48 protein-coding genes, 1 pseudogene and 2 CRISPR repeat arrays (1 of these 51 running past the window's edge) are annotated in these 57,671 nt (G+C 47.3%); of the genes and pseudogenes, 42 read left to right on the plus strand and 7 right to left on the minus strand.

Annotated elements, in window-relative coordinates; translation table 11 throughout:
- From U1I11_RS00005 to nikE, 8 genes and pseudogenes are all read left to right on the plus strand, one after another.
- Positions 1-621, plus strand: a pseudogene (locus U1I11_RS00005) (DUF5704 domain-containing protein); the annotation flags it as partial.
- Positions 622-743: 122 nt separating this feature from the next.
- On the plus strand, positions 744-1,427 hold the full coding sequence (locus U1I11_RS00010; RefSeq protein WP_322902781.1) for a sulfite oxidase-like oxidoreductase: 684 nt from the start codon (positions 744-746) through the stop codon (positions 1,425-1,427).
- 3 nt (positions 1,428-1,430) lie between these two features.
- Positions 1,431-2,165 (plus strand): nucleoside phosphorylase, encoded by a 735-nt coding sequence (locus tag U1I11_RS00015; protein WP_322902782.1) that lies wholly within the window; start codon positions 1,431-1,433, stop codon positions 2,163-2,165.
- Between the two features lie 454 nt (positions 2,166-2,619).
- Positions 2,620-4,248, plus strand: coding sequence for a nickel ABC transporter substrate-binding protein (gene nikA, locus U1I11_RS00020; protein ID WP_322902784.1), 1,629 nt, complete (start codon positions 2,620-2,622; stop codon positions 4,246-4,248).
- Positions 4,249-4,428: 180 nt separating this feature from the next.
- Positions 4,429-5,373, plus strand: coding sequence for a nickel ABC transporter permease (gene nikB / locus U1I11_RS00025; protein ID WP_322902785.1), 945 nt, complete (start codon positions 4,429-4,431; stop codon positions 5,371-5,373).
- On the plus strand, positions 5,370-6,200 hold the full coding sequence (nikC, locus tag U1I11_RS00030) for a nickel ABC transporter permease subunit NikC (protein ID WP_322902787.1): 831 nt from the start codon (positions 5,370-5,372) through the stop codon (positions 6,198-6,200). Before nikB ends, nikC begins: the two co-directional genes overlap by 4 nt.
- A gap of 20 nt (positions 6,201-6,220) precedes the next feature.
- On the plus strand, positions 6,221-7,123 hold the full coding sequence (locus U1I11_RS00035; RefSeq protein ID WP_322902788.1) for an ABC transporter ATP-binding protein: 903 nt from the start codon (positions 6,221-6,223) through the stop codon (positions 7,121-7,123).
- Positions 7,116-7,922: a nickel import ATP-binding protein NikE gene (gene nikE / locus U1I11_RS00040; protein ID WP_322902790.1), complete on the plus strand. Its 807-nt coding sequence runs from the start codon at positions 7,116-7,118 to the stop codon at positions 7,920-7,922. Before U1I11_RS00035 ends, nikE begins: the two co-directional genes overlap by 8 nt.
- Positions 7,923-8,101: 179 nt before the next feature.
- Here the strand turns inward: nikE and U1I11_RS00045 are convergent, their stop codons facing one another.
- Positions 8,102-8,689, minus strand: a complete 588-nt coding sequence (locus U1I11_RS00045; RefSeq protein WP_322902791.1) for a GNAT family N-acetyltransferase — start codon at positions 8,687-8,689, stop codon at positions 8,102-8,104.
- An 857-nt stretch (positions 8,690-9,546) separates the two neighbouring features.
- Between U1I11_RS00045 and U1I11_RS00050 the strand changes: the two genes are divergently transcribed.
- The 11 genes from U1I11_RS00050 to mnhG all read left to right on the plus strand — a co-directional run bounded on the left by U1I11_RS00050 (position 9,547) and on the right by mnhG (position 22,161).
- Positions 9,547-10,680 carry a substrate-binding domain-containing protein gene (locus U1I11_RS00050; protein WP_322902793.1) on the plus strand — a complete coding sequence of 378 codons (1,134 nt, stop codon included), beginning with the start codon at positions 9,547-9,549 and terminating at the stop codon, positions 10,678-10,680.
- Positions 10,670-12,862, plus strand: a complete 2,193-nt coding sequence (locus tag U1I11_RS00055) for a cache domain-containing sensor histidine kinase (protein ID WP_322902795.1) — start codon at positions 10,670-10,672, stop codon at positions 12,860-12,862. The genes U1I11_RS00050 and U1I11_RS00055 overlap by 11 nt, the downstream gene beginning before the upstream one ends.
- Positions 12,855-14,276 carry a response regulator transcription factor gene (locus U1I11_RS00060; RefSeq protein ID WP_322902796.1) on the plus strand — a complete coding sequence of 474 codons (1,422 nt, stop codon included), beginning with the start codon at positions 12,855-12,857 and terminating at the stop codon, positions 14,274-14,276. The genes U1I11_RS00055 and U1I11_RS00060 overlap by 8 nt, the downstream gene beginning before the upstream one ends.
- 262 nt (positions 14,277-14,538) lie before the next feature.
- Positions 14,539-14,901, plus strand: a complete 363-nt coding sequence (locus tag U1I11_RS00065) for a helix-turn-helix domain-containing protein (protein ID WP_322902798.1) — start codon at positions 14,539-14,541, stop codon at positions 14,899-14,901.
- 15 nt (positions 14,902-14,916) lie between these two features.
- Positions 14,917-15,747, plus strand: coding sequence for an ImmA/IrrE family metallo-endopeptidase (locus U1I11_RS00070; protein WP_322902800.1), 831 nt, complete (start codon positions 14,917-14,919; stop codon positions 15,745-15,747).
- Between the two features lie 382 nt (positions 15,748-16,129).
- Positions 16,130-19,060: a Na+/H+ antiporter subunit A gene (locus U1I11_RS00075; protein WP_322902801.1), complete on the plus strand. Its 2,931-nt coding sequence runs from the start codon at positions 16,130-16,132 to the stop codon at positions 19,058-19,060.
- A gap of 1 nt (position 19,061) precedes the next feature.
- A complete protein-coding gene (locus U1I11_RS00080) occupies positions 19,062-19,400 on the plus strand; it encodes a Na(+)/H(+) antiporter subunit C (RefSeq protein WP_322902802.1) in 339 nt (112 codons plus the stop codon).
- The gene (locus U1I11_RS00085) at positions 19,390-20,976 is read left to right on the plus strand and encodes a Na+/H+ antiporter subunit D (RefSeq protein WP_322902803.1); all 1,587 of its coding nucleotides are present in this window, start codon (positions 19,390-19,392) and stop codon (positions 20,974-20,976) included. The genes U1I11_RS00080 and U1I11_RS00085 overlap by 11 nt, the downstream gene beginning before the upstream one ends.
- A 3-nt stretch (positions 20,977-20,979) precedes the next feature.
- Positions 20,980-21,456, plus strand: a complete 477-nt coding sequence (locus U1I11_RS00090; protein ID WP_322902805.1) for a Na+/H+ antiporter subunit E — start codon at positions 20,980-20,982, stop codon at positions 21,454-21,456.
- Positions 21,456-21,794, plus strand: coding sequence for a Na(+)/H(+) antiporter subunit F1 (locus U1I11_RS00095; RefSeq protein WP_322902806.1), 339 nt, complete (start codon positions 21,456-21,458; stop codon positions 21,792-21,794). The genes U1I11_RS00090 and U1I11_RS00095 overlap by 1 nt, the downstream gene beginning before the upstream one ends.
- The gene (gene mnhG / locus U1I11_RS00100; RefSeq protein WP_416235522.1) at positions 21,730-22,161 is read left to right on the plus strand and encodes a monovalent cation/H(+) antiporter subunit G; all 432 of its coding nucleotides are present in this window, start codon (positions 21,730-21,732) and stop codon (positions 22,159-22,161) included. Before U1I11_RS00095 ends, mnhG begins: the two co-directional genes overlap by 65 nt.
- Before the next feature lie 431 nt (positions 22,162-22,592).
- Here the strand turns inward: mnhG and U1I11_RS00105 are convergent, their stop codons facing one another.
- Positions 22,593-22,718 (minus strand): hypothetical protein, encoded by a 126-nt coding sequence (locus U1I11_RS00105; RefSeq protein WP_322902807.1) that lies wholly within the window; start codon positions 22,716-22,718, stop codon positions 22,593-22,595.
- A gap of 217 nt (positions 22,719-22,935) precedes the next feature.
- On the opposite strand from U1I11_RS00105, the gene bioB reads away from it, so the two are divergent.
- Complete coding sequence (gene bioB, locus U1I11_RS00110; protein ID WP_416235587.1) at positions 22,936-23,895, plus strand: biotin synthase BioB; 960 nt, start codon at positions 22,936-22,938, stop codon at positions 23,893-23,895.
- 348 nt (positions 23,896-24,243) lie between these two features.
- On the opposite strand, the gene U1I11_RS00115 is transcribed toward bioB, so the two are convergent.
- Complete coding sequence (locus U1I11_RS00115; protein ID WP_322902809.1) at positions 24,244-24,663, minus strand: carboxymuconolactone decarboxylase family protein; 420 nt, start codon at positions 24,661-24,663, stop codon at positions 24,244-24,246.
- 301 nt (positions 24,664-24,964) lie between these two features.
- On the opposite strand from U1I11_RS00115, the gene U1I11_RS00120 reads away from it, so the two are divergent.
- The 8 genes from U1I11_RS00120 (at position 24,965) to mmsB (ending at position 33,465) form a co-directional block, all read left to right on the plus strand.
- On the plus strand, positions 24,965-25,318 hold the full coding sequence (locus tag U1I11_RS00120) for a MerR family transcriptional regulator (RefSeq protein ID WP_322902811.1): 354 nt from the start codon (positions 24,965-24,967) through the stop codon (positions 25,316-25,318).
- A 60-nt stretch (positions 25,319-25,378) separates the two neighbouring features.
- Positions 25,379-26,299 (plus strand): cysteine synthase A, encoded by a 921-nt coding sequence (gene cysK / locus U1I11_RS00125; RefSeq protein WP_322902812.1) that lies wholly within the window; start codon positions 25,379-25,381, stop codon positions 26,297-26,299.
- Positions 26,300-26,583: 284 nt separating this feature from the next.
- Positions 26,584-27,048, plus strand: a complete 465-nt coding sequence (locus U1I11_RS00130) for a MarR family transcriptional regulator (RefSeq protein WP_322902814.1) — start codon at positions 26,584-26,586, stop codon at positions 27,046-27,048.
- Between the two features lie 136 nt (positions 27,049-27,184).
- Positions 27,185-27,598: a nuclear transport factor 2 family protein gene (locus U1I11_RS00135; RefSeq protein WP_322902816.1), complete on the plus strand. Its 414-nt coding sequence runs from the start codon at positions 27,185-27,187 to the stop codon at positions 27,596-27,598.
- A gap of 406 nt (positions 27,599-28,004) precedes the next feature.
- Positions 28,005-28,241, plus strand: coding sequence for a hypothetical protein (locus U1I11_RS00140; RefSeq protein WP_322902818.1), 237 nt, complete (start codon positions 28,005-28,007; stop codon positions 28,239-28,241).
- A 335-nt stretch (positions 28,242-28,576) separates the two neighbouring features.
- Positions 28,577-29,677 (plus strand): multiple monosaccharide ABC transporter substrate-binding protein, encoded by a 1,101-nt coding sequence (gene chvE, locus U1I11_RS00145; protein WP_322902820.1) that lies wholly within the window; start codon positions 28,577-28,579, stop codon positions 29,675-29,677.
- A gap of 856 nt (positions 29,678-30,533) precedes the next feature.
- On the plus strand, positions 30,534-32,072 hold the full coding sequence (gene mmsA / locus U1I11_RS00150; RefSeq protein ID WP_322902822.1) for a multiple monosaccharide ABC transporter ATP-binding protein: 1,539 nt from the start codon (positions 30,534-30,536) through the stop codon (positions 32,070-32,072).
- 178 nt (positions 32,073-32,250) lie between these two features.
- Positions 32,251-33,465 (plus strand): multiple monosaccharide ABC transporter permease, encoded by a 1,215-nt coding sequence (gene mmsB / locus U1I11_RS00155; RefSeq protein ID WP_322902823.1) that lies wholly within the window; start codon positions 32,251-32,253, stop codon positions 33,463-33,465.
- A gap of 635 nt (positions 33,466-34,100) precedes the next feature.
- Positions 34,101-34,811: direct repeats of the CRISPR family, unit length 32 nt.
- A 164-nt stretch (positions 34,812-34,975) separates the two neighbouring features.
- Here the strand turns inward: mmsB and U1I11_RS00160 are convergent.
- A complete protein-coding gene (locus tag U1I11_RS00160) occupies positions 34,976-35,341 on the minus strand; it encodes a helix-turn-helix domain-containing protein (RefSeq protein ID WP_322902825.1) in 366 nt (121 codons plus the stop codon).
- A 451-nt stretch (positions 35,342-35,792) separates the two neighbouring features.
- Positions 35,793-36,633: a CRISPR direct-repeat array (repeat unit 32 nt; unit sequence GTCGCTCCTCGTGCAGGAGCGTGGATTGAAAT).
- A gap of 125 nt (positions 36,634-36,758) precedes the next feature.
- Here U1I11_RS00160 and U1I11_RS00165 point away from each other — a divergent pair.
- From U1I11_RS00165 to U1I11_RS00200, 8 genes are all read left to right on the plus strand, one after another.
- Positions 36,759-36,896 carry a hypothetical protein gene (locus tag U1I11_RS00165; RefSeq protein ID WP_322902827.1) on the plus strand — a complete coding sequence of 46 codons (138 nt, stop codon included), beginning with the start codon at positions 36,759-36,761 and terminating at the stop codon, positions 36,894-36,896.
- A complete protein-coding gene (locus U1I11_RS00170) occupies positions 36,896-37,279 on the plus strand; it encodes a type II toxin-antitoxin system death-on-curing family toxin (RefSeq protein ID WP_322902829.1) in 384 nt (127 codons plus the stop codon). The genes U1I11_RS00165 and U1I11_RS00170 overlap by 1 nt, the downstream gene beginning before the upstream one ends.
- A gap of 607 nt (positions 37,280-37,886) precedes the next feature.
- Positions 37,887-38,327, plus strand: coding sequence for a hypothetical protein (locus U1I11_RS00175; protein ID WP_322902831.1), 441 nt, complete (start codon positions 37,887-37,889; stop codon positions 38,325-38,327).
- A gap of 87 nt (positions 38,328-38,414) precedes the next feature.
- Positions 38,415-38,711 (plus strand): hypothetical protein, encoded by a 297-nt coding sequence (locus U1I11_RS00180; protein WP_322902833.1) that lies wholly within the window; start codon positions 38,415-38,417, stop codon positions 38,709-38,711.
- 13 nt (positions 38,712-38,724) lie between these two features.
- The gene (locus tag U1I11_RS00185) at positions 38,725-38,940 is read left to right on the plus strand and encodes a hypothetical protein (protein ID WP_322902835.1); all 216 of its coding nucleotides are present in this window, start codon (positions 38,725-38,727) and stop codon (positions 38,938-38,940) included.
- 999 nt (positions 38,941-39,939) lie between these two features.
- Positions 39,940-40,848 (plus strand): ABC transporter permease, encoded by a 909-nt coding sequence (locus tag U1I11_RS00190; protein WP_322904417.1) that lies wholly within the window; start codon positions 39,940-39,942, stop codon positions 40,846-40,848.
- Positions 40,849-41,311: 463 nt separating this feature from the next.
- Positions 41,312-42,199 (plus strand): carbohydrate ABC transporter permease, encoded by an 888-nt coding sequence (locus U1I11_RS00195; RefSeq protein ID WP_322902837.1) that lies wholly within the window; start codon positions 41,312-41,314, stop codon positions 42,197-42,199.
- A gap of 124 nt (positions 42,200-42,323) precedes the next feature.
- On the plus strand, positions 42,324-43,952 hold the full coding sequence (locus U1I11_RS00200; RefSeq protein ID WP_322904419.1) for a type 2 periplasmic-binding domain-containing protein: 1,629 nt from the start codon (positions 42,324-42,326) through the stop codon (positions 43,950-43,952).
- A 737-nt stretch (positions 43,953-44,689) separates the two neighbouring features.
- Here the strand turns inward: U1I11_RS00200 and U1I11_RS00205 are convergent.
- Both U1I11_RS00205 and U1I11_RS00210 read right to left on the minus strand, forming a co-directional pair.
- Positions 44,690-45,733, minus strand: coding sequence for a ketopantoate reductase family protein (locus U1I11_RS00205; protein WP_322902838.1), 1,044 nt, complete (start codon positions 45,731-45,733; stop codon positions 44,690-44,692).
- 32 nt (positions 45,734-45,765) lie between these two features.
- Positions 45,766-46,512, minus strand: coding sequence for an acetoacetate decarboxylase (locus U1I11_RS00210; RefSeq protein WP_322902840.1), 747 nt, complete (start codon positions 46,510-46,512; stop codon positions 45,766-45,768).
- A 152-nt stretch (positions 46,513-46,664) separates the two neighbouring features.
- On the opposite strand from U1I11_RS00210, the gene U1I11_RS00215 reads away from it, so the two are divergent.
- The 6 genes from U1I11_RS00215 to U1I11_RS00240 all read left to right on the plus strand — a co-directional run bounded on the left by U1I11_RS00215 (position 46,665) and on the right by U1I11_RS00240 (position 57,099).
- A complete protein-coding gene (locus U1I11_RS00215) occupies positions 46,665-47,552 on the plus strand; it encodes a LysR family transcriptional regulator (protein ID WP_322902842.1) in 888 nt (295 codons plus the stop codon).
- A 242-nt stretch (positions 47,553-47,794) separates the two neighbouring features.
- Positions 47,795-49,702: a cache domain-containing sensor histidine kinase gene (locus U1I11_RS00220; RefSeq protein ID WP_322902844.1), complete on the plus strand. Its 1,908-nt coding sequence runs from the start codon at positions 47,795-47,797 to the stop codon at positions 49,700-49,702.
- On the plus strand, positions 49,680-51,257 hold the full coding sequence (locus U1I11_RS00225; RefSeq protein ID WP_322902846.1) for a response regulator: 1,578 nt from the start codon (positions 49,680-49,682) through the stop codon (positions 51,255-51,257). Before U1I11_RS00220 ends, U1I11_RS00225 begins: the two co-directional genes overlap by 23 nt.
- Before the next feature lie 184 nt (positions 51,258-51,441).
- Positions 51,442-54,303, plus strand: coding sequence for a CHASE3 domain-containing protein (locus U1I11_RS00230; protein WP_322902847.1), 2,862 nt, complete (start codon positions 51,442-51,444; stop codon positions 54,301-54,303).
- 318 nt (positions 54,304-54,621) lie between these two features.
- The gene (locus tag U1I11_RS00235; RefSeq protein ID WP_322902848.1) at positions 54,622-55,209 is read left to right on the plus strand and encodes a hypothetical protein; all 588 of its coding nucleotides are present in this window, start codon (positions 54,622-54,624) and stop codon (positions 55,207-55,209) included.
- Between the two features lie 429 nt (positions 55,210-55,638).
- On the plus strand, positions 55,639-57,099 hold the full coding sequence (locus U1I11_RS00240; RefSeq protein ID WP_322902849.1) for a hypothetical protein: 1,461 nt from the start codon (positions 55,639-55,641) through the stop codon (positions 57,097-57,099).
- 215 nt (positions 57,100-57,314) lie between these two features.
- Here U1I11_RS00240 and U1I11_RS00245 read toward each other — a convergent pair whose 3' ends face one another.
- Positions 57,315-57,671 carry the end of an ABC transporter ATP-binding protein gene (locus U1I11_RS00245; RefSeq protein ID WP_416235575.1) on the minus strand. Its footprint extends 1,602 nt past the window's final position, so only the last 357 of its 1,959 coding nucleotides appear in the window; its start codon lies off the right edge, out of view; its stop codon occupies positions 57,315-57,317.

Here is a 57,671-nt window from a genome sequence, read left to right on the forward strand (position 1 = left end):
TTGCGCAACGTGCCTGAAGCGGTGTTAACGAACACCGCCGCATCGATCTATGCGCTGTCGTCCGGTTGGCATAAAACCGAAGCCGAATATATCGCCCATTTTCTTAAACGAGCGAATCAGCCTACGTACACCGGTAGTTATGGGGTGCAAATTCTCCCTTCACCGCTACGTACATTTATTCATACTTTCGCCCATCCAGCGAACGCATCGGCTTCGGCGGCACGTGTGAATGCGAGTGTACAGCAGTGGTATGGGGAATATAGTTTGCCTGCACAGGTGTATGTCGTGCCCAAAGGAACCGATCTGGCGGCATATGCGCGGTCACATGGAGGACTGGATGAGAAGTCACCGATTTTTCTCAAGCAGGGGTTTATTGTCGTCAATTTTAACATGGAAACGATTGTAAATAGCGATATCGCGCACCCGCATTTGCAATATATGCACGCGCCTGGTAGCAATCAATGGTGGGACAAAGAAGGGTATGACCATACAGATGGGAAACGCGATCATATGCTGACCGATCCGTATGGGGTACAGTATGAGGTGGCAGATGGGGATGTGTTGTTTTATGATACCGATCATAGTGTGGTGGATGATTATACGAGCCGTGGCACGCATTGAGTATTTATTCGTATCGTTCCTATGCAGTCAGTACACTGTACAGCAATCGCATTCTTTTGTTCCCAAATCAGATAGTATACAATCTTGTCTATACGACAGGCAATAATGAGGAGGGCTTGTTTATGACAAGCAGCAGTAAAAAGGCAGACCGGATTAAAGCTTCCAAAACGCCGCTCACTCGCAATTTGACGGACGAGCAGGAGAAAAGGCTGCCACCTGGGCAATTTTTGACGGACACGTTTCCGATTTTGCATGAAGGGGATGTGCCGGAGATTGATCTGGATACGTGGCGGCTGCGTATTTTTGGTGCGGTGAAGCAGGAACAGTCTTTTTCTTTTCAGCAAATTATGGCATTGCCGCGTGTGGAGATCACCGACGATATTCACTGTGTTACGCGCTGGTCGAAGTTGGATACGCGTTGGGAAGGTGTGCGTGTTCGCGATCTGCTGACACAGCTTGAAGTGCAGCCGCAAGTGACCCATGTGATGGTGCATGGCGGCAACGATTATGAAACGAATGTGCCGCTGTCAGAGTTGCTGGGCGATCATGTACTGCTCGCTTATCATTATGATGGCAAACCGCTGACAGCGAAACATGGCTGGCCGTTACGGCTAGTCGTGCCACAGTTGTATTTTTGGAAAAGTGCCAAGTGGATACAAGGGCTGGAATTTATGACTGCGGATCGACCGGGCTTTTGGGAACAAAATGGTTTCCATAACGAAGCCGATCCGTTTCGCGAGCAACGTTTCTCCGGTGAAGCGCTGCCGATTCCGGAAGATGAATGGACAAAAAAGGAGTATGATTAAGCGATGTTAATGCCGATTTTGCAAGTGAACAGTGAAGATATACCGGAATTTGCGATCGTGTGCGGCGATCCGAAACGTGCCGCTGCGATCGCTGCCAAACTGGAGCAGCCGCGCGAGCTGGCATTTAGTCGTGAATACCGTAGCTTTGTCGGTACGAAAGACGGCGTCGAGATCGCTGTCGTCAGTCATGGCGTAGGTGCACCGGGGGCGGCGGTCTGCTTTGAGGAATTGATTCGGGCAGGTGTGAAAACGTTGATCCGTGTCGGCACGGCAGGCTCATACTCTGCCGATCATCCGGCTGGTAGTCTGATTGTGAGCACGGCGGCGGTGCGTACGGATGGATTGACCCGGCAGTTGGTGCCAGAGACGTTTCCAGCGGTGGCGGACAGTGCTGTGACTGAAGCGCTTTATTGTGCGGCACGTCAAGGCGGCGGGATGGTGAGCAAAGGCATTACGGTGACGTTGGACGTGTTTTTTAACGGTGTGGAGGAATTTCCGCATCGCAAATTCAAGCAGGCAGGCGCACTTGCGGTAGAGATGGAAATTTCTGCGCTATATGTGATCGCTTCGCTACGTGGTGTGCGTGCCGGGGCAATTGTGGCGATTGATGGCTATGCCGATGCTGACCTGGCAGCAGAGTATGATCCGCATACGAGCGCGGTTGCCGATGCGGTGCAGCGCGAGATGGATGCTGCGATCAAAGCGATGGTGGCGCTTGCTGAACCGGATCGTGTTTAACAAATTGGATGTAGGTTTGATATGGATACAGTAATAAGCGAGCACAGCGAACTCATAGTATGACCGTTATTTAAAATCGATGTTTATCGAACATACGGTTTAGGTTTAAATAAATAAAGCTGTTGGTAATAGCCAAAAAATGTATTTTCATGTCTATGAGACTGGACACAAGCACCGTACTTATTTTATTTCAGTGCGGTGTTTGTGTAAACATAAAGGCGAAAGTTTGCAATTGTCCTGCATGATCATGACCATGATTATACGGATATTAATCCGCATATGGGGTTGGTCGTTCCTATCGCTTTCCGTACATAAAATCCCAAATATGATTGCTGGCAGGAAGCATTGTTAACTTCCTTTAACAATATAGTTGACAAACAGTCGTCGGCTACCTATTCTTATTAATTGAAGATGATAATCGTTATCAATAGATAAGAGAAGGGGTTAGACCATTATGTTATTTCGCATCAAACGTTCATCTATGCTTTTACTCGCCGTATCATTGCTATTGATGGCGATTGTAGCGGGTTGCGGTGGCAATCCGGAATCGTCGGCGGCAGGTAGTACAAAAGACAGTTCCATTCGTTCGATTACGATGTCATGGCCGCGTGATGTTGGTACCATGAATCCGCATACGTACAATCCATCGCAGCTATTTGCACAGTCGATGGTGTATGATCCACTCGTGCATTACGGACAGAACGGCAAGCTGGAACCGGCATTGGCAGAATCGTGGGCGATTTCCAAAGACGGTAAAGTATATACGTTCAAGCTGCGCCCGAATGTGAAGTTTTCGGACGGCAGTCCATTTAATGCCGCGATTGTAAAGAAAAACTTTGATGCCGTCATGCTGCATAAAGCTACCCATAACTGGCTCGGTTTAGTCAGTGTGATCGCCAAAACCGAAGCGGTAAACGATCTGACTTTCCGTATGACATTGACGGAGCCGTATTATCCGGCATTGCAAGATTTGTCGGTTGTGCGTCCGTTTCGTTTCCTCGGTGCAGCCGGGTTTCCGGATAACGGGGATACGGCGACTGGCGTGAAAGCGCCAATCGGCACAGGCGCATGGGTACTGGCAGATTACAAGCAAGATGAATATGCGGTGTTTAAACGCAATCCGAACTATTGGGGCAAAGCGCCAGCACTCGATCAAGTGACCGTGAAAATTATTCCAGATGCGGAAACACGTGTGGCTGCATTTGAAAAAGGCGAACTTGATCTAATCTATGGCGAAGGTGTAATCAGCCTTGACGCGTTCAAACAGCTCCGCGACAATCCGGATTACGTAACTAAGCTGTCCGATCCGGTCGGTACGCGCAGTTTGTTGCTTAATTCGTCCAATCCGAAGCTGGCTGATGTGCGTGTGCGTCTGGCATTGCAACAAGGCTTTAACAAGCAGGCGATGGTGGAAGGTATCACTTCCGGGCTGGAACAACCAGCCGCTACGATTTTGCCGAAAAATTATCCGTATACGAATGTCGAGCTGAAGTCGGTTGCTTATGATGTGCAGCATGCGCAAGCATTGTTGGACGAAGCGGGCTGGAAACTTCCGGCTGGCGGTACGGTGCGTCAAAAAGATGGACAGTCGCTGGAATTTGAATTGATTTATGACAAAACGGATCCGATTCAAAAAGCGATGGTGGAAACGATTCAGGCGGAATGGAGCGCGATTGGCGTTAAAGTGAATTTGACCGGGGTGGAGCTGACCGTGCAAATTAAGCGGTTGAGAGCGAATGACTTTGATCTGTACTTCTGGTACAACTATGGCGCACCTTATGATCCGCATTCATTTATTAATGTAGTCGCGAACAAAGGCTTTGGTGTTGCCGAAACGCTGAGCGCTATGCCAAACAAAGCGGCACTTGACCAACAGATTCGTGAAGCATTGTCTTCTACCGATGAAACGAAGCGTCAGGAGCTGTATCGTTCGATTTTGAGCACGCTGCAAGAGCAGTCAGCGATTGTACCGATTTCGTACGTCAAAAAGACAGCTGTTTACCATAAAAATATCGCTTCATTTGAGTTCCCGGCTAATCGGGATGAAAATGCGTTTTTCGGCATTACATTGAGCAAGCAATAAAGACGAACAGCTAGCTCTGACTCGAAAACAGGACTTGTACACGGCGGCAGGCATCGTGGCAAGCTGGAGGCGTCTGGTGATCAACCGGACGCTTTTCCGGTTTGTCTGTGCTTGACTGCCGTGTATCGCGTCCAGCATGGGCTTCATATCGATCGCAAAAGACAGAAGGGGGAAACGCTCATGATCGAATATATTGGCAGGCGCTTGCTGGCGGTAATACCGATTGTACTGATCGCGACGCTCGTTACGTTTGCGCTTATTCATATTTCACCGGTTGATCCGGCTGAAGCATATTTGGCGGCAGAGCATATTTATCCGACCGAAACCATGCTGGAGCAAAAGCGGCATGAATTTGGATTGGATCAGCCGCTAATCGTCCAATACGTGCATATGCTTGGACGGCTAATGCAGTTTGATTTTGGCACATCGTATTTGACGAATCAGCCGATCGGGCAGGAAATTGTATCACGGTTGCCAGCAACGGCAGAGCTGGCATTGTCCAGTATGGTGTTATCGATTATCGTGAGCGTGCCGCTTGGCATTGCGGCTGCTGTCTATCGCGATAGCTGGATCGATCGGTTAAGCCGTATTATCGCCTATGCAGGGGCGTCGATCCCGCAATTTTGGCTTGGGTATTTGCTTATTTTCTTTTTTGCGGTCAAATTGGATTGGTTGCCAGTGGAGGGCAGGGGAGACTGGACGAATCTGGTGTTGCCAACCGTAACGCTGTCGCTCGTATTGATCGCGATGTATACACGACTGCTGCGTGCGAGCATGTTGGATCAGATGCAAGCGACGTATGTGCAGTATGGGCGTATGCGTGGGCTGCGCGAACGGACGATTATGCTAAGCCATGTGTTAAAGATGGCGATTATGCCGCTCATTAGCAGCATGGGCATTAATCTGGGCAGACTGCTGACCGGTACGATTATTGTGGAGCAGGTGTTTTCATGGCCTGGCTTGGGACGTTATTTTGTCGATGCGATCTTTAACCGCGACATTCCGGTGATCCAGTGTTATGTGTTGCTGGCGGCGTGCCTGTTTATCGTTTGTAATCTGCTGGTTGATCTGATTCAGTTGTGGATGGACCCACGAATTTCGTTGAAAGGACAGAGCGCGCAGTGAGACAGAAATGGAAATTCGCACGTCATGAACAAATAACGATTCGGCTCTGTACCGTGCTGCTCGTGCTGTTGTTTGCCGTAGCATTGCTGGCACCGTGGCTTGCGCCGCATGATCCGGTAAAGGTTGATCTATTGCACAAATTACAGGGACCTAGCGCAGCACATTGGCTGGGGACGGATCATCTGGGCAGAGATACATTGTCACGGCTATTGTACGGATCACGGGTATCGCTCGGATTTGCGCTCGTTATTTTTGTCGTCTCGGTAGTCGTAGGGCTGCTCGTTGGTGCGATTGCTGGTTATGTGGGCGGCTGGCTCGATAGTTTGCTAATGCGTTTTTGTGAAGGTGTGATGGCGTTTCCGCATCTGGTGCTTGTGCTCGGGGTTGTTGGTGTATGTGGACCAGGGCTGTGGCAAATTTTGCTGGCATTGTTGCTCGTACAATGGGTGGCGTATGCGCGCATTTGCCGCAATATGGTCGTGAGTTTGAAGCAGCAGCGTTTTATTGCGGCGGCACGCATTAGCGGCTCATCGACTTGGAAAATTATTCGTACTCATATTGTTCCGAATGTGCAGCGTCCGATTTTGGTCGTTGGTACACTCGAAATGGGTTGGGCAATTATGGACATCTCGGCGCTGTCATTTCTCGGGCTTGGCGTACAGCCACCGCAGGCGGAATGGGGAGCGATGATTCATGAGGGAACGTCGTATATTCGCAGTCATCCGGAGTTAATGATCTATCCGGGGGTGCTTATTTTAGTCGTTGTTGTGCTGTTTAATATGCTTGGTGAAGCGTTATCCGCCCGTTACGGGATTGAAAAGCGCTAATTGCCAGAAAGGAGTTAGGCATGAAAAATACGACATCAGCGCAGGCTACACCTGTGCTGGAAACGGTGCAACTGTCCGTAAATTGTCATACTGCATCCGGTACGCAGCCTTTACTAGACGGGATGAACTTGCGACTGGAAGCCGGGCGTGTGCTTGGTCTTGTAGGTGAGAGTGGCAGTGGCAAATCGCTCACCTGTCATGCGATTCTCGGTCTGCTGCGGCGCGGCAGGATGGAAGTGTCGGGTCATGTTCGTCTGCATGGGCAGGAGCTGACATCGCAGACCGAACGGCAAATGAGACGTATTCGTGGATCGGAAATCGGAACGATTTTGCAAAATCCAATGAATGCGTTCACACCGCTGCATACGATTGGAGCACAGTTTGTACAGACGCTGCGCACGCATGATGTTACGTTATCCAAACGGCAAGCGCTGGCGCAAGCGATCGAAGGGCTGGACAGTATAGGTTTGCCGCATCCACAACGTTTGCTGGCACAGTATCCGTTTCAGCTTAGCGGCGGGATGTTGCAGCGGATTATGATCGCCATATCGATGTGTTTGCAGCCGCGCTTACTGATCGCTGACGAGCCGACGACCGCGCTTGATCTCGTCAGCCAGCTTCAAGTGCTGCGTGCCATTGATCGGCTGCGTCGTGAATGCGGGACGGCGATTTTGCTCGTGTCCCATGATCTGAGTGTTATTGCGCAAATGGCGGACGATGTGGTGGTGATGCGGCAGGGGAAAATGGTCGAGCAGGCGAGTGTAGGGCAATTGTTCGACGAGCCGCAACACCAATATACACGCCTATTGCTAAATTCGCGCCTGCCCGCCTATCATCCGTTGGAACAGGAACAGGAACAGGAACAGGAACAGGAACAGGAACAGGAACATTTGCAGATGCAGGGAGGGCAAAAGCATGCTTGACGTAGCCGCAGTTAGTCACAGCTATGCCACCGGCGGGCGTCTATGGCGTAAAGCGGCATTTCCGGTGCTAAACGATGTCTCCTTCACGCTGGAACCTGGTGTATGTCTCGGCTTGCTCGGTTCCAGCGGCACAGGCAAAACGACGCTTGGCAACATCATTCTCGGTTTACAGCGACCGACTTCTGGGCAGGTGTCATTTGCCGGGATCGATATGTATGCGCGGGATCGGCGTTCTATACACAAAGTGCGGCGCGAGGTGCAAGCGGTATTTCAAGATTGTTATGCGGCGGTAAATCCGCTGATGACGGCAGCGCGCATTATCGGTGAGCCGCTGCACAATTATGAGCGACTCAGCCCACAGGAACATAAGCGCCGTGTAGCTGAACTGCTGGAACAGGTAGGATTGCAAGCGTCTGATGCCGACAAACGCCCGGCGGCATTTAGCGGTGGGCAATTACAGCGAATCAATATCGCGCGTGCGATTGCGCTCAAGCCGAAGCTGATCGTGCTGGATGAAGCGATCAGCAGTTTGGATATGGTGAATCAGACACAAATTTTGGCGTTATTATCCGAACTGCGTGCGGATTACGATATGTCGTATTTGTTTATTACGCATCATATTCAGGCGGCATGTACGATCTGCGATCAGATGATGGTGATGGATGCCGGGCAGATCGTCTGCACAGCCGATTCGGCACAAACGCTAATGCAGGAAGCGCATCCGGCTGTGCGCCGCTTGGTTGAGGCGCAATTGCCGGAACATCCTGCCCAGCGGCTGGATTGGAGTGTAATGTCATAGTGATAAAGTGTGTTTGCTGTACGATAGACATATACAATAGGCTATTTGCATCGAAAGTTAGATTGCAATATGCCTTTATATTTTTAAAACCCCCAAAAATAACAAATAATTTCAAGCACCAAAAAGACCGTCTCGAAGACGGTCTTTAGATGTTAACGTAGTTGGTTAGGGAGTAGTAATCAGGTTAACTCCTTTTCAAAACAGCTACATTCATGTACACGGGCAAACTTGTTTTTGATTTCTTCTTCATCTTCCCCAACATAATGGGCAAATGCTTGAACAGGATGCAAATTCGCAATTTCACTTTTTATTGCGCCTTTAACTTCTTCCCCTCCATCCATAAACACGTGCAAGTAAGCGTCCACTTTTAAAAACCCGGTATTGTTATACCATTCATTGACCCATTTATCATCTCTTGTCCAAGCTTCAAAGCGATTAAGTCCTTTTGGTTTGGCGATTTCAATTGCTTTATTTAATAGTTTAGTTGCGATGCCTTGCCGTTGATAATCTGGATGTATTGCAATATGCCAAATCATTCCGCCCAGACCAGTACCTCTTGAGCAGACCGTTCTTTCCTTTAATTCATATTCAATATCGATTAAGCCAACGACTTTACCATCTTCTATCGCTACCAATTCAATAGCGGGATGAATATATTTTTCTTTTTCCTGTAACACATGATCAAAATAAGCGGTGTTCAAAAATGACAATACCCTGCATCTAACCCAACCTTGTTCATCTTCTGGGCGATATTCTCTAATGACCATTTTATTGCTCCTCTACATTCAATTTTTTATTTAATCGTTAAGTTTAATCGTTAATATGAATAGGCATGATTAAAAATAAAAAAAGACCTCCGTATATGCACGAAGGTCTTCTAAAAGATAAAGGTAAATCAACTTTAAATATACCTATTTAGAATGAGGGAAGTACCATCGTAAAAAGAAAGTATGAACATTTAATTTTATCATCGTAATCCCCTCCTTTACATTTTATTTCCTAACATTTTAAATTGTAAAATACGCTTCATTATTTGTCTATATTTATATGTTTTAAGTGCGCATTCAACGTTTTCATCCAAATAACGTTTCTCCCCTGTTGATCTCGTTCATAGCTAGTAGGCTGTCTCAAATGAAAATTGTGTTTAAACGTACTTCAATCGATTCAGTACCAAGCGATGGTTAGATCGACAAACTGTTAAGCTAAGCTATTAGTTTAAGTGTTCGACTACAGCTATACCGGCGCACAACCTAATACAAAATTCAACTTGGTTAAGGTGCTATTCATCGATCAACAAGCAATCGCTATTTTCCGCTATGCGGAGTATGTAAAGTGCAAATAGCTACTTTTTCGCATACGGATATTATTGCGCACAAATACATATAAAGCGTTTTCTTGCAGCAGAATTTGCGTTATATTAAATGTTGTTCCATATCGTCAGCCGTCCGATTATCGATCGTTATCGAACGGTACGACATCGATGGATAAAGCAGGTTTGCATCACGCTGGAATCAGGCGTGTATCACACTGGAATCAGGCGCGCATAGCTTCATCATCATGACTATGCCACCTGCACATCGGGCAGTCAAAAAGCTATCATGAGCAGCTGAAGGGAAGGGCTTGTATGCGCAAGATGTTATGGATTTATATCGTGCTGGTCGTAGCCTTGATCGTTTATATTGTACAATACCAGGCGCAGGAATCGTCATCCGTCTGGAGTGAGCAAGGTATGAAGGGAGATATTAACGAAAAATATATAATGATTACGTTCCAATCTGGCATCGAATATTGGAAAAGCGGGCTGAAAGGGTTTGAAGATGCCGCCGAAGCGCTTGATGTATCGGTCGAATATCAAGGTTCGACCCGTTATGATGCACGCGAGCAAGCGATGATCGTTGAACAAGCGATCGCCAAAAAGCCCGCTGGCATTGCGATTTCCGCCATCGATTCGCCACTGCTTGTACAGGCGGTCGACAAAGCGGTCGCTCAAGGCATTCCGGTCGTTATGTTCGATGCTGAAGCGCCGGGCAGCCGCTCGTATTCGTTTCTCGCCACAGACAATCAACATGCCGGCAGCATCGCAGCCGAGCAAATGGCTACACGTATCGGCAACAATAGCGGACAGATCGCCATCATTACGCTGGCGAATCAGCAAAATCATAAAGATCGTACCGCCGGTTTTGAGAAACGTATTCGTCAAAGCTATCCGGGTCTTCATATCGTGGCGGTTGAAAATGATGAGGGCGATGCCGTACTCGCCCAGCAGCAGACAAGCGAGCTGCTCAAAACGTATCCAAAGCTAAAAGGGATTTTTATTACCGAGGCGACGGGTGCCTATGGCGTCGGCGCTGCTGTTGAGCAATGGATGCAGCAGCAAACGCAAGCAGTCGCATCGAGTCAACGATCGGAGAGCAATACGGAGGCGACGGATGAGCAAGCAGCGACGACGGCGAATAATCATGCTGCTAGAGCCGCCACCGAGCAAGTGACAGCGACTCCAACGAAGCCGGTCATTATTAGCTTTGACACAAACAAAGAAACGCTTGATATGATTCGCACCGGCACGATCGATGCGACGATTGCGCAAGGAACGTGGAATATGGGCTATTGGTCGCTGCAATATTTGTTCCATTTACATCATGGTCTAACCGTGCCTGCTCCATCGCTAAGCGGCATCGTATCACCGGTGCCCGTGCGGGTTGATACCGGCGTATCGGTAGTGACACGGGACAATGTGAGTGATTATTATGCCAAATAAGTCAGCCCTGATGAAGCGGCTGTATCGCTGGCTGCGCCAAGATTGGCGACAGTATCATCCTCATCATTTGCCGCTGCGTGATCAGCTGATTGCGTTATTTTTGCTGGTCGGTATTTTGCCGTCGATTTTGCTCGGGGTGATGGTGAACTGGACGTCAGATCGAATTATCGAAAATCAGGTGACCGACAATACATTTCAACTGATCGGCAAAGTGAATCAGACGCTTGATACGTATATGGAGCATATGCAGAGCATTACGTATTTGATCGGTTTTGATCCGACGGTAGAGCAGTTTATGGCGGCAGCGGTTGCAACAAAGCAACGGCAGGCAGTAACGGGGACAACTACGGCGGGTGGCAATGGACACGCAGCCGATAGCTCCGCATTGAAGCTGCGCTTAGGACAGGATACAAACAATGAACCAGCGGGAATGGATGTACACGCTGTAAGTCAGTCATCAACGACTGGCGGCGCAGCGCGTACGATCGCATCGACAGCAGCACATCGTATGAGCCAAACGGTATCATCGTCCACAACAGCGATAACATCCAGAACATCGACAACAGACCCGCGCAATCTAAGCGATGCCGAGCCAGAGGACGGAAAAATAACGGATGGGTTGTCCGGTACAGCGGTGTATCGGATTCGTCAGTTTTTGCAAGGATTTACGACCGTTTATCCGGAAATTGCCGGCATATTGATCGTTAACCGAAATGGTGACTATATTAGCAATGAAATGTATGCGCGCAATACGAATCGCAGTTTGACTGAGGAGCAGTGGTATAAGGATGCCGCTGCCAAGCAGGGATTATTCACGATTGTTGGACATCCAACCGGACGGAATGTGACGAGTCATACGAATTATTTGGACAGTGAAGTCATTTCGGTAGCGCGTGCATTAAGTGATCCGCATACCGGCAAAATAAGCGGTGTCGTGCTGATCGATCTAAAGCTGCGTGTGATCGCACAAGCTGCCAAAGATGTACGGCTCGGCAAAACCGGTTACCTGATGGTAACCGATGCGGTCGGACAGCCGATCTATGCGCCCAAAGGGCCGCTGGAACAGTCGATGCCCGCACGGATTGCTTCCTCGTTGACCGCAGCGAAGCAGTCGGTGTTCACTAGTGAATTGGAAGGACAGCAAGTGCAGTTTGTGTATACAACTTCCGATTATACCGGCTGGAAAACGGTCGGTGTTTTCCGTTTGAGCGAATCGGTGGCGGAATCGAGGGCGATTCGTTTTTATGTCGTTATTTTTCTGTTTATCGTTTGTTTTGTCGGGTTGACGGCATCGTATGGATTGTCGCAATCGATTTCGCGTCCGATTCACCGCCTGTCTGCGCTAATGCAAAAGGCGGAAGCTGGCGATATGACCGCGCGTTATATGAACGATCGACGTGATGAAGTAGGGATGCTGGGACGCAGCTTTAACCGGATGATGAATGAAATTCGCAATCTGATGAAATTAAATCTACGTCAGGAGCGGCAAAAGCGTGCTGCCGAGCTGCGCAGTTTGCAAGCGCATATTCGCCCGCATTTTTTGTACAATACACTGGATACGATTCAATGGATGGCTCGGAAAAAAGGTGCTGACGATATTTCGGAGTTGGTCGGTTCGTTATCGCGCCTGTTCCGTATCGGCTTGAGCGGAGGCAGTGATATTATTCGGCTTGCCGAGGAAGAAGAACATATTCGCAGCTATTTGCAAATCCAACAAACCCGGTATGCAAGCAAGCTGCATTATGAGATCGAGATCGACGAATCGCTGCGTGAGCTGTATGTGATCAAGCTGTTGTTACAGCCGCTGGTGGAAAATGCGATCTATCATGGCATTCGAGCACGGCGAGGTCCCGGCTTGATTACGATTTCCGCAGAGCAGCAGGACGATCTGCTGCTGTATACCGTTACCGATGATGGTGCAGGCATTACGGATGAACGGCTGGCTGAGCTGAATGCACAGCTACAAAACCCGCTAGCTACGCTGGAAAGTCGTGGTCCCGAGCCAGCAGGCAGCTACGGATTGCTAAATATTCAGGCGCGTATTCATCTTGCGTATGGCACGCGTTATGGGCTGACATTACAGCGTTTGCCGGAAGGTGGTACAGCGGTCATGATCACACAGCCGCTGCTGCGCCAATTCCCGGCAGCACTGATCCGTCAGGAGGAGGAACACAATGAATGAACCGTTAAAAGTGATGATTGCCGATGATGAATTTATTATTCGCGAAGGCATACGGGCAGCGGTCGATTGGGATGCGCTTGGCATGGTCGTTGTGACGGAAGCGGAGGACGGGGAGGAAGCGCTCGAACTGGCGCTTGCGCAGCCTGTGCATATTTTGTTAGTCGATATGAATATGCCGTTTATGGATGGTATTACAGTGATCAAGCGCATTCGGGAACAGCAGCCGGATTGCCGCTTTGTGATCATTACCGGGCATGATGAATTCCGTTATGCGCAGGAAGCGATTCGGCTTGGGGTGAAAGATTATATTTTAAAGCCGGTCGATCCGGTTCATTTGCGTAAGGTGCTCGCCCAGATTGCGACCGAGTTAACCGGAGGCTGGCAGCAGGAACTTTATTTAAAGCAAGCGACCGACCAAATTCAGCGCAATATCCCGCTGCTGCGCGAACAATTTTGTTTAGACTGGCTACACGGGCGTTTGTCTGAGCAGGAGATTGCACATCAACTGCAATTTCTCGGCTTGCCCGTACAGCCGCCTGCTGCGTTATTGCTGCTACGCTGGTCGGGCATCGCTGAAGGACGACCGCCGCTGCAAGATAGCGATCGCCAGCTATTACAGTTTGCGATCGGTAATATCGCTGCTGAGTTGCTGCATGAGTTGCCGCTCGCTGTCTGCCGTGACCGTTCCGGGTTGATCGTACTTTGCTTATGGCGGCAGCCGGAACATGACAGTGCTGAACGGATCGTGGCGACGGTGCGCGATTGTATTAGCCTGCATATTCAGGCGCATTTGCAGCCGGTGGAAGGGGAGCGGATGAATAATGAATCAGAGCATGGCGGCGTAGGGACGAACAATGACGAGGCAAACGCATATCCCATTGAGCAAAGTGCCCATCATCCCATGCAAAATGCTGCCTTAGCAATAGAAAAACAATCGGAAAATATGGCAGTAGTAGATGAGCGGCAGCCTGTCATTGTGGACAGAACGGCTCAACAACCGTTCGCTTCGTCAGATGAGCATATGCTTAGTATAATCAGCACCGTATATGCAACTGCCAAGCGTATGCTGGACGGACAACTGCTGCTGTCACCGCTCGTTCGCCGCGCACGCGCGTACATTCAGCAACATTACGCTGATCCCCAGCTCACATTGGAATCGCTTGCCGATCATTTGCAAGTATCACCGACGTATTTGAGCCGGACGATGAAACGGGAGCTGGGGCAGTCGTTTATCCATCTGCTTGTGCAGGTACGCATTCAGCAAGCGGCGCATTTGCTTGCCGATAGCGATTGTACGATTTTGGAAGTTGCCGAACTGGTCGGATATGAGTCACAGCATTATTTTAGTACAGCTTTTAAAAAGGTGATGGGCGTAGCACCGAATCGCTATCGGCGGGAAAAGGTGGCGCATTAGGTAGGATATATAATGTGGTGGGTTGGTTGAGCTAGATCGCTAAATTTTTAAAGCGAAAATGGGATAGGTTGAGCTGAAAAGTCCTTTATATTATCAAAAAGGGCTTTTTAGTGTGGTTGTAGATTAGTTTGTTTGAGCCTATGCGATATTTGATATTGAGAAATAACGACTAAAAATAAATTTACAATTTGTAAAAATTATTTTTACAACGATGTCTGTAAGAAGTACAATGAACATATAAAACAGAAAGGAGGCGTAACATATGACTAATTTCTTTGCACAAAAAGACAGCATTGCTCAAAATCTACTGAATTTTATCCGAGTCAATGGCTACAGCAAACTATCTTTCTCCAAAATTACCGGCATATCACGCCCTACAGTTGATCAGATATTAAAAGCTGAAAGTCCAAGTCCGGTAATCTATAATGCTCAGATCAATAAAATCACAGCTGCTCTAAATGTAAGCGAGGACTTTTTTTTGACGAAGCCTTCGTTACTTACTACCTCTAGTACATCTGCTTATGCTTTTTCCGATCATGCTCAACATTTGAATAGAAGCCAAGAAGCAAAACAATTGTTGGAACGATTAGACAATATGCTGGATATTTATTCGATGTATGTCTAACAGGAGGATTTTACAATGCCCCAAATCACAAGTGACAATTTAGATGAAACGATCCAAATTAACGAAATGATCGCCAAGGAAGTTAATGCTCATGTTCAATTTATCGAAAAGCGACGTATTAAATGGAAATTTCTTCCTATCGAAGAGCAAGCATATGCCATTTTAACGGAGCATCATCTCATTGAAGTTCCGATACCGGATGAAGATTGGGGCGGCGCCATTCGTACATTCGGAAATGGCAAAATCATGCCGATTATTAATACGGCACAGCCGCGCATTTACCAATATTTTATTTACTGGCATGAAATTTTCCACCTCACCGAAAATGAAGCAATGAACAAGTATAGCACTAATTATGAAATCTCCACTAAGTTTGATATACGTGAACGAAAAGCCGACTATTTTGCCAGTCAAATGATTTTTGGTGATTCGGATTTGTATGATTATTATTTTTCCCTTCATGATGATGATTTCATCGTTAAAATTGCACATTGCATGAAATCATTCAAAGCACCGTATAAAGCCGTTTTAATCCAGTTATATCAAATTGCTCGACAAAAGGATCAACCTTCCCTTCAATCTATGATCAAGTCTAAATTTGACTATCAACCTAATTTCCAACAATGGTGTGCGCTATTTCAACAACATGCACTTGATGATGCACTAATACGCCCTTCTCTAGTCCTAAATCTCTCTCCCATTAAAATAGCTATTCAACAAGAAATTGATCGCCATCCTGATGTGGAATTGTATAGAGAGAATTTGGCGCTCATTGAAACTTGGGAGAAGATGTATAAAGAAGTACAGCAACGGGAAAAGGAGCGTTGGAATGAGGAATTATGTTGATGTCTTACATACAGCCGATTTTATCGAAATGTGCCGCATACCGCACCAATATACGTTTATTTTTTAATCGACACTCACTTGCAAGCGACAGGCTTTTTTGCTAAAGTGAAGTGTATTTTACAAAACTAAAGCCGTGCGTACGCTGCTTACAACTATATATTGCGATTTACCTGGAGGAGCCTGTCATCATAGGCTCCTTTTTGTCTTTTTTCGGAATTTCGTCCTATTCGGTCATTTTGGCGCTTTATAATTCGTTAAGGGGCATTAATGGGTACTATAAAATGAGGGACTTTGTTTTTCGAGGTTGCGCACGGCTTTATAGGCGGGCAATAATCGATGTTGCTTGCTGACTAACCATCTGAATATGGGGGTGCTTAGGAGAGTGTCTGTACTGCATGCTGCCATTATGGCGCCATTTTTGTTAGCTGCATTCGTGCCTGTCATTCGCAAAAGATTCAGGGCGATACATACCGGTTGGTTCGTATTGATTATGCCGGTGGTGCTATTTGGACTGTTTTTGACGTATTTGCCTGTTATACGCGCAACGTCTGCAAGCGTATCGACGTTGCCGTGGATGCCGTCGCTGGGCATTAATTTTACGGTGTATATGGACGGGCTTAGTCTGTTGTTTGCGCTGATGATTACGGGCATTGGCGCGCTGGTCGTTTTGTATTCGATTTATTATTTGGACCCGGAGCAGGAAGCGATTCAGCGGTTTTATTTGTATTTGTTATTGTTTATGGGTGCGATGCTTGGCATTGTGCTGTCGGACAATATGATCGTGCTGTATACGTTTTGGGAGCTGACGAGCATTTCGTCATTCCTGTTGATCGCCTTCTGGTATGAACGGGATCGTTCGCGCTATGGTGCGCTTAAGTCGATGTTAATTACGGTGTTTGGCGGGTTTGCAATGCTGGCGGGCTTTGTGCTGCTGCACGGTTTGACCGACACATGGAGCATTCGCGAAACGATCTCGTTGGTTGGCAAAATCAATAACCATCCGCTGTTTCTACTGGCGATGGTGCTTGTGTTGATCGGTGCATTTACGAAATCAGCACAGTTTCCATTTCACATTTGGTTACCGGATGCGATGGAAGCGCCAACGCCGGTTAGTGCCTATTTGCATTCGGCAACGATGGTTAAAGCCGGATTGTATCTTGTCGCTCGCTGTAGTCCGATTTTTGCAGGACAAGCGGAGTGGTTTTGGATCGTGTCGCTGGGCGGTATCATTACGATGTGTTATGGCTCGGTTATGGCGGTGCGGCAAACCGATTTGAAGGCATTGCTTGCGTATTCGACCGTTTCGCAGCTCGGGTTGATTATGTCGCTGTTTGGTGCCGGATCGGCGGCTGTGCATATGGGAATAGGTGAGCAATCGCTGCTATACGCTGGCGCAACGATGGCGGCAATTTTTCATTTGATCAACCATGCGACTTTTAAAGGCGCGTTGTTTATGGTTGCTGGTATTGTCGATCATGAGACAGGGACGCGTGATATGCGCAAGCTGGGCGGCATGATGACGATGATGCCGATTACGTTCACGATGGCGTGTATCAGCGGTTTCTCGATGGCGGGCATTCCGCCATTTAACGGCTATTTGAGCAAAGAGATGTTTTTGGAAGCGATGGTAGAGCTGACCCATGCCGATTTGCTCAGTCTCAGCACATGGGGCATTTTGTTCCCATTGCTTGCGTTCATCGGTAGTGTATTCACATTTGTGTATTGTATGATCTTTATTTTCAAAACATTTGGCGGACGCTATCAGCCGGACAAGCTCGATGGAAAGCCGCATGAACCGGCATGGGGAATGCTGTTGCCACCTGCACTGCTCGTGTTGCTTGTCGTCGTGCTTGGCTTTGTGCCTAATGTGCTGTCGATGAGTTTGATCGAGCCAGCGATGAGAGCAGTGTTGCCAAGCATCGTGCCGGAGAGTGGGCATTTTGACGTGCATATCTCGTTCTGGCATGGTTTTACACCTGCGCTTTGGATGACGATCGGCATTATTGCGCTCGGTACGCTGTTGTACATGCTGCTGCCGCGTTGGCAAGGCATGTATGGACGCTATCCCGCTCGGCTAACGCTGAATCATCTGTATGACAGCTTGCTCTATTATAGTGAGCGACTGTCCAGAGGGTTGACTACGCGTTATATGAGCGGGTCAGTGCATCATTATTTAGTGTATATTTTCGTATTTTTGATCGGTTTGCTTGGGGTAGGGTTGTTGCGTGCGCAAGGCATTTCGCTCAATACGGAAGGTTCGGCACCGATTACGATCTATGAAGCGGTATTGCTCGTATTGCTTGTCGGTGCGGCGGTAGCGGTGCCATTTGCCAGGCAGCGCTTGATCGCCGTCATTATGACAGGTGCGGTCGGTTATATTATTACGATGTTTTTCGTGCTGTTCCGCGCACCTGATCTGGCGCTGACACAGATGATCGTAGAAACCGTATCGGTTGTGCTGTTCCTGCTCTGCTTTTACCATATGCCAGAGCTGCGGCGTGAGGTGAGCACAAAGCGTTCGCGCTGGCTGAACGGTGTGATCGCGGTCGGTGTCGGTGTGGTGATGACATTTGTAGCGCTGGCGGCAAGTGGCAGCAGTCCGTTTGAAAGCATTTCCGGTTATTTTGTGGCAAACAGTCATGATCTGGGCGGTGGCGACAATGTCGTGAATGTTATTTTGGTCGATTTCCGCGGCTTTGATACATTCCTCGAAATTACCGTGCTCGGCATCGCGGCGCTGGGCATTTATGCGATGATCCAATTGCAAATGAAAGTGCGTGATACCGGCGCACGGGTGCTCTATGTGAAGCCAAAGTTTGAACCGGCGCCAAGTGTTCCGGTCGGACGGACACGTAAGGAAGCTAACACGATTTCCAAAAATATGAACTTGTTTAAAAGCAATGACGTCATTCTTGCCACCGGCACCAAGGTGATCGTGTTCGTCATTCTCACCTTTGCGCTTTATTTATTTTTTGCCGGACATAACAATCCGGGCGGCGGCTTTATCGGTGGTCTGATGGCGGCTTCGGCACTTGTGTTACTCGCGCTGGCGTTTAATGTAGAGCTGGCGCGGCGCGTCATTCCGATCGACTACCGCGATCTGATCGCAACCGGTCTTGGCATTGCCTATATTACAGGTATCGGCTCGTTTCTGTTCGGCGTTCCTTTCCTTAGTCATACGTTTGCTTATGTGGAACTGCCGCTGCTTGGCAAGACAGAGCTGGCAACAGCGATGATCTTCGATCTGGGCGTGTTTCTAACGGTGATCGGGGTAACGATGACGATTATTTTGCAAATAGGGGAGGATCGTTAAGATGGAAATATGGATGTCGATTGCTGTAGGCATATTGTTTGCGGTGGCGGTATATTTGATTTTGTCGCGCAGTCTGCTGCGGATCATTCTAGGCACATCGATTTTGACCCATGCGGTGCATATGTTGCTGATGACGATGTCAGGGCTGAAAACGGGAGCGCCGCCACTGCTAGGCGAACAATCCGGTTCGTATGTCGATCCGTTGCCACAGGCGCTTATTTTGACGTCGATCGTTATTAACTTTGGAGTGACCGCCTTTTTCTTTGTGCTGGCGTATCGCTCCTACCTACGTCTGAAAACGGATGATATGGAGGAGGTGAAGCGCAAAGGTGGCCAATAATCTGCTTATTTTCCCGCTGCTTATTCCACTTGTGGCGGCGGTGCTGCAAATATTCGGACGCGGCAATATTCGTTTTCAGCGAATCGTCGGGGCGATTTCGATGCTGCTCTGTGTCGGCGTGGCGGTTGTGCTCGTCGGTGAGGTGCATCTGCACGGAATTCAAATCCTGCCGATGGGGGGCTGGGTAGCGCCGTACGGCATCGTGTTTGTTGCCGATATGTTCGCGGCGCTGCTCGTGCTGACGAGTTCGATTTTGGGCACGGTCTGTTTGTTTTATGCTTTTGCCAGCATTGGTGAGGAACGGGAGCAGCATCATTTTTATCCGTTTTTTCAATTTTTGCTCGTTGGGGTGAACGGGTCGTTTTTGACGGGAGATTTGTTTAATCTGTTTGTCTGCTTTGAAGTGATGTTAATCTCGTCTTATGCGCTCGTTGTGTTAGGTGGAACGAAGCGGCAACTACGGGAGACGCTCAAATATATTTTGATCAATATTGTGTCCTCATCGCTGTTTGTGGCGACGCTGGCGTATTTGTATGCGGCGACCGGAACGCTTAATATGGCTCAGTTGTCGCAGCGCATTACAGAGGTGGGACAGACTGGCATTTTGAGCGTAATTGCGCTGATGTTGCTGACGGTGTTTAGTTTGAAAGCGGGCTTGTTTCTGTTTTACTGGCTGCCTGGGCCTTATACGGCGCCGCCGACAGTAGTCACGGCGATTTTTGCGGCATTGCTAACCAAAGTAGGTTTGTATGCGATAATGCGTACGTTTACGCTAATCTTTTATCAGGATATAGGATTTGTGTATACATTGATTGGCTGGCTGGGAATTGCGACGATGATTCTCGGTGTAGTCGGTGCGATTGCGTATCGTGAAGTGAATCGTATTTTGGCGTTTAATGTGGTTGCAGGTGTCGGTTTGATCGCTTTCGGTCTGGCGACGGCGAATCGTGCCGGGCTGGAAGGTGCGATCTTTTATATGTTACACGATATGATTATTAAGGCGCTGTTGTTTATGCTTGCCGGGGTGATGATCGGTGCGGCAGGTACGGCGCGCTTACAGCAGATGAGCGGTTTGATCAAGCGTATTCCGCTGACCGGTTGGATGTTTTTTGTATCCGCGTTGGCGCTTGCCGGAGTGCCGCCGCTGAGCGGGTTTGTCGGTAAGCTGCTGATCGTGCAAGGCGGATTTGAACGCGGTTGGTATACGCTGACGATCTTGAGCCTGGTGGCGAGTCTAGTTATGCTCTATTCGGTTATGCGTATATTTATGCTTGGCTTCTGGGGCAAAGAGCGTCCGCTGGCGGATGATCAAAGACATGTACCGGATGAAGTGTATCGCGAGTGGATTGCCGAGGCAGGCAATCCGAGTTTGCTGCCAGATGCAAGCGAAAATGCGCTAGATCATCATTGGGGTTCATTTCGTCCGCAGCCGCTGATGGTATCGGCATCGGTGCTGTTCGTACTTGTGATCGCGATCGGGCTAGGGGCAGGCTGGATTCAAACCTATATTGCTGACGCGGCATCGGTGCTAGTGCAACCAGCCGTGTACGTGCAGGCTGTATTGGGGGGCGATTAAGCGATGGGATTTCAAATTATACTGAATCTAGTCATTGCGCTCGTATGGATGGCGCTGAATACGACTTGGAACGGGCTAAATTTTATCGTCGGTTATTTGATCGGACTGCTGCTTATTTTCGGTTTGCAGCGATTTTTCCCGCAGCCGTTTTATGGGCGTAAATTATGGGCGGCGGTGAAGTTAATCGTGCTCTTTTTCTCCGAGCTGTTCAAATCAAGTATGGTCGTGCTGCGTTATATCATCAGTCCGAAACTGGACATTAATCCCGGTATTTTGACGTATGAAACCGAACTGACATCGGATTGGGAGCTGACGCTGCTGTCCACACTCGTCTCGCTCACACCGGGTACGGTACTGATCGAAGTGTCACGTGAGCAGCATCTCGCCTATATTCATGCGATCGATATTAAAGACGAAGCCGAGCTATCGCACAATATTCGCAATACGTTTGAAAAAGCGATCAAGGAGGTGACCCGGTAATGTCGATGCTGCAAATCGCAATGATGATTACGCTCGTATTGCTATCACTGGCGATCGCTGGCTGTATGTACCGGGTGCTCAAAGGCCCTTCTATGACGGATCGCATTACCGCGCTTGATACGATCGGCGTCAATCTGATCGCCATGATCGCGGTATTGTCGATGATGCTAGATACGCAAGCCTACTTGGAAGTGATGCTGCTGGTGGCGATTTTGGCGTTTATCGGTACGGTTGCATTTGCCAAATATATCGAACGAGGGGTGGTGATCGAGCATGAATACGAAAGCGGAGACGACCGAGACGACGTGGATGATGGACATGATCCAGACCGTCGGTGAGCCGTTGATCGCAATTTTGATCGTAGCGGGCGCGGTGTTGAGCGTATTGAGCGCATTTGGCATTATTCGCTTTCCAGACGTGTACCTGCGCGCCCATGCAGCGACCAAAAGCGCAACGCTCGGCGTATTGTTCGTGCTCGTCGGTGCCTTTCTGTTTTTTTGGATTTATGATGGGTACCCGAGTATGCGCATTTTGCTGGCGATTTTGTTTGTATTTGTGACGGCGCCGATTGCCGGGCATTTGAATGCACGGGCAGCGTATCGTACCGGGGTTCCGCTGTGGAAGCTGGCGAAGGATGAGTTGAAGCCTGCACTCAAGGAGAAAGGGATCGATCGAGAGCAGGCGGAGCGGGAGCCACTTAACTAAAAGGGGATGGCGGTATATACAGACTTGTGTAGTGATGCTGCATCGACTCGGGAAAAAGTAAGGGAACGGACTCCCGTCTCGACTAGAAATGTACGGAATAGGCGAGAAGGTCGATTCCTAGGCTCAGAGCAGTATAGTTTTTTGCTTCGCCAAAACTGCTTTTGTGGCGTCCTATGTTTGAATCCACCAACATTATAAGTCCGTTCTTATCCTTTATTTGCTTCCCTTCGTTCCGAGGTGTTTGCATTATAGGAGTCTGCATACATGTTTATGTTCAACACAATTTCCGTGAAAAGCTACTCTAGCGCCGCTATAATCATCTTTCACACGAGCAAAAGGACAGGCACATCTGCTGGAATGTTCTTTTTTGTGTATCGGTGAGCATGTCGGATAGGGTAGCTTTTTGGTTGTGAGCTGTGAGTAAACTATATTTACAATTGCTCATTTGGTTCCGCCTTCCACGTACTAAGCCATACTTCTCCAACCCGCACTTTATGTACGAGCTGTTCCATCCCGCCATACTGCATCATTTCTGTTGCATAGGCGCGCTTTTTCAATCGCTCCACCTCGGTTTGCGTTTGCAATCCAGTTGTAGCAAGTGTTGATCACCTTGCACATAAAAGAGGGTAGACGAAACGTCGATTAATTGTTAACCTATTTTATGATTAAAGGTTAACAATTAAAAGGAGTGAACAATCAATGACATCATCCATCTCCACTACTACATATTGGGAGCAGCTTGCTGATCTGGCATTGGATGGGCAACTGCTTACGATGCAGCAAGCTTTGTCCGTATTGCAGGCAGACGATGACGAGCTGTTGCCGCTACTGCAAGCCGTATTCCGGGTACGCCGCCATTTTTATGGTAAACGGGTCAAGCTCAATATGATCATTAACGCCAAAAGCGGGCTTTGCCCTGAAGATTGTGGGTATTGCTCGCAATCGATCGTTTCGACCGCACCGGTGCAAAAGTACAGTCTGCTCGATAAAGACACATTGCTTGCTGGTGCACGTGAAGCGATGAAACGTCAGGCAGGGACGTATTGTATCGTCGCTTCCGGCAGGCGTCCAAGCGGTCGCGAATTAGAGCAAGTTGTTGCTGCGGTACAGGAAATTCGCGCTACGATGCCACTCAAAATCTGCGCCTGTCTCGGCTTGCTAAACGAACAACAAGCGCGCCAGCTCGCTGATGCTGGTGTGCATCGGTACAACCATAATTTGAATACGAACCGTGATCATTATGAGCAGATTACGACGACGCATACGTATGAACAGCGTGAGGAAACGGTCGAATATGTGAAACAGAGTGGTATGTCGCCTTGCTCCGGCTTGATTGCAGGCATGGGGGAGACGGATGAACAGCTCGTGCAGCTTGCATTTGCACTACGTGAACTGGATGCCGATTCGCTCCCGGTCAATTTTCTAAACCCGATTCCCGGTACGCCGCTGGCAAAGCAGACTCGTACGCCAGCGCTGCGCGGGTTGCGTATTCTCGCCTTGTTGCGCCTGATCTGTCCGAGCAAAGAAATCCGTGTCGCTGGTGGGCGCGAGCTGAATTTGCGCACATTACAACCGCTTGCCCTGTATGCCGCCAATTCGATTTTTGTCGGTGATTATTTGACCACACCTGGACAGGAGGCAACGCTTGATTACGCGATGATTGAAGACCTCGGTTTTGAGATTGAGCATAATGCGCTAGCAGGCGATATTCCGCCAATTAGCGCTTGTACGTAAACGGCAAATAAAGCCGCTGCGCCGTGCAGCAGCTTTATTTGGACACTAGCGGCAATTGAATGCTTTAGCGCAAGCGGATTGCTATGTCGCTGCAACGGTTGGTTTTGCTTCCCTAGTTTCCTAGTCTACTGCGCGGCAGATGATGCAGCGACATAATGAAGCAGCCGATAAAACGCAGCTCATTGCCATGCTGACGCGCATAGTTGACCTAAGCGTACAAAATCGCTGTTAACCACGCTAGTCCGCTCTCATGCGGGCGATCCGCAGCGCTGAGCCCATTTGTCATATGCGTCAAAATGCGCATTTGCATTTCCAGCACAAGCTCATTCCTTTAATTCCACATTTGCTTTAAGCGAGCGGCATTAATCCACGTTCTTGAAATACCTGTTTGGCTACTGCCATCGCATTCAATACCCGTGGAAACCCGGTATACGGAGAGCAATGCATAATCGCCTCTACAATTTCCGCTGCCGTCAGACCGACATGAAGCGAAGCGTTCACATGCACATGAAGCTGTGCTTCACAGCCGCCTTGCGTAGTCAGCGTAGCGATCGTAATGAGCTGGCGTTGTCGACTATCCAGCGTCGGACGCGAATAAATATCGCCAAAGGCGTATTCGATCACATAGCGTCCCAGATCAGGCGCGATATTTTGAAGTGAAGCGATTACGCGCTCACCTGCCTGTCCATCTATCGACCGTAATTTGTCCCAACCGCGCTCATACCGAGTTTGCTCATTGTTGGTAGTATGTTGTGTAGATTCAGTCATAGGGGTAAACCTCCTGTTTGAATAGGGTAGTAAACATACGAAAGCAGAAATGATTACATATTAGCACCTTGGCACCGATATGTTTGTCCTTGCTTGCTTCGCTGTATTCAGCATAGAGCTTAGAGTATACTCAAAGGCAAGCGGAAATTTTGTCGGCTGTTTGGATTTAAGAACATGTGGAGAGCAGATGCAAATAGTACCATTCCATCTTTCAATTCTTACTATTCTACTTGGAAATTCTCTTACACCAGCTACAATATGCTATAGTAAACGTATGGAAAACATACTGACGATACAAGCAATGACTACCGTTACCGGGCTGAGTGCACATACACTGCGCTATTACGAGCGAATCGGTTTGCTGCGTGATGTGCAGCGTAATGCGCAAGGCTACCGTATCTATTCGGCGCGGGATGTAGACTGGGTCGAGTTTTTGCTGCGTTTGCGAGATACGGGCATGCCGATCACCGGGATGCAGCAATTTGCCGAGCTGCGCAGTCAAGGCGATCATACGGCTGCGGCGCGTAGAGCGATGTTGGAGCAACATGAGTTGCAATTGCAGCAGCAGCTAGCCAATTTGCATACTCATCTAGAGCAAATTGGCGCCAAAATTAAGCATTATCGTGAATTGGAGCGCAAGACACCATCATTGTAAAAGTTGAGCTGACGGTGGATAACAATAGCAATTTCGATTTCGCCTAAAGGAGCATGTTCGATGAACAGCAAAGTTGTGCAACATATTAGTGAACTGGTAGGCGATACGCCTGTCGTCAAATTAAATCGTCTAACGTCGCCAAAATGGGCGGATGTGTACGTAAAACTGGAATATTTTAACCCAAGCGGCAGCGTCAAAGACCGTGCGGCACTGAATCTGATCGTACAGGCAGAAAAGTCCGGCGATTTACAGCCAGGCAGTACGATTATCGAGCCGACAAGCGGCAATACCGGCATCGGGCTGGCGATGAATGCGGCTGCACGCGGATATGGCGCGATTTTGATTATGCCGGACAATATGTCGCAAGAGCGAATTAGCATTTTAAAAGCATACGGTGCCGAAGTAGTGCTCACACCTGCCGCTGAGAAAATGCCAGGTGCAATTCGTAAAGCAGAGCAATTGCGAGGTGAAATTCCACACAGCTATATGCCGCGTCAATTCGATAACCCTGCCAATGCGGATGCGCATCGCCAGACGACCGCACTGGAAATTTTGCAGCAGATGGACGGGAAACTGGATACATTTGTCGCCTCCGCAGGCACGGGCGGCACGATTACTGGCACCGGTGAGACGTTGCGTCACCATTTGCCTAATGTGCGTATTGTCGTAGTGGAGCCCAAAGGTTCTCCTGTACTGTCCGGCGGACAGCCTGGCTCGCATAAGCTAGTCGGTACTAGTCCTGGTTTTGTGCCAGCGATTTTGAACACATCGATCTATGATGAAATTGTCCAAGTCGCAGACGACGATGCGTTGGCGATGATGAAACAGTTGGCGCGCCAAGAAGGATTGCTGCTTGGCCCTTCATCTGCCGCAACCGTTTGGACAGCGATACAGGAAGCGCAGCGGCTCGGTACAGGGAAAAAGGTACTCTGTATTGCACCGGATCATGGCGAGCGGTATATGAGTATGGGATTGATCTAAAGGAAGCATAAAATAAATATGCCATAAGGATAGAGGATGTATAGAGTACGTGTAAATCACGTATACGGCATGTATAAAACAAGTGTAGAGCACGTATGAAGTACGTATAAAGCACATGTAAAGCACGTATAGAGTAAAGATAAAGCAAGCTCTTATGACCGGGGATGGTTGTAACAACCCAGCATAAGGGCTTTTTTTGAAGCATACACCTTATTGACAGCTATATAGTTAACCAGTAAACTATAATAATTAACTGGTTAACTATATCGAGAGGAGCTTTTTATATGAAGCCTGTCCAACAGCAAGCTTTTCAAGCGGTAGAACAGCTTCTACTCCAACGTGAGCAAAGCGTACAGCGCCAACAGCAACTGGCAGAGCAAATGGCATCTGAAATCGAAGCACCTGTCCATAAATGGACGATTACCCAACTGCACCTGCTTGCCATTTTGCAAACAGCAGGTGAGGTCAACAATATGTATTTGGCAGAGCAGCTGCATATTTCTCGCCCAGCCGTAACTAAAGCGACCGGTGTGCTGCTTAAGCATGAATTGATTCGCGAAGTACGTAGACCGCATAATTTGAAGGAAGTGTATTACGCGCTTACCCCGGCAGGCGAGCGCTTGGCAACGATTCACGAACGATTGCATAACCAGCTATTGGAGCAATATGGGCAGCTGTTTAGTCAATTTGATGAAACGGAATTGGCGACGATTATTCGCTTTTTGCAGGCATGGGCGGCGTGTATATAATACGTTTTTTATTGTAGTTTATAGTGTGACGATTTTTGCAGCGCTTGTTAATTGACAGAGTTAGGCATATGTAAACTTTATTTTGCATGGAGGCAATGTAACAGTCACTTATGTGGAGTAAAAGGAGGATTACCTAATGAACACACAACTTAGCAAGTCGGCGGCATTGGAACTGTTAAATGGGATGTATCGCGATGTGGTGATGGGATTGGATGATACGTGTATTGATCGTTATTTTATGCCAGACTATGTGCAAATGACCGACGGCGTGCGCAGTGATCTGGCGCAATTTAAGCATCATATTCGGATGCTGCGGCAACAGGTGCAGTCTGTGCAAATTTCGCCATTTACGCATATGTTATACGATGAGCCACTGCAAACGGCAACGCTGCGCTATACGGTCGATGTAGAAAAGAAAAATGGCAAACGTGGACAGGTGGAGCTAATTGCGATCTTTGAGCTACAACAAGGCAAGGTGCGACGTTGTTATGAGCTGTCTTGTGCGCTAGATTATGAGGTGGAGTTTGAGGGGATTGCTAGTTTGAGCTAATGCTTCGACTAGCATTCATCTACATCTCCAACTATAAAGTCACAGCTATAACAGACAAGCGAGTCGACCGCCCACCTATGCGGCTGACTCGCTTATCTGTTTAGCAACAATTGTCCCCTTTCATTGTCCCAACAGTATAGCGTTTATATTATTTTATGTGGTCACAGAATCCGTGCTAGGCTTTACTACATTTGCTCTGTTTCCTCCGTCTTTAAAACTGAACGCATGGACGGCTTCTCCATTAGAAAGTAACCCGGAATTTAGCGAATATGCCCAAGCAGATGCTCAGCATTTTATGGATAGCAATCATTACTTACTCAACCTATATTCTAAACATATCGATTATTCAGATTATAAAATGGTACATTTATCTTTTGAAATCCAAAATCATACGTGGCTGAGAAAGATGCACAATGTACAGTTAACATTTAAACCTTTTTATCCGCGCGATTATTTGTATTATACAAATGAAGCGGTACTGATCGATATTAATAAGATGTCTTATAGCGAATATGGATTGTCGATTGCGATGACAAATGAAGCGTATTTGCAATTAGCCAATAAAAAATTACCAGCTACGCTTACGTTAAGCTGGGGATATGGCAATAGCAAGGAGTTTAAGCTGGATCAACTTTTAAAATAGCCTTTAATGAGCGCTTGTAATGGCTCGTTAAAGGTTATTTTGTTTACGCTAAATGTAGTGTCTTTAGCAAAAAGCAAGGATCGCAATAGAATATGCGCTTATTCGCTCCTTTTAAAATGAAGTCCGATTTTTATAAAAAAGGTCAGATAAACGCAAAGACACCAAACTTCCCCAAATGCTATTCTAAATCAAGAAAGCGTTACCAATATATCGCAAACGGCGGTTGAATGCCATACTGTCTCCAAACGAACGGTTCCATCCGGCTGCCGCTTATCCATCATTTCTATTCTCAACCGTGCTGATACAACAGCACATTTACGAAAGGAGCATCCGTAATGAAAAGGGGACTTATCCTGCTGCTGATCGCTGCGATGATGATCACCCTCAGTGCCTGCAATTTGGCGGAAAGCAGTGTAGGCAGTAGAGAGAAAGGCTATGTAGGCATCGCCATGCCAACCAAATCGTCGGCACGCTGGGTCGCAGATGGACAAAATATGGTCAATCTGTTCCAATCCAAAGGTTACAAAACCGACCTGCAATACGCCGAAGATGTCGTCGAAAACCAGATTTCCCAAATCGAGAATATGATCACCAAAAAGGTCGACGTCATCGTCGTCGCCGCTATCGACGGCAATACATTAACCGATGTGATCGGCAAAGCTCATGCACAAGGCATCCAAGTTATCTCATATGACCGCCTCATTATGAACACACCATACTTAAGCTATTATGCGACCTTCGATAACTTTAAGGTCGGCGTGCTGCAAGCATCGTACATCGCCAACCGACTTGGACTCGACAAAGGCAAAGGCCCATTTAATATCGAGCTGTTCGGCGGCTCACCGGACGATAACAACGCCTATTTCTTCTTTAACGGCGCCATGTCCGTATTAAAACCATACATGGATTCCGGCAAACTGGTCGTCCGCAGTAAACAGACGACGATGGCACAGATCGCCACCTTACGCTGGGACGGCTCACTCGCTCAAGCGAGGATGGACAATCTGCTCAGCGCCTACTATGGTAGCGACAAACTGGACGCCGTATTGTCACCGTATGACGGCATCAGCATCGGAATCATTTCATCGTTAAAAGGCGTCGGCTATGGCTCCGCCGGCAAACCGTTGCCGATTATTACCGGTCAGGATGCCGAACTTGCCTCGATCAAATCGATCGTAGCTGGCGAACAAACCCAGACCGTTTTCAAAGACACACGCAAACTCGCTGAAAAAACAGTCGGTATGGTCGACAGCATCCTGCAAGGCAAAAAAGCCGAAGTCAACGATACTAAAACATACAACAACAACGTCATGGTCGTCCCAGCTTACTTGCTCGACCCGGTATCTGTCGATAAAAGCAATGTCAAAAAAGAAATTATCGACAGCAACTACTACACCGAACAGGAAGTATACGGCAACAACGCACCAGCCAAATAAAAAACGTTTCATAACGTAGGATGCGAACTCGCCTGCATGAAAAGCTAGTAGGCTGTCTCAAATGAAAATCGTGTTTAACCGTCCCTAAATCGATTCAGCACCAAGCAATGGTTAGATCGACAAACTGTAAATGTACTTGAGACAAGCTACTAGTACCTTGACCAGCGTACCTTCAATGTCTGATGACTATACCTTATGAAAAATACGCTGGAATCGTAGCAGGAGAACATCGCTGCTCTGCACGATCAAACGACATATTTAACGCGATCAAGGTACTAACTGATGCCATCCAATAAACACAATATGGTACTGACATTATGTACTTAACCGATGTCCAATGATCGTGGCAGAACGAAGGCTGCAAAGTATAAAAGTTTGCTGCTACTTGTTAACTGCTTATACTTTACGCGAGAAACGAGCTTATTTCACCTAAAGTAATCATAAACAACGACTACAAACAAGCACGACCGTATCGATCATAAATACCGATCTCATCTAACATATGCAACCAATCCGAACTCGATCACGCCAATATACAAGCTGTTTACACACTCCAACCTTTTTAAATCTTAAATCTTATAATCTGTTGATCTTTGGAATTGATTTAAGCTTTTAAATCTTTTAAATCTCTTAATCTTCCCCCTGCCCCCGCGCAGAACACGGCATGGATGCCTTTGCACGGAGCGGAGGGAAGGGAATGGGGAAAAGGGCGACTTTGGAGCACCGAGAATCTACATGCACTCCCAATTCGGTAGATGCTCGGTGCTCCACCGGAGCCCGTTCCCCATCCCTTCCCGGAGCGGTCTTGCAACCAGCACCACGCCCACCATTCAAGCCAATGAAAGGAGATTGCACCATGTCTGACAACATCATTTTGGAAATGAAAGGCATTACCAAAACATTCCCCGGTGTCAAAGCGCTGGAAAACGTCAACCTAAAAGTGCGTAAAGGCGAAATTCACGCCCTCTGCGGTGAAAATGGCGCTGGTAAATCAACTTTGATGAAAGTACTAAGCGGCGTATACGGCTACGGTAGCTATGACGGCGATATTATTTTCGAAGGTCAAACATGCCAATTTCGCGATATCAAAGACAGCGAACAACTCGGTATCGTCATCATCCATCAGGAGCTAGCGCTCATCCCATACTTATCGATTGCCGAAAATATTTTTCTCGGTAACGAACGTAAAAAAGGCGGTGTGATCGACTGGAACGAAACGATGCAGCGCACCCGCGAACTGCTCGATAAAGTCGGGCTAAGCGAGCCACCGGGCACACTTGTCACCAATATCGGTGTCGGCAAGCAGCAGCTCGTTGAAATTGCCAAAGCATTTTCCAAACGTGTAAAGCTGTTAATTTTGGACGAGCCGACAGCAGCGCTAAATGAAGACGATAGCGAGAACTTGCTGGAACTATTGCTTGGTTTTAAAAGCCAGGGTATCTCCTGCATTATCATTTCGCATAAATTAAACGAAATCGCTAAAGTCGCTGATTCGGTCACTATTTTACGTGATGGACAGACGATTGAGACGCTGGATATGAAAAAGGATCAAGTGAGCGAAGATCGTATCATTAGCGGTATGGTCGGTCGCGACCTAACTCATCGCTATCCACAGCGTACGCCACAGATCGGTGAAGTGACGCTGGAAGTGCGCGATTGGAACGTGTACCACGAACAACATGCCGATCGCAAAATGATCGACAATGCCAATCTGAACGTACGCCGTGGTGAAATCGTCGGCATCGCCGGGCTAATGGGCTCCGGTAGAACCGAGCTGGCGATGAGCATTTTCGGACGCTCCTACGGCAAAAACATTTCCGGCACACTGATCAAAGACGGCAAAGAAATCCGCAACAACAACGTCACCCAAGCGATCCAAAACGGCTTTGCTTATGTGACCGAAGATCGCAAACATTACGGACTTGTACTTATGGACGATATTAAACGCAATATTTCGTTAACCGGGCTGGAACGCTTATCACGCGGCACCGTCGTTAACGAACACGAAGAAGTGCTCGTTGCCGAAGATATGCGCAAACGGATGAAGATCAAAACGCCAAGCATTTTGCAAAAAACAGGCAATCTAAGCGGGGGTAACCAACAAAAAGTCGTGCTCGGCAAATGGATTTTCTCCAATCCCGATATTCTAATTCTAGACGAACCAACCCGCGGCATTGACGTCGGCGCCAAATATGAAATTTACACGATCATCAACCAACTCGCTGACGAAGGCAAAAGCATTATCGTCATTTCATCCGAACTGCCCGAAATACTCGGCATCTGCGACCGCATCTACGTTATGAACGCAGGCCGCATCACCGGCGAAGTGACACGTGCAGAAGCGACACAGGAAAAACTAATGACTTATATGACCCGTGATAAAGCGAAGGTTTAACGTTATTAAGCTGCAAGCTCGTTGGAGCGTGCAACAAGATCGGAACCTATGAGTCAATCAGCAGGTAGATTTTCAGTGATCCACCAGAGTCCGTTTCCCATTACCGGAGCGTTTCCCTGCGGACAAAAGTAAATCGATGCCGCCCCAACCACCAAAACAATTGAAAGGAGCACGACCCATGTCCACATTAAGCAAGCCATTGAAAGACAAAGATAAGGACAAACAAGGCGTACTCAGCCGCCTGTTTAAAGGCAATATTCGCCAATACGGTATGATTATCGCACTCATTTTTATTATGCTGTTGTTCCAAGTTTTAACCGGAGGACTGCTGTTAAAGCCGATTAACATTACGAACCTAATTCTGCAAAACAGCTACATTCTCGTGCTCGCGATCGGCATGGTGCTCGTCATTATCACCGGGCATATCGATTTGTCGGTCGGTTCGATCGCCGCTTTTGTCGGTGCGATCTCCGCGATCTTTATGGTCAATTGGCAAATGAATCCGGTGCTGGCGGTCATTTTATCGATCGTAATCGGTGGTCTGATCGGCGCATGGCAAGGCTTCTGGGTCGCTTATGTGCGCATCCCTGCCTTTATCGTCACCCTCGCCGGGATGCTGTTATTCCGTGGTTTGACGATGATCGTGCTGGAAGGGCAATCGATCTCCCCCTTCCCGAACGGTTTTCAAAAGATCAGCTCTGGCTTTGTGCCTGACTTTACGAATGCGGCAACGAATATCGTCGCTATTATCGCTGGTATCGCATTATCGGTACTGTATGTTATGACCGAGCTGCGCGGACGCGCGGCACAGCGTAAATACAATTTTGACACCGGTTCACAAGGTTTATTTATCGGTAAATTGGTGCTCGTCATTGCGATCATTAACTTGTTCACATTCGTACTGGCAAGCTATGCAGGCATTCCGACCATTTTGGTGCTGCTGTTCCTGCTGATTATCATTTATTCGTTTGTGATGAACCGCACCGTAATGGGTCGCCACGTGTACGCGATTGGCGGTAACGAAAAAGCAGCCGGTCTGTCCGGAGTCAAAACGAAAAAAGTGACATTCTGGGTATTCGTTAACATGGGTGTACTGGCAGCAATTTCCGGCTTGATCTTCGCCGCTCGTCTGAACGCCGCGACTCCACGCGCCGGTACGAACTTCGAGCTGGATGCAATCGCCGCTTGTTTTATTGGCGGCGCATCCGCAGCAGGCGGGATCGGTACAGTGTTCGGCGCGATCATCGGCGGTCTCGTTATGGGTGTACTGAACAACGGGATGTCATTGATCGGCCTCGGTATCGACTGGCAGCAAGGGATTAAAGGCTTAGTGCTGCTGCTGGCGGTTGCGTTTGATATTTATAACAAAAATAAAGGTACGAGTTTGAAATGATGTTGTAGTTCAATTGATTTTGACTTGAAATGATATTTTGCTAACAGTGATTTTGTAAAGGAAGGGCTGTTCTCGGTCATAGTTGTGACTGGTGGGAACAGCCCTTTTGTGTATGCTAGTATAGTTTGCAGTAGAACTGTAAAGGCGATACCCTAGCGCACGATCCGCCTTTGGTGTGTGCTAGTGTAGTTTGTAGTTCAGTAGACGGTGGCGCTGGTGATCGCTGAATCCGACTTTTTTGTGGACGGGTGGAGTGTGTAGTAAATGGAAGTTTTGAATGAACGTGGTCTGCTTTTTAATGGAAAGTATGCCAGCTAGTCAATCTGTGCAGGGTAGTTATCAATACGTGCTATCAATGGATGTTGCAAATGATCATACAGATGGCGATCTCGGCTGAATGATTGTATCCGTGCAGTGATGAAGCTCATTTTCCAAACTGACTCTAAATCAGCAAAAAGAGCATAAAAGCGCGAACCCCAAGCTCACATAAAATCCCTGGGAGGTTCGCGCTCCTTGCGGGGCAAGGGATTTCGGGTTTTTTGTTGTTTTTTGAGGGCGTTTAAAGTAGTCTAAAAGAGAGGTTCGCGGAAATCGCCTGTTTTTCCGTTGCGGGATAAGGGCTGAAAGGGCGGGCAGTCGCTCCTCGTGTGGGAGCGTGGATTGAAATTATTTTATCAGGTTTTGGATCAAATACTATACTTTTGTCGCTCCTCGTGTGGGAGCGTGGATTGAAATCTGAACCACTTGGAATTAAAGCCACATTTGCCGCCAGTCGCTCCTCGTGTGGGAGCGTGGATTGAAATGACCCTGAATCGAACAATCACTTAGCCAGGCTGTTGTCGCTCCTCGTGTGGGAGCGTGGATTGAAATAATGGGAAGAAGCCCAGGAGAGCGAACGCAAAGAGGTCGCTCCTCGTGTGGGAGCGTGGATTGAAATCTGAACCTGCTGCTAAAAAATAAATACCAGACAGAGTCGCTCCTCGTGTGGGAGCGTGGATTGAAATTTGAAATACCAGGACATGAATGACGCGGTAGATGTTGTCGCTCCTCGTGTGGGAGCGTGGATTGAAATCGTTTAAAGAAGGTAGTAATTAAGGAATCGATTTTATGTCGCTCCTCGTGTGGGAGCGTGGATTGAAATGAAAAACTCGATACAGCTTTCGTGGGATGCCATCAAGGTCGCTCCTCGTGTGGGAGCGTGGATTGAAATGTACATATCCGATTCCTCGTTATCGATGTAATCAGATGTCGCTCCTCGTGTGGGAGTGTGGATTGAAATGGTGCCTCGGCTGCTGTCGATCTTGTTGGATCAAGTCTCTCCTCGTGCGGGAGTGTAGATTGAAATAGCGCTTGTTGATACAGAAGAAAAAGGATACTTTCCAGCGCTGCTCGCGCTGAAGTATGAATTAACAACAGAAAACCCCAGCGAAGGATAGGGGAGCACATCCATCACTGGGGCTATTTTTTATATAAGTATACCCTACACGAACATCTTCCTTTACAATATAACTTACGTTACTCCACTAAAACATTGCTCTCTTTTCGTTAGATTCTCATCTTCGATCGACTGCTTAATCGCCTGTTTAATTGCAGGATTGGCTAACATTAGTTGCATTAATCGGGTCGCTGATCCATTTGGAAACGAGCGTCCAATTTCCCAAGACTCTACTGTACGCAAAGATACGCCCAGGGCATTTCCGAACATCTTTTGTGTAGCCTGAAGATCATGTCTCAATTTCTTTACCGCTGCAAAGTCGATTTCGGGTCGCTCGCGTAATTTATAAGTAACAATCTCGACGTGCTCCGAATTGCCTTGTGCAAAATCATTTGCTTGGCTTACACTTTCCGTCAGAATTTTTTCAAAATCCAAACTCATCGTATACACTTGCCTCAATGGTTTAATTTTCTTCTTTTATTGTTTTAATTCTGTCTTTGAGTATCTTTTTTTCGCGATCTGTTAGGAATTCTTTATCTGATTTTTTATAAATAAGCAACATGACATAAATACGTCGACCATTATATCGTATATTTCAAGCTTGAGTCATTTATTGAAGATAAAAAGTCGATTTTTAATGCTTACTTAAGCACATATAACATGTCTATGATCATCCGTTTTGTTTTACTGCTGTAGGAGTAATTTGATGAAAATGCTCAAGAAAGCGCGAACCCCAAGCGCACATAAAATCCCTAGGAGGTTCGTGCTCCTTGCTGGGCAAGGGATTTCGGGTTTTTTGTTGTTTTTTGAGGGCGTTTAAAGTAGTCTAAAAGGGAGGTTCGCGGAAATCGCCTGTTTTTCCGTTGTGGGATAAGGGCTGAAAGGGCGGGCAGTCGCTCCTCGTGCAGGAGCGTGGATTGAAATGTTTTGAATCCAAAATCAAGCGCACATACGATTAACGTCGCTCCTCGTGCAGGAGCGTGGATTGAAATATTGATGGTCACGAATATCAGATTGATGGGTCTGCAAAGGTCGCTCCTCGTGCAGGAGCGTGGATTGAAATCTTTGGAGTTGGGTTTAAACCACTTTCGTGGTTTTGTCGCTCCTCGTGCAGGAGCGTGGATTGAAATAATTACTGGTTCCGGCGTAACTGGCTCGTCGGTGATCGTCGCTCCTCGTGCAGGAGCGTGGATTGAAATAGTTGCTTTCGCAGGCTCTGAAGCTGTTTCAGTTGTCGCTCCTCGTGCAGGAGCGTGGATTGAAATAATACTATTGACTTTGAATTCAAAATGACTTAATATGGTCGCTCCTCGTGCAGGAGCGTGGATTGAAATCTTTGGCTTGTGCTGCAAACCATGCTGGCGACAGTCGCTCCTCGTGCAGGAGCGTGGATTGAAATAAAATCATCAGGCGTAAAGTACATATCTATGCTGTCGCTCCTCGTGCAGGAGCGTGGATTGAAATTAAAGCTCGACGGACTTCGTGAACGCTATGGAAGCGTCGCTCCTCGTGTAGGAGCGTGGATTGAAATATATGTCGAGAAGACATCGACAATCGATAGAGAGTCGCTCCTCGTGCAGGAGCATGGATTGAAATTAGCGGCGTGGAGGTCGACGATGACGGCATGATTGTCGGTCGCTCCTCGTGCGGGAGCGTGGATTGAAATGGTCTATAGATACTACATTGTCGACGTTGATGGATGTCGCTCCTCGTGCAGAAGTGTAGATTGAAATCCGTGATAGTTATTGTAATAATCCGATGCTAACGTCGCTCCCTATAATGAAATACAAATCATGCTTTATAAACACGAATGTAGGGTAGTATAATACACTTACAGCAACAGAAAGGAGGCTTTAATATGCCAAAAGAAGCGAATCAACAACAGCAAAACGAACAGAAACAACCTACCAATAAACCAGCTATGACAAGAGAACAGGCGATGGCTTTGTCCAATAAGCAATTTGGTAATGCCTATAAGAGGTTGGCAAAAGCGTAATGATCCCTCTAACCTACGAAGATATTATTGCATTTCATAACGATATGTTGGATCAGTACGGCGGTCTTCCAGGAGTAAAAGATGATGGTCGGATATCTTTCCTTGCCCAGCAACCTTTTCAGGAGAGCTTTGGCATCGAACTATATCCGGGATTGTTCCTGAAGGCTGCCGTTTATTTAGTTTCAATTGCCAGAGCATACGCTTTCAATGATGCAAATAAACGAACAGCAGCAATGTCCTGCCACGTTTTCTTACTTTATAATTGGTATGGCTTAAGCATGTCAGAAAGAATGTTAGAACTCATAACCCGACGTGCAGCCCGTGGCATGCTGAGCTATGAAAGTACTGCACGATTACTCGAAAGATATGCCTTACCTCTTTAATCTCGTTGAAAAGAATACATAGTCGCTCCTCGTGCAGGAGCGTGGATTGAAATACTAAAGCTAAAGGCTGGCTGGATCAAATTTCATAAGTCGCTCCTCGTGCAGTAGTATGAATTGAAATTGACTAGCCGCAGGAGACATTACAGCGTCTGTTTCCATCACTCCTCGTGTAGAAATGTGAATTGAAGATCACCCTTATTTTTCTTTTTATTGGAAATCAGGAGAAGATTATAATGGAATTCAAAAAGAGCCGTATTAGAATACGACTCTTTAGCAAAATAATGACCTGTAAGATCGATCAACTACAAAAACTAAATCACCAAAACAGACCACATTCTCTTACCGAACGTGGTCTGTTTTTATAATGAACTAAGTTGAATACAACCTCCACAGCAAAAAATGAGCATAATGCTCGCTTTTTTATGATATATTTTACATTTAAATTCCATTTATATTATAATAATGGATTATTTGAAAAAATAAGCCTGTTTTTATGTGATTTCATATGCTTTAGACGTGTATATGTGCTTAAGACACTACTAAAACATATTGTACATATAGTTTTAAAATATATTTACTACCAAGTAGATTCCGGAGGCTTTACTACATGAAAAAAGCAGCTTTAACTTTTCTAAGTATGATGGTAGCAGTGCTAATTACAGTTTCTCCCGTCAGTGCTGAATCAATTAATGATGCAAATCAAAGTACTATTCAATCGATTCAACAAGATTTACTGATGTATCTGCAATCTCTAAACCCTCAGACCAAGGAAGAAGCTGAGCATGGAATTGCTAACTATTTCAATGAACATCCTGTGAGTGAAGAAGTTGTAACCACTTATTATGCTCAACAAGATCAAAAAACACTTTTACCCGAAAATGAAGGCATAACAACACCAGCGCAAGATTTTATCGGTTATATGGAACAAAATATTGCACAGCGTCATTTTGCTGAATATAACATTTCGGATGATGTGAAAATCATCTTTACGAATAGCCCTGTTTATTTTATAGAATCGATCGTGACTAATCAGCCCAACGATTTGTAAAGTTCTAGTTTTATATTAAATGCGGTTAAGGCAAGTAAACAAACAGACATCAAAACATGGACTTACGAGGCTAACAATATTGTTGGCTTGAAACTTTTTGAAGTCGGTGTTAAAGGCTATTTTACTTACAATGTAGCAAATTCAAATGGGCATCTGGTGGACGCTTGGTATAAAAAAGGATTTGCTTCAATTTGGCAGGTAAGTAACTGGGATAAAGGTGTACGCGGAGTAGGAAATGGCAAATCAAGAGTGTATGCTTCTGGCAATTTCCATTGGGGAGCAGAGATAAAAGGCTACGGTTTTACCGTTCAAGATGTATATGTCAATTTGTATGTTGAAGGCGACAAAAATGGAGGCGTTCTGTACAATAAAGAAATTCACTAAATGAGGTGAAATCATGTTCAAGTTTTTTGCTTCCAAATCGTTTTGGATAACGTTTATCGTATTTGTGTTGTTGTACGGTCTTAATGTGATGGTTAATGATTTACCGCTTGGCAGTGTGCTGCAAGCGTTTGGGTCGGCAATCGTATTGGCAGCCATCTCTGCGGTCGTAGCAGGGGGGATCATTTATAGCATCGTGCATTTTACTAGAAACAAGAACAAGTATAATTAAACGCCAAATGGCTGTGTGCAATGGAATAACATACGAATGAACGATGAAAAGACGCTCGGTATTATTGGAGCGTCTTCTCATTATCAATTAGATATGCAGGCAAGTACATAGTTAGCTATACATACAAAAGAGTACATAAGATGTAGATATAGAAGGATACGTAAGAGCGAAACAGGTATATTTGTAAAATCGTCACCATCCTAGGGCATGTACGCAAACTCGTAGGCTGCGAACAGCACTTCACTACGGGAAGGAAATAAACGGGAAGGGCGGATTTCAGTGTTTGTGTTCTTCCAACACGGGATGCAATGAAAAGATGTTTTGCGCAGCAAAATACCGTACAGCTTCAGTGTTTGTGGTTTCCAAACACGAGGTGCAATGAGAAAAGGTTTTTGCGCAGCAAAATACCGTACAGCTTCAGTGTTTGCGGTTTCCAAACACGAGGTGCAATGAGAAAAGGTTTTTGCGCAGCAAAATACCGTACAGCTTCAGTGTTTACGTTGTTCAAACATGGGCTACCATAAAGAAAAGTTTTGGTGTAGCAAAAGACCATACTGCTTTTGAGCACGGGAACTACCCTGTACTCTACTCCATAGATTCCTGTGCGAGACGGGAGTCTGTCCCCTTATTCCGTAACACAGTGGGGGCTGCATCAACACGGTATGTTTGCGTACACGTATGATCAAGGAAATGAAGTTGCAACTGTTGTGTATACCCTTTTCCAATGGATATTGTAAATGCACTACTTCACGTTACCTCCCCGACCTACCCATTAATGATCTACTTCTCCCACCGCCCAACCCGAAAAATGAGGCACCTGATCCAAAATATGAAACATTCCCGCCCCTTCCTCCCATCGGTATAATTATACCTATAATTGTAATCGCTTACATAAATGAGTGAAAACGAGGGGGAGATACAATGGAGACCGGGATGAAAACCGGGTCGGAGCGGCGTCCAGAGTCGCGTCCGCAGACGAAGGCGACGGCGGGTGAGCGAATGCGGCGCTGGTTGCGGCGTTTGTATACGCAGCGGCATTTGCAGGTGATGGCGTTGCTGGGCGTCGTCTGGATGCTTATTTTTAACTATATTCCGATGTATGGCATCGTGATTGCGTTCAAGGAATTTAATATCGTTGACAGTATCGGGGCGGCGCCGTGGGTAGGGTTGGAGCATTTTCGGGCGTTTATGGAAGATGAGAATTTACGGGATGTGATTCGCAATACGCTCGGGATTAGTTTGATTAAGCTGTTTATCGGGTTTCCGTTGCCGATTATATTTGCGCTGTTTTTGAACGAGATTCGGTCGGTGCGGTTCAAAAAGTCGGTGCAGACGATTTCGTATTTGCCGCATTTTCTGTCATGGGTTATTTTGGGCGGTATTTTGACGACATGGCTGGCGGATGTTGGTGTGATTAATCAGTTGTTGCTGGCGCTGCATTTGATCGATGCACCGATTTCGTATTTGGCAGAGCCGGCATATTTTTGGGCGATTGTAATCATTTCGGACATTTGGAAAGAGCTTGGCTGGTCAGCGATTATTTATTTGGCGGCGATGGCGAGTGTGTCGCCGGAAATGTATGAAGCGGCGACGATCGATGGGGCGGGGCGGTTTCAGAAAATGTGGTATATTACGCTGCCTGGCATCCAGAGCACAATTGCAATCTTGTTTATTTTGGCGGTCAGCGGTGTGCTTAATTCGAATTTTGACCAGATTCTCGTCTTGCGCAACTCGCTGAATGAGAGCGCCAGCAATGTGATCGATATTTATGTGTATCAGACAGGATTGTTATCCGGGCGCTTCTCGTATTCGACGGCGATCGGGTTGATTAAGTCGGTGATTGCGCTCATTTTGCTGCTAATTGCGAATCAGGTGACAAAGCGGCTTAATCATACGTCGCTGTTTTAGGGGGGGTACGCAAACTCGTATGCTGCGAGCTATGCTTCACTGCGGTAAGGAAATAAGGAATAAGGACGGCTTAGTGTTTGTGGTTTTCAAACACGAGGTGAAATGAAAAAAAGGTTTTTGCATAGCAAAATACCCTACAGCTTCAGTGTTTGTGGTTTTCAAACACGAGGTGAAATGAAAAAAAGGTTTTTGCGCAGCAAAATACCGTACAGCTTCAGTGTTTGCGGTTTCCAAACACGAAGTGAAATGAAAAAAGGTTTTTGCATAGCAAAATACTCTACAGATTTGAGCACGGGAATTTACCTTCGCTCCTGCTCTGTAGATTCCTGTGCGAGACGGAAGTCCTCTTATTCCGTACCGCAGTGGTGGCTGCACCAACATACCATGTTTGTATACACGCGCTAGTTATATGCCGACGACTGTCCCATTTGCAATTTTACAACACGAAAGGAGTGCGTTCCATATGATAACCTCATCCCGTCGAACCCGTGGTGAAATGGTGTTTGATGTGTGCAATGCGATTTTGATGATATTGATCTGTTTTGTGACATTGTATCCGATTTGGTATGTGTTGGTGAATGCTTTTAATGAAGGCACCGATGCGATGCGTGGGGGTATTTATTGGTGGCCACGCATGTTCAGTTTGGAAAGTTTTAGCGCCGTATTCCAAAGTGACGGTATTATGCAGGCGATGTGGATTACGGTCGCCAAGACGCTGCTTGGCACGGTCATTCATGTGCTGTTTACCGCGATGGTGGCGTATGCGCTGTCTCGGCGTGATCTGATTGGCGGCAAGCTGTATATTTGGATCGGTACGATTACGCTCTTTTTCAGCGGTGGGTTGATTCCGACTTTTTTGCTGATGAAGGATTTGCAGTTGCTCGATAATTTTATGGTGTATATTATTCCGGCGATGTTTAGCTTTTTTGATCTGATTATTTTTATGACCTTTTTCCGTGAAATACCGGATGGGCTGGAAGAAGCGGCACGGATTGATGGGGCGAACGACTGGTCGATTTTCCTGCGGGTCGTATTGCCAGTGTCAATGCCGGTTGTGGCGACGATTGGATTGTTCCACGGTGTGTATCAGTGGAACGACTATTTTACCGGCATGATTTATATGAACGATACGTCATTACAGCCGATTCAGACGTATTTGTACCGCGTAGTGGCAGAGTCGAGTTCGAATCAGATGTTAGCGGCGGTGCCGGGCGGCATTAATCGCTCGGTCACTTCACAGTCGATCAAGCTGGCAACGATGGTAGTGACGACGATGCCGATTGTGTTTGTGTATCCATTTTTGCAAAAGTATTTTGTCAAAGGGATGATGATCGGTTCGATCAAAGGTTGAATATAGCCATTTAATCTCGGTCAAGGTAATAGGCTGACTACACCGAATATGGAAAGGGGTAAAATTTATGCGCAACATCGACAGAACAACGAGTAAACATGCCACCGCCTGGCGCAAACCGGCAATGGCAGCGCTGATCGCAGGGCTGTTAACGCTGACGACAGCATGCTCCTATTTTGGCGGGGGCAGTAAAAGCGCCAGTGAAAACGAGACACCGGTCAAGCAGGCATCTGCTAATGAGCCAGGCTGGAAAGTGGATACGTCTCCGATTACATTTGACTGGTATATGAACTTTTCTTGGTATACCGGCACCGATTGGGGCAAAGACATTACGAGCCAATATGTGACCCAAAAAACAGGCGTCAACATTAATTTTATCGTCCCGGCAGGCAATGAAAATGAAAAGCTGAATACGATGATCGCCTCCGGCAAATTGCCTGATTTTATTACACTCGCCTGGAGCGAAGATGCGGTGAAAAAGATGATGGAAGGCAAGCTCGTACTACCGCTGAACGAGCTGGCAGACCAATATGATCCGTACTTTTTCAAAGTGACCGATCCTGCCAAGTTGGCATGGTATACGCAGCCGGACGGCAATGTGTACGGCTATCCGAATGCGTCGTCATCACCGGCTGATTTTAAAAAATATGGCGAAAACTATGTGTCCAACCAAGTATTCGTCGTACGCAAAGATATGTATGAAGCGCTTGGCAAGCCGGATATGCGCACACCGGAAGGCTTTTTGAACGCGCTGGAGATGGCGAAGCAGAAATTTCCGCAAGTGAACGGACAGCCGCTCATTCCGCTTGGGTTACACGAATTTACCGAGAACGGCAACTATTCGCTGGAAAGCTATTTGCAAAATTTCCTGAATGTGCCGATGGAAAAGGACGGCAAGTTGTATGACCGTACAACCGATCCGGAATATGTAAAATGGCTTAAAACATTGCGCCAGGCGAATGGAGAAGGGCTGCTGGCAAAAGATATTTTCATCGACAAACGGGCGCAAATGGAGGAAAAGATCGCGCAAGGACGTTATTTTGCAATGTTGTATCAGCGCAGCGACTTTAGCGCCCAGCAAAATGCGCTCTATGCCAAAGACCCAAACTCCGTCTATATCGCGGTCGATGGCCCAGCCAACGAGCAGCTTGATCCGCCGGTATTGAGCGGCCCGGTGATCTCAGGCTGGACGCTGACGCTCATTTCCAAAGATGTGAAAGATAAAGCGCGTGCGATTCGGTTCCTTGAATACATCATCAGTGAAGAAGGACAGCGTGATCTGTATATGGGCGAGCCGGGCGTGACGTATGATAATGTCGATAACAAGCCGGTGTTTAAGCCGGAAGTGTTGAAGCTGCTGAACAGTGATCGCTCTGGATTTGATACGAAATACGGTGCTTCCCATAAATATTGGATGGAGATGGATACGAATATTACCGACCAATGGAAACCGGAAAGTGTCGAACCGTTTAAACAGATGGAAGACTGGACCAAAGGCAAAACGGTCAGTCGCTCCGAGTTTGACCAGCTTGATCCGACCGGCAATTCACCGGAAGGCATCATTAATACTAAGATCGAACAGTTATGGGGCAAAACATTGCCACAGCTATTGCTCGCTGCATCGGACAGTGAATTTGATACGATTTTCCAAAACTATGTGAGCAAGCGGGACGAGTATGGCTTTGCCAAAGTGCAGGCGTATCGTCAGGCAGAGTATGAGAAAAATGTGACGAAGCTGAAAGGTGAGCAGTGACGGGATAACAGTTACAATCTGCATGGAATGTGCAGCGTTGTGGTAGCTGACTCCTCATCATATCCGGCAGAATATCCGGCAGCGTCTAGCATGATCATCTAAACGTAATGTGATGCGTTGTGCTGTGTGGCATTGCAAAATACGAATGAGCGACTGAACTAAACGCCAATACGAGCACGAATAACCGCCGCCGACCGAGCACTTGCTCCGGTCAGCGGCGGTTGTTATTTGAGAGTATACGAATGCTGCGCACCTAATCGATGATGAGATCGATCATCAGTTTATAGTACGGGAGGATACAGTAAGCGATAATGATCGACTACGCCAGCGCACGACTATTGTAGCCTGCCCAGAAGCGGACTATATTACGAGATAATGATCGACTACGCCAGCGCACGACTACTGTATGCTGCCCAGAAGCTGACTATATTGCGAGATAATGATCGACTACGTCAGCGCACGACTACTGTATGCTGTCCAGAATCTGACTATATTGCGAGATAATGATCGACTACGTCAGCGCACGACTATTGTATGCTGCCCAGAAGCTAACTATATTGCACGATAACGCTCAACTACGCCAGTACATGACGTATCGTTAACTGATCGGTCAACTCGTTTACGTTGCTGCGTTAGTGCAAGTAATGAGCAAGGGAGTATATGCTATGGCAAGCTGCCTGAACTGGACATATTCGTCCGCTACATACACCAATAACGTGATCATGTTCTGTCTCTGCTCACTGCACCATTGTCTCTTGCGCAATTAACTGCTGGAACAGCTTGATATTTGTATTAAAGTCAGGCACACTACGGTTTGCTTCCGCCGCTTCCACCAGCTGTACGACAAGTTCGTTAAACGGTGTCTGGATACCTGTACCGGCTGCCATTTGCGGCACGACGCCGTTAATGTAGCGGATTTCCGTTTTGCGTTTCTTTTCCAAATCTTGCAGCATGCTCGCTTTCAGCAGTCGGGATGGTTGCATCATCGTACGCAGTGTTTGCACGCGTACCGGAATATCGGCGGAGCTGTGCAATTCCAATGAAGCGATATCAAAGCCGCCCATCGATGCAAATTGTACACCGATCGCATGACCGACTTTGATCGTCTCGTCAGCGATATGCACCGCGCTCACGATGCCTGTTTCATCATCCAAAATATGTCCATATTCGCCGTTTAATGCTGCCGATAAGCCGCTAAAAGCGTTGTTGATCAGCAGTTTTGACCATTTGGTGCCGACCAGATTGTCGGATACATGAGTGCCGCCAACGAGATCGAGTACAGCTTTGACCTGCTCGATCCGGTCGGTAAGCGCTCCGTTTAGCTCACCAATTTGAAAAGCATAGTTTTTAAATTGCGTATATTCGGTAGTCAGTTTGGATATACTAGGCTCCATAAAGGTAGCGCCAAATTCGACGGAGCCGGCAATAACGCGTTCTGCGCCTATGATAGCGGCAACACTTTGCTCAGGGATGCCGTTTTGCAGCGAACAGACGATGCTCTGCTCGTGCAGAAATGGCAATAGCTCTTGCAGGACGGCTTGATTGTACAATTGTTTGGTGAGTAGCAATACTAGATCGTACGTGCCTGATTTGCGCTGTGGCGTAATCGCTTTGACCGGAGCGGTGAATTCGGTCGTGCCGACGACTTGGGCACCATGCTCATTCAGCGCATGCACATGTTGTTCATACGTATCGATTAATTCAACATCCATACCGCCAGCGCTTAAATACGCGCCGACGATCGTTCCGAGTGAGCCTGCGCCTAAAATAGCAATTCTCATCCTAATACACTCCTTTATTGTGTAGAATGGTGTTATTTTTGCTCCAAATAGTTATAGACCGGTACAGCGGGAGCAAGTGTCAAATCAGTCAAAATATGCGAGGCAGACACGATTTCACGCACCGGCAAATCGGCAAGCGGGGCAAGCGCATGTTCGAACAATTGCAGTCGTGCCGTGCCAGACCATGCCCCTTTCACGGTAATATCGGTGATCTGGGTGCGTATAAGATCACAGACGCGCAGATTGCCTTCATAATCAGGAATTATTTTGATCATAAACGTAGGGCGGCAAATTTCTTGTTTGGCTTGTTTTATATCCATTTCCATATGTTTAAAGCCCATCGTGGCTGTCGCTACGCGCAGGCTGCCATAGTCGAGTGTGCCAACAAGTGTATCGGAATCGATATACAGCTTCGGTGCACCGAGCTTTTTCGGATAAGCGGTTAACTCGCGTCCGCTGGCGATAGCGGGGAAATTATCCACATACATCGAATGCACATAGTCGCCTTGTTCGCCGTTAAACTGCACTGGGATCACTTGACCGGCTTCGGTATATGCGCCCAGCCCGGACACATCCGGCATCCACATCACTTCAAATTTGACGAGTGGGTCGGTAATTTCGAGCGGCTCCGGTACAGCAGCACGCAGCGCTGCCAGATCGGTGCGATACACAATATTTAAATATTCACGATTCACAAATTTATAGTTCGGAACAGGATAAGCTGGTGCAGTGAGCGGTGTGTTGAAATTGTGGAACAGATTGTTAATATCGATCTTCATCGTACATCCTTCCTTTCACTGATCCGTATTTTAAGTGCTAGGTAGTATAGTTTATGTTTGTATACGGATATTTTACGTCTTTATTTACATATATTCCAATACATCATAAAGTATATATACATTTATCATAATAAATCAAAGGGGATGAATCGATGGAACTGTTACAGCTTAAATATTTTCAAACGGTCGCTTATATGGAGCATATGTCCAAAGCTGCCCACCAACTGCATATCGCCCAGCCTTCTTTAAGCTTAACGATCAAACGGTTGGAAGATGAGCTTGGCACCGAGCTGTTCGTTCGTAAAGGACGCAATATTCAATTAAGCCCGTCCGGGCATATTTTGCTTAAACATGTGAACCGGATTTTTATCGAGCTGGACAATGCTGAGCGTGAACTGCAAGTTCAGCAGCAGCTAGTATCCAATACGATTAAAATTCTCATCTCCAATCCGCGCTTTCTGTCGAAGCTGATTACCGAATATATTGGGCACTATCCGGATGCTAAAGTCCATCAAGGCATCAAAATGCGCACTGATATTATCGCCAGTCTTAAACAAGGTGAGATCGATTTGGGCATTGCTAGTCAATATACAGATGATGAAGAAATTGAAAGCTGTCTGCTGATCGATGAGGATATCGTACTCGTTGTGCCTGCCAATCATCGTTATGCCGAGCAGCCGGAATTGTCGCTTGCCGAGATGACGCATGAACCGTTTATTTCGATTGCCGACAATAAAGAATACAGCGAATTTATGCGGAAAGTGTGCGAGCAGTTTGGATTTGTGCCTAATACGGTGTTTGAGGTGGATTCGTATTTGTTGACTGAAATTATCGGTATTAATCAAGGGGTGGCGTTGCTACCGATCTCCGTCTGTCGGCAGTTCAATTTGCATTATGTACGTATTGCGGGCGTTTCTCCAACGTACTCGGTGAGCTTATTTTGGGCAAAAAACAAGTTGCTGTCCCCGGCGGCACAAAGCTTGCGCGATTTTATTATCAATTACTATGAAAATAACCAAAAAATGTTTAAATTGTCTTGAAAAACAGCCGCCTGATTGCGGTACAATGAAGATAATTATGTAAGCGCTTTTAAAGGTGGACAATTATAACATGGGTTGGTATATGCACAAATCGCTTCAGAACATGATCACGCCCAATCCAAAATAGCATCGGAGTGGATAAATGCAGATCGCAGTCGATCCGTCGGTACTTGCAACTTGGTTGGTGGATAGAATTATAGTTTACCGTTATTATGCTCTCATTTTTTAGGAGGAAGGAAGCTATGCGTTTGAAACGATTGCCAAACGATATCCGCGGTCTATGGCGGCGTTTAAATGGATTGCCGCTGCAAAGTCGGCTCATTGCTGCGTACATTATCGTTATTTTATTGCCGACGGTGGCGATTTCGTATTATTCATATCAGCAGATTAATACGACGTATATACAAGATACACGGCTTAAAAGTATGGATACGCTGCAAAATGAACAACAGACGATCTTGACGCAACTGGAGACGATGGAGCGGGCGGCACAGCTTGCTGTATCAGACAAAGCGGTCATTCAATATTTGACGGAAAATCAGGATAAACCGACCGCCGAATTGATTGAGTTTAACGAAAATTCGTATGCTCGTCTTGCGCAGATTGGAATTAACAATCCGTCAATTTTGCATTTGCGGCTATATAGTAACAGTTCGAAAACGTATGAAATTTGGCCGATTATTTTGCATGAAAGTCGGATTAAAGATGCGCCGTGGTATAGTGCTGTACACGGGTTGGGTGATCGGGAAGCTTGGTTTATGCAGCGTGCTGATCTGACGCGTGAGCGCAGCGATAGTATTCGTCCATTAGAGCCTGACCCGCCGAAGCTGTCGCTGTTGCGTGAATTGGAATTGCCACGCGGTCATCATGCTGGCGTTATTCAAGTCGATATGCGGCTTGCTGATCTGGCACCGCAAACATTTGGCAAAAGTCAGGAAGACAGCGCGCGGATGTTGCTGCTTGATGCAGGCGGCGGCAATGTATCGTCCCCGATAGCAGCGGATCGTTACACACGGCTGGCGAACAGATTGCTAAGTGAGTCCGGGTTAAGCGCTTCATCCATGCAATATCGCGCTGATGGGCAAACGTATTTGGTCACCCATCTGCCGCTTGCACGACTCGGCGCGCAGCTTGTGCAGGTCGTATCATTAGAAAAAATGTTGCAGGATACCGGGCGAGCGCGCAATTTGATCATTGCCACAACGGTCGCGTTTATCGTGTTAGTATCGCTCATTACGTATGTAGCGAATTCGCTTATTCTCAAAAATTTGCGCAAACTAACGCAAGCGATGAAACAGATGCGCAGAGGGGAATTGCCGCCAATGGTGCAAATCGAAGGCGGTGAAGTGGGCGAGTTAGCCTATCATTTTAACCGGATGAGCGGCACGATTAATGAACTGATCGCGCAGGCGGTACGCAAGCAGGCATTAATGAAGGAAGCAGAGCTACGGACGCTGTACAGTCAGATCGATGCCCATTTTCTGTACAACACGCTGGAAAATATTAAAATGCTTGCTGAAATCGAAGATCAGCGCCAAATTTCCGATGCGCTCACATCGCTTGGCGGGATGATGCGTTATAACTTCAAATGGGAGGGCGAATATGTGACACTCGGTCAGGAGCTGCGCCATATTCGCAATTATATCGAAGTGATGAATATCCGGTTTGATGAACCGGTACGGCTGAACATCGAGCTTCCGCCCGCCTACGCCGAATTGGAACTGCTCAAAATGTCGCTGCAACCGATTGTCGAAAACGCGTTTAAGCATGGCTGGACAGAGGAACAAGGAGAGCGTTGGCTGCATATTCGTGCAGTGGACGAAGGGGAGCGGAGCGTGCGGATTGTCATTCGGGATAATGGACAAGGGATAGCGCCTGCGGTAGTAGCAAGCTTGAATGAACGATTGCAGCAAGCGTCCGCAGGCACAGCGGAATTATCGCCACAACGGACGGTTACGCGTTCTGATTCAGCAGCGCATAGCGGCTATGGACTGTTAAATGTGCAGCAGCGCATCAGGCTTTTTTTTGGTAATCTATACGGATTGCACATACACAGTAGCGCAGGCGAAGGCACCGAAGTATCGCTATGTCTGCCCAAAATTATGTTGGCAGGAGGAGACATCCGGCATGAAACAACTGCTAATTGTTGATGATGAAAAAAATATCCGGCAGGGGCTGCAAGTTATGATCGAGCGTCAGTTCCCGGGACGCTATATGATCCGCTGTGCCCGGCACGGCGAGGAAGGGCTGGAATTGCTGCACCATACGCCAGCCGACATTATCATTACCGATATTCGGATGCCGGTAATGGACGGGATGGCGATGCTGGAACGACTGCGTGCAGGCGATGAGTTGTTACAACAGCCGGAGGTGATCGTGCTAAGTGGGCATGATGATTTTGAATATGCGAAGGTAGCGATCCGTTATCAGGTGCGCGAATATTTGCTGAAACCGATTCGGCGCGATGATCTGTTTGCAGCGCTTGGTAGTCTCGAACAGGAACTGCTGCGCAAGCAATCACTATCCCGTCGGCTGGAAGATGCCGATCATTATCGACGTCAATGGCAGCAGGAGCAATTGTCCCGCTGGCTGGAAGCACCGACAGACGAAGCAAAACGTGAGCTGGCGTCGTGCACATGGTTGACGCTACCGCAGTCGTACATCGTCTGTGTGTGGAACGGTGTGACGGCAGATGGGCAACCGGTGCCTGTGCAGGAGCTTGATCTGCTGCTCGAACAGCTTGCGGATGGCGAGCCGGATCGATATGAGCTGCAATGGCTTGATCGGCAAGGGCGGCGCGTATGGATTATTGCTCAGGCTGGTTTAGTTAGGCTGCAAGCGTTAGCACAAGCGGCGGCACGGCGTGAGGTGTCCGGTTTGTGGGCGGGCATTAGTGATGCCGCAGTAGATCGTACTGAATTGCAAACCGCTTATGGACAAGCATGTCGGGCGCTGACGTACGGTTTCTTTTGCCCGGGTATGTATGTGTTAAGCGAACCACTGCTGCAGGAAGATGAGGAGGAACTTTCGCAGTCACAGCTTGAAGACAATGTGCGCAGACTCGGCAATTTGCTCGGTACCGGACGCAGCGATGAAATTAGCGACATCGTACATCAGCTGTTCCGACTGTCCGGCACAAGTATGCGTAGTCTGGCAGCGGTACGGCGTACGGTGCGGCTTATTAATGAGGGGGTGCTAGATGAGGTGTTTCGGCATTTTGGCGAAGCATCGATCGAAGTGTTGCGCCTATATCGACGCGTGTGCAGCTTGGAGCATTACCGGTATTTTCACGATTATTGCCGCGATCTGGAACGGCTTTTGCTCTGTCTGGACGATTATATCGGTCAGTTGCGTCAAGTGCATAGCGAGCATCATCGACTCAAAGAGGCGGTGGCGTATTTGCACCGTCATTATGCGCGTCCGCTTAATATGGCGACGGTCAGCAACCATGTGTCGCTAAACTATTCGTATTTTAGCGAGGCGTTTAAGGCGTATACGGGTGAAAATTTTGTTGTGTATTTGAAAAAGCTACGGATCGAGCGTGCGAAGGAATTGCTCGTGCAATCGTCGTATCGGTTGAGCGAAATCGGTGAACAGGTCGGCTTGGAAAACAGCCGCCACTTCTCCCGCGTGTTTCGTGAACTGGAAGGGATTACGCCGCAGGAATACCGCGCACGACTGAAATTGCGCTCCGGTATGAGTTGAAACATTTGTGTATCGATTCGCTGTTTGTGCGTTTGCAAACCGAATAATTTAAAGTAAAATAGTGGGTAGCCCAAATAAATAATTGCCCGTGTTGGCGCATGTTAAACACGAACTGCAAGGAAAAGATTTGTGCAGCGATACCAATTAAAATGTTGGCATTTAACTATATACTGGAGGGCTTTTGGTGCTAAAAGGTGCAAAGTTTGGAATACGCACTAAAATTGTAGCCGGGTATATCGTGATCATTGTCTGTCTTGGCATTGTGCTGACGATGATGTCAGGTCGTATGAACCAGTTAGAGCAGGAAAGCCGATACATCAATGATCATGATTTGGAAGTGCATAACTTAACCAATGTGCTGGAAAAGCATGTGCTGGATATGGAAACCGGACAACGCGGTTTCGTCCTGACCGGTGAAGAAAGCTATTTGGAGCCGTATGAAGAAGCCCTTTCCCATTGGGAGAGCGATTACAATGAACTGTACTCGCTTGTTGGCGGCAATGAGCTGCAACAGCGCAATTTGCAAACGATTCGCGCCGGCATCGCAAATTGGATTCGCGATGCGGGAGCACCTGTCATTGCGCTGAAGCAGCGTGGCGATGAAGCGGGCATACGCCGCTTTTATGCCAGCGATCCGGGCAAGCAACAGATGGATCAGCTACGTCAGGAAATGGATGCGTTTCGCAGCGGCGAGAAGGCGCTCACCAATGCGCGCATTGAAGCGGCAGCACAGGGCAATGAACGTATGTTGGTAATGATGATTGCGGTCTGGATATTGCTCGGTGTGATCTCGATCATTATCGCCTTGCTGATCGCACGCCAGATTGTCGGCACGATTCGCGATGTGAGCGACACGCTGCGTGGTATCGCTACCGGCGGCAACTTAAGAACACGTTTGGACGTTACATCACGCGATGAAGTCGGTGAGCTGGCGGAAGCCGCTAATCAGTTGCTGGATCATGTGCAGTATGACAACTGGGTCAAAGATCAGATCGCGCAGGCAGCGACACGTTTTCAGGAAGCGACCGATGTGAACAGCTTATGTTCCGTATTGCTGACCAAAGGTAATAAATGGTTTGGCATCCCGTATGGAGTGACGTATTTGAAAAGTGTCGAGGGCGATTGGATCAAGTCCGCTTCATTTGCCGCTTCGGATACGGAAGCCGAGCTTGGCGTGATTAAGCTGCAACAGGGCGAAGGATTGACCGGGCAAGCGATTATGGAACGCCGTATGTTGGAATTGCATCCGTTGCCACAAGGCTATGTGCGGACGATTTGTTCCGGTCTTGGACATGCTGAACTGCAAGCGATGGTGGCGGCACCGATTATATTTGAAGGGCGTGTAATCGCAGCGGTTGAGTTTGCATTATTGCAGCCGCTAACCGAGCAGCAAAAATCGCTATTTCAGGAGTTGCTCGATATTTTCGCGGTCACGATGCATTCAGTGATGACGCGAATGGAAGTGGAGCAGCTCTATCGTGAATCACAATCGCTCAACCATGAGCTGCAAGTGCAGTCTGAGGAATTGCAAGTACAATCGGAAGAATTGCAAGCACAGACGGAAGAACTGCAAATGCAAACCGAAGAACTGCAAATGTTAAACGAACGTCTGGAGCATGGCAAAATGTCGGCAGAGAGCACAGCGATTGAGTTGGACAAATACGCGCAGCAATTACAAGTCAGCTCGCGCTACAAATCGGAGTTCCTAGCGAATATGTCGCATGAGCTGCGAACACCGCTAAACAGTATGCTTATTTTGTCCCAGATTTTATCGGAAAATGGGAATGGCAATTTGACTGCCAAAGAGCAGGAATATGCGTCGATCATTCATTCGTCCGGTAAAGACCTGCTTAATTTGATTAACGATATTCTTGATCTGTCCAAAGTGGAAGCTGGCAAAATGCAGATCGAAATTAATCCGATCAGCGTCGAAGCGATGGTGGAGCAGATGGAGCGCAGCTTCCGTGAAACGGCAGCGCAGCGTGAACTGTTTTTCAAAGTGGACGTGGAGGATAATGTGCCGGAACTGGTCTATTCGGACGAGATGCGCATTCAGCAAGTGCTGCGCAATCTGCTGTCCAATGCGTTCAAATTTACGCAGACCGGCGGTGTCACATTACAAGTACAAAAAGTAAATCATGTGCAGACAAACAGCTATGAAAGCACACAGCCGATGCTCGCTTTTAGCGTCAGTGATACAGGGATTGGTATCACCGCCGAAAATCGCGATCTGATCTTTGAGGCGTTCCGGCAGGCGGATGGAGCAACAGCGCGTAAATATGGCGGAACAGGGCTTGGTCTGTCGATTTCGTCACAGCTTGCCAATCTGTTAGGCGGTACGATTCATCTGGAAAGTAAATATGGCGAAGGCAGCATTTTCACATTTTATATTCCGTGTATGGTGACCGATCCGCATTCTGAACATGCCCTATTCGATATGAATGAATCGCTGCATCTGAATCGAACCGTATTTATGGACGAAGGCACGGTTTCGTCAGTGGACAACTATGAGTATAGTGGTTTGTCCGAGCCCGAGCTGTTTACAAACGATCAGTCCAAACGATCCGCGTTTGCCGCGCTCGGTCAACAGCAGACTTCATTCGAGCCTACATTGTCGTCTCAGCCGGGCGGAACCGATATTTTGAGCGACAAAAAAATTCTGATTGTGGATGATGATATTCGTAATGTATATGCGTTGACGAGTATGTTGGAGCGTTACAATATGAATATCGTGATCTCGCAAAATGGACGTGATGCGCTGGAAATTTTGCATATGGATCAGCATATTGACCTAATTTTGATGGATATTATGATGCCGGAGCTGGACGGATACGAAACGATGAAAACGGTGCGTAATCTGTACGGTTACAGCGAGGTGCCGATCATTGTACTAACAGCCAAAGCGATGAAAGAAGATCGCGAGAAAAGTGTTCAAGCAGGCGCAACCGATTATATGAGCAAGCCACTACAAATGCAAGAGGTGCTGCAACGTGTGCGTTATTGGCTGCATCAGCAGGCGGCACGCTCATCGGCTCAACCATTATAAAATGCATTCTATATCATATTCGTCAAAATACGACATATATCATCATTGGTGTATGATATGTGATTAAAGCTCGGATTGCCCATCTGTGATGCGGTTTCCGAGCTTTTTTTTTCATGATTGTGCATATGTAAGCTAATTAACTTGTGTATTTAATAGGTCTAAATACCCTTGTCTATCGTATAGTAAAATAGTAAATTTTTACTAGGACATCAGGGTGACGTTGTCGTCTGACATCATTTACTTGCACTTCAATCCTGGAATTATCCAGCGCGATTAAACGCAGGGCCCTGTTCATTTCGTAAGAAAGGAAGATTACAGATGAATATTAGTTTAAGCCCTGGTTATGCATCCACTGGCAATCTGCAAAATTACGCTGCCAACAACAGTAATCCGAACAACACGACTGATCCTAACGATCCAAATGGCACTAAAAAGCAGCAGGACAGCGAAAATCCGCAACAAGTACAGGCAGACAAAGCCAAAGAACAAAAGCTCAAAGACCAGAAGCTGCAAGAGCAAAAGCAGAGCGATATGCTGACAGAAGAACAAAAGCTGCAAAAGAAAGAAGATTACAAAAAGGAAGACAAAGACAAAGAAATACGTCAAAAAGACCTGAACACACTGTTCGACAAAAGACAGGAACATCAAAAAGGCAGCAGTAAAGCGACCCATGATGTGTTAATTGACAGCATTTACAGCAAGCTTGGCGAAGGCACGCATATGGCAATTACGAAGGACAATTATGAGGAAACGATCAAAGGTTTGATTAATCGCGGCTTTCAAGTCAGCGCGGACGAAGAACGGATGACCATTTCTTCCAAAGTGCATCAGCTTAAGCTCGAAATTAGCAAAGATTCCTACAAGCAATACGTGCAGTCCGTGTATGCACAATCACAATCGTCGTAAATAACGTCATTGATCATATAGGTATTGTTCTGAACATACAAATACCCTTTCAACTGGAAGTGGTAGTATCGTTATGCCTTAGTTACTACAAATTAATGCTTGCTCAATAAGGTCTGTTTCCGATTTAAGGGAGCAGGCTTTTTTTGCATGTTCAGGCATAAAGGCAATAAATAAAAATGTATGACGAGTGCAAAAATCATCTAACAACGCAATAATAAATACGAATACGGCTCGTTTAAAAATTGTTTTATTAGGAAAATAGTCCCTTGCTAGATAAATGGATAAATAGTAAATTATAACCAATAAATATGGTATATTATTCCTTTAATGTATAATTGATAATAAAAACGATAACATACCTCGTTCTGTTAACTTCTCTGTAGTTTAGCCAACCCGCTTAACAGTCCATCATGTGAGGAGCGAGCCACGATGAATATTACAGCAACTACGTATCAAGCATTTTCCAGTGCATACACATCGTATGCAGCAGGGCAAAGTCGGCAGCAAAACAATTCCGATTCGACCGCCTTGACTTCCAATTCTGCCAGTTCCACCGCCACCAAAACTCCAGCGGAACAAAAGCTGGAAGACAAGCAAAAATACAAACAGGAAATGAACGACAAAGAGCAACGTGATAATGAACTGGATAAGCTGTATGAGCGTCAGCAGAAAAAAACGGATCATGTGAGCGAACAGATGCAGCAAACGCTGAACGGGCAAGGGTTTTTGCAGATCGGGCAGCAGCATGGTATCGCGTTGACGAAAGAAAACTTTGATGAAACGGTACGTGGTCTGATGAAAAAAGGCTTTCAAGTCGACCAAACCGAGCAACAGTTAACCGTATCGTCTAAACTGCATCAGATGAAGCTGGAAATGAGCAAGCAATCGTACGATAAATATGTAGAAATGACCTATGGCAAAAAGATGGCAGAGCAAATGGGCGTCGGTCAGCCAGCCGAGACGACCAAATCCGCCAATTCGATCATTTATAAAGGTACAGTGAATTATCCAGCCGATGGCGTACAGGGAAGCATGGTGAAGCAGCCGACTAGTTCAGCGGCGACTTCCAATACAGGTACAACCTATACAGGAATACCAGCGCAGCCAGCCGCTGTAGCAGACAGTACGCCAACCGCACCACTATCGGGTACAAATACGAGCGGGATAACGACAAATTATACAACCGCTCCGGCAGCGGTTAGCAGCTCTGCACCTGTGTCCACTTCGGTACCAACAACGGGAACGCCAATCGGCACAAGCAGCCCGACTACAAGCCCATCCGTTTCCAGCTCTACCACCAGTACAGGTACGACGACAGACGGTAGCAGCGTAACAACGCCAGTAGCAAGCACGACTGCTCCAGCCACCACGACAGCGAGCAGCCCGGCACCGACTACGAGCACGACAACAGCGAGCAGCCCGGCACCGACTACGAGCACAACGACAGCGAGCAGCCCGGCACCGACTACGAGCACGACAACAGCGAGCAGCCCGGCACCGACTACGAGCACAACGACAGCGAGCAGCCCGACATCAACTACAAGCACGACGACAGCGAGCAGCCCGGCATCAACTACAAGCACAACGACAGTCAGCAGCCCGGCACCGACTACAAGCACAACAACAGCGAGCAGCCCGACATCAACTACAAGCACGACGACAACGAGCAGCCCGGCACCGACTACAAGCACAACAACAGCGAGCAGCCCGACATCAACTACAAGCACGACGACAACGAGCAGCCCGGCACCGACTACAAGCACGACGGCAGCGAGCAGCCCGGCACCGACTACAAGCACAACGACAACAGGAACTGCAACCAATCCTAATCTAGTTGAAACGGTCGTTAACGGCTTGAATAAAACGGTAACTGGCACACTGCGCAAATAAGCTGATCCGTTTAACTATGCAAGAGCGAGTCGACACCGACCAGGCGGTTGGAATAACGGTATATGATGCAAAATGTCCAACCTAATAAAGCCTGCTACTTCACCTCCCGGTATGGGAAAAGACGGAAGCAGCAGGCTTTGCTCATTAGCTGGATTGGGTTGCATTGTATTCGTTTAATCGTTGATGGCAAGTGCAGCTGCTGTTACCTATTGTAGCTACGCTTCGGCTGCCGTATCGGATCCATGACGTGCATGGCGATACAGTTCGGCATAAATCCCGCCCTGTGCCAGCAGTTTCGCATGTGTGCCTTGCTCGACAATCTTGCCATGCTCCATCACGAGAATGCGATCCGCATGCATAATCGTCGATAGGCGGTGGGCGATAACGATCGTCGTACGGCCACGTGAGACGGTTTGCAATGCTTGCTGTACAAGCTGCTCGGTATGAGAATCGAGATTAGCGGTCGCTTCATCCAAAATAAGCACTTTCGGTCGGAACACGACAATCCGGGCAAACGAAATCAATTGCCGTTCCCCTGCCGACAAACCACTGCCGCGCTCCGATAGTAATGT

The sequence above is a fragment of the Paenibacillus campi genome, assembly GCF_034659835.1.
Lineage (GTDB): Bacteria > Bacillota > Bacilli > Paenibacillales > Paenibacillaceae > Saccharibacillus > Saccharibacillus campi.

Coding starts and splice junctions, on each gene's coding strand:
- U1I11_RS00065 (WP_322902798.1), top strand. CDS start 14,539: ATGACTAATTTCTTTGCACAAAAAGACAGCATTGCTCAAAATCTACTG.
- U1I11_RS00235 (WP_322902848.1), top strand. CDS start 54,622: ATGAATATTAGTTTAAGCCCTGGTTATGCATCCACTGGCAATCTGCAA.
- U1I11_RS00205 (WP_322902838.1), bottom strand. CDS start 45,733: ATGAGAATTGCTATTTTAGGCGCAGGCTCACTCGGAACGATCGTCGGC.
- U1I11_RS00095 (WP_322902806.1), top strand. CDS start 21,456: ATGTCGATGCTGCAAATCGCAATGATGATTACGCTCGTATTGCTATCA.
- U1I11_RS00060 (WP_322902796.1), top strand. CDS start 12,855: ATGAATGAACCGTTAAAAGTGATGATTGCCGATGATGAATTTATTATT.
- nikE (WP_322902790.1), top strand. CDS start 7,116: ATGCTTGACGTAGCCGCAGTTAGTCACAGCTATGCCACCGGCGGGCGT.
- U1I11_RS00090 (WP_322902805.1), top strand. CDS start 20,980: ATGGGATTTCAAATTATACTGAATCTAGTCATTGCGCTCGTATGGATG.
- mmsB (WP_322902823.1), top strand. CDS start 32,251: ATGTCCACATTAAGCAAGCCATTGAAAGACAAAGATAAGGACAAACAA.
- U1I11_RS00240 (WP_322902849.1), top strand. CDS start 55,639: ATGAATATTACAGCAACTACGTATCAAGCATTTTCCAGTGCATACACA.
- U1I11_RS00010 (WP_322902781.1), top strand. CDS start 744: ATGACAAGCAGCAGTAAAAAGGCAGACCGGATTAAAGCTTCCAAAACG.
- U1I11_RS00215 (WP_322902842.1), top strand. CDS start 46,665: ATGGAACTGTTACAGCTTAAATATTTTCAAACGGTCGCTTATATGGAG.
- U1I11_RS00170 (WP_322902829.1), top strand. CDS start 36,896: ATGATCCCTCTAACCTACGAAGATATTATTGCATTTCATAACGATATG.
- U1I11_RS00055 (WP_322902795.1), top strand. CDS start 10,670: ATGCCAAATAAGTCAGCCCTGATGAAGCGGCTGTATCGCTGGCTGCGC.
- U1I11_RS00185 (WP_322902835.1), top strand. CDS start 38,725: ATGTTCAAGTTTTTTGCTTCCAAATCGTTTTGGATAACGTTTATCGTA.
- mnhG (WP_416235522.1), top strand. CDS start 21,730: ATGAATACGAAAGCGGAGACGACCGAGACGACGTGGATGATGGACATG.
- U1I11_RS00050 (WP_322902793.1), top strand. CDS start 9,547: ATGCGCAAGATGTTATGGATTTATATCGTGCTGGTCGTAGCCTTGATC.
- mmsA (WP_322902822.1), top strand. CDS start 30,534: ATGTCTGACAACATCATTTTGGAAATGAAAGGCATTACCAAAACATTC.
- U1I11_RS00225 (WP_322902846.1), top strand. CDS start 49,680: ATGAAACAACTGCTAATTGTTGATGATGAAAAAAATATCCGGCAGGGG.
- U1I11_RS00070 (WP_322902800.1), top strand. CDS start 14,917: ATGCCCCAAATCACAAGTGACAATTTAGATGAAACGATCCAAATTAAC.
- U1I11_RS00015 (WP_322902782.1), top strand. CDS start 1,431: ATGTTAATGCCGATTTTGCAAGTGAACAGTGAAGATATACCGGAATTT.
- U1I11_RS00115 (WP_322902809.1), bottom strand. CDS start 24,663: ATGACTGAATCTACACAACATACTACCAACAATGAGCAAACTCGGTAT.
- U1I11_RS00140 (WP_322902818.1), top strand. CDS start 28,005: ATGCACAATGTACAGTTAACATTTAAACCTTTTTATCCGCGCGATTAT.
- U1I11_RS00080 (WP_322902802.1), top strand. CDS start 19,062: ATGGAAATATGGATGTCGATTGCTGTAGGCATATTGTTTGCGGTGGCG.
- U1I11_RS00135 (WP_322902816.1), top strand. CDS start 27,185: ATGAACACACAACTTAGCAAGTCGGCGGCATTGGAACTGTTAAATGGG.
- U1I11_RS00210 (WP_322902840.1), bottom strand. CDS start 46,512: ATGAAGATCGATATTAACAATCTGTTCCACAATTTCAACACACCGCTC.
- U1I11_RS00190 (WP_322904417.1), top strand. CDS start 39,940: ATGCGGCGCTGGTTGCGGCGTTTGTATACGCAGCGGCATTTGCAGGTG.
- U1I11_RS00120 (WP_322902811.1), top strand. CDS start 24,965: ATGACTACCGTTACCGGGCTGAGTGCACATACACTGCGCTATTACGAG.
- nikA (WP_322902784.1), top strand. CDS start 2,620: ATGTTATTTCGCATCAAACGTTCATCTATGCTTTTACTCGCCGTATCA.
- nikB (WP_322902785.1), top strand. CDS start 4,429: ATGATCGAATATATTGGCAGGCGCTTGCTGGCGGTAATACCGATTGTA.
- U1I11_RS00200 (WP_322904419.1), top strand. CDS start 42,324: ATGGCAGCGCTGATCGCAGGGCTGTTAACGCTGACGACAGCATGCTCC.
- U1I11_RS00130 (WP_322902814.1), top strand. CDS start 26,584: ATGAAGCCTGTCCAACAGCAAGCTTTTCAAGCGGTAGAACAGCTTCTA.
- U1I11_RS00045 (WP_322902791.1), bottom strand. CDS start 8,689: ATGGTCATTAGAGAATATCGCCCAGAAGATGAACAAGGTTGGGTTAGA.
- U1I11_RS00165 (WP_322902827.1), top strand. CDS start 36,759: ATGCCAAAAGAAGCGAATCAACAACAGCAAAACGAACAGAAACAACCT.
- U1I11_RS00035 (WP_322902788.1), top strand. CDS start 6,221: ATGAAAAATACGACATCAGCGCAGGCTACACCTGTGCTGGAAACGGTG.
- U1I11_RS00160 (WP_322902825.1), bottom strand. CDS start 35,341: ATGAGTTTGGATTTTGAAAAAATTCTGACGGAAAGTGTAAGCCAAGCA.
- bioB (WP_416235587.1), top strand. CDS start 22,936: ATGCAGCAAGCTTTGTCCGTATTGCAGGCAGACGATGACGAGCTGTTG.
- U1I11_RS00220 (WP_322902844.1), top strand. CDS start 47,795: ATGCGTTTGAAACGATTGCCAAACGATATCCGCGGTCTATGGCGGCGT.
- chvE (WP_322902820.1), top strand. CDS start 28,577: ATGAAAAGGGGACTTATCCTGCTGCTGATCGCTGCGATGATGATCACC.
- U1I11_RS00175 (WP_322902831.1), top strand. CDS start 37,887: ATGAAAAAAGCAGCTTTAACTTTTCTAAGTATGATGGTAGCAGTGCTA.
- U1I11_RS00195 (WP_322902837.1), top strand. CDS start 41,312: ATGATAACCTCATCCCGTCGAACCCGTGGTGAAATGGTGTTTGATGTG.
- cysK (WP_322902812.1), top strand. CDS start 25,379: ATGAACAGCAAAGTTGTGCAACATATTAGTGAACTGGTAGGCGATACG.